This is a genomic window from Mesorhizobium sp. RCAM 05099, assembly GCF_059683685.1.
The window spans coordinates 2,994,036-3,049,457 of the sequence record NZ_CM185035.1; the positions used below are offsets into that span (position 1 = coordinate 2,994,036).

Annotated in this window: 54 protein-coding genes and 1 other RNA gene (2 of these 55 running past the window's edge); 28 read left to right on the forward strand and 27 right to left on the reverse strand. The window is 63.4% G+C overall.

Features of this window, described 5'->3' with window-relative positions; all coding sequences use genetic code 11:
* Window positions 1–595 carry the beginning of a glycosyltransferase family 2 protein gene (locus AC56QQ_RS14720; RefSeq protein ID WP_497128167.1) on the reverse strand. Its footprint begins 677 nt before the window's first position, so 595 of the gene's 1,272 nt are visible here — the first part of the coding sequence; its start codon is at window positions 593–595; its stop codon lies beyond the left edge, outside the window.
* Window positions 592–1,650 (reverse strand): NAD-dependent epimerase/dehydratase family protein, encoded by a 1,059-nt coding sequence (locus tag AC56QQ_RS14725; protein ID WP_497128169.1) that lies wholly within the window; start codon window positions 1,648–1,650, stop codon window positions 592–594. The genes AC56QQ_RS14720 and AC56QQ_RS14725 overlap by 4 nt, the downstream gene beginning before the upstream one ends.
* A 445-nt stretch (window positions 1,651–2,095) precedes the next feature.
* Between AC56QQ_RS14725 and AC56QQ_RS14730 the strand changes: the two genes are divergently transcribed.
* On the forward strand, window positions 2,096–3,445 hold the full coding sequence (locus AC56QQ_RS14730) for a nucleotide sugar dehydrogenase (RefSeq protein ID WP_497128171.1): 1,350 nt from the start codon (window positions 2,096–2,098) through the stop codon (window positions 3,443–3,445).
* Window positions 3,446–3,459: 14 nt separating this feature from the next.
* On the opposite strand, the gene AC56QQ_RS14735 is transcribed toward AC56QQ_RS14730, so the two are convergent.
* The 4 genes from AC56QQ_RS14735 to AC56QQ_RS14750 all read right to left on the reverse strand — a co-directional run bounded on the left by AC56QQ_RS14735 (window position 3,460) and on the right by AC56QQ_RS14750 (window position 10,392).
* Window positions 3,460–4,431: an endo-1,4-beta-xylanase gene (locus tag AC56QQ_RS14735; protein ID WP_497128173.1), complete on the reverse strand. Its 972-nt coding sequence runs from the start codon at window positions 4,429–4,431 to the stop codon at window positions 3,460–3,462.
* 92 nt (window positions 4,432–4,523) lie between these two features.
* Window positions 4,524–7,199 carry an ATP-dependent helicase gene (locus AC56QQ_RS14740; protein ID WP_497128176.1) on the reverse strand — a complete coding sequence of 892 codons (2,676 nt, stop codon included), beginning with the start codon at window positions 7,197–7,199 and terminating at the stop codon, window positions 4,524–4,526.
* A 140-nt stretch (window positions 7,200–7,339) separates the two neighbouring features.
* Entirely contained in the window at window positions 7,340–8,626 is a 1,287-nt protein-coding gene (locus tag AC56QQ_RS14745) for a flavin-containing monooxygenase (protein WP_497128179.1), read from the reverse strand.
* Window positions 8,627–8,751: 125 nt separating this feature from the next.
* Complete coding sequence (locus tag AC56QQ_RS14750) at window positions 8,752–10,392, reverse strand: helix-turn-helix transcriptional regulator (RefSeq protein WP_497129009.1); 1,641 nt, start codon at window positions 10,390–10,392, stop codon at window positions 8,752–8,754.
* Between the two features lie 255 nt (window positions 10,393–10,647).
* On the opposite strand from AC56QQ_RS14750, the gene AC56QQ_RS14755 reads away from it, so the two are divergent.
* A complete protein-coding gene (locus tag AC56QQ_RS14755) occupies window positions 10,648–12,963 on the forward strand; it encodes a glucose/quinate/shikimate family membrane-bound PQQ-dependent dehydrogenase (RefSeq protein ID WP_497128182.1) in 2,316 nt (771 codons plus the stop codon).
* A 306-nt stretch (window positions 12,964–13,269) separates the two neighbouring features.
* On the opposite strand, the gene AC56QQ_RS14760 is transcribed toward AC56QQ_RS14755, so the two are convergent.
* Window positions 13,270–13,704, reverse strand: a complete 435-nt coding sequence (locus tag AC56QQ_RS14760; RefSeq protein ID WP_091580424.1) for a hypothetical protein — start codon at window positions 13,702–13,704, stop codon at window positions 13,270–13,272.
* 443 nt (window positions 13,705–14,147) lie between these two features.
* Here AC56QQ_RS14760 and AC56QQ_RS14765 point away from each other — a divergent pair, with 443 nt between their 5' ends.
* The gene (locus AC56QQ_RS14765) at window positions 14,148–15,047 is read left to right on the forward strand and encodes a dienelactone hydrolase family protein (protein WP_497128185.1); all 900 of its coding nucleotides are present in this window, start codon (window positions 14,148–14,150) and stop codon (window positions 15,045–15,047) included.
* Window positions 15,048–15,056: 9 nt separating this feature from the next.
* Here AC56QQ_RS14765 and AC56QQ_RS14770 read toward each other — a convergent pair whose 3' ends face one another.
* The 3 genes from AC56QQ_RS14770 to AC56QQ_RS14780 all read right to left on the reverse strand — a co-directional run bounded on the left by AC56QQ_RS14770 (window position 15,057) and on the right by AC56QQ_RS14780 (window position 17,697).
* Window positions 15,057–15,503 carry a response regulator gene (locus AC56QQ_RS14770; protein ID WP_497128188.1) on the reverse strand — a complete coding sequence of 149 codons (447 nt, stop codon included), beginning with the start codon at window positions 15,501–15,503 and terminating at the stop codon, window positions 15,057–15,059.
* Entirely contained in the window at window positions 15,500–16,648 is a 1,149-nt protein-coding gene (locus AC56QQ_RS14775) for a histidine kinase dimerization/phosphoacceptor domain -containing protein (protein ID WP_497128191.1), read from the reverse strand. Before AC56QQ_RS14775 ends, AC56QQ_RS14770 begins: the two co-directional genes overlap by 4 nt.
* Window positions 16,649–16,776: 128 nt before the next feature.
* Window positions 16,777–17,697, reverse strand: coding sequence for an EamA family transporter (locus AC56QQ_RS14780; RefSeq protein ID WP_497128194.1), 921 nt, complete (start codon window positions 17,695–17,697; stop codon window positions 16,777–16,779).
* A gap of 89 nt (window positions 17,698–17,786) precedes the next feature.
* Here AC56QQ_RS14780 and AC56QQ_RS14785 point away from each other — a divergent pair, with 89 nt between their 5' ends.
* Complete coding sequence (locus AC56QQ_RS14785; RefSeq protein WP_489863476.1) at window positions 17,787–18,266, forward strand: Lrp/AsnC family transcriptional regulator; 480 nt, start codon at window positions 17,787–17,789, stop codon at window positions 18,264–18,266.
* 84 nt (window positions 18,267–18,350) lie between these two features.
* Here AC56QQ_RS14785 and AC56QQ_RS14790 read toward each other — a convergent pair whose 3' ends face one another.
* Together AC56QQ_RS14790 and AC56QQ_RS14795 are read right to left on the reverse strand one after the other, a co-directional pair.
* A complete protein-coding gene (locus tag AC56QQ_RS14790; protein WP_256751156.1) occupies window positions 18,351–18,548 on the reverse strand; it encodes a hypothetical protein in 198 nt (65 codons plus the stop codon).
* Between the two features lie 146 nt (window positions 18,549–18,694).
* Entirely contained in the window at window positions 18,695–19,180 is a 486-nt protein-coding gene (locus tag AC56QQ_RS14795) for a thioesterase family protein (RefSeq protein ID WP_497128197.1), read from the reverse strand.
* Window positions 19,181–19,282: 102 nt separating this feature from the next.
* On the opposite strand from AC56QQ_RS14795, the gene AC56QQ_RS14800 reads away from it, so the two are divergent.
* On the forward strand, window positions 19,283–20,707 hold the full coding sequence (locus AC56QQ_RS14800; RefSeq protein WP_497128200.1) for an FAD-binding oxidoreductase: 1,425 nt from the start codon (window positions 19,283–19,285) through the stop codon (window positions 20,705–20,707).
* A gap of 106 nt (window positions 20,708–20,813) precedes the next feature.
* A complete protein-coding gene (locus tag AC56QQ_RS14805; RefSeq protein WP_497128202.1) occupies window positions 20,814–21,335 on the forward strand; it encodes a hypothetical protein in 522 nt (173 codons plus the stop codon).
* A 30-nt stretch (window positions 21,336–21,365) separates the two neighbouring features.
* On the opposite strand, the gene AC56QQ_RS14810 is transcribed toward AC56QQ_RS14805, so the two are convergent.
* Complete coding sequence (locus tag AC56QQ_RS14810) at window positions 21,366–22,352, reverse strand: Dyp-type peroxidase (protein ID WP_497128204.1); 987 nt, start codon at window positions 22,350–22,352, stop codon at window positions 21,366–21,368.
* Window positions 22,353–22,485: 133 nt separating this feature from the next.
* Between AC56QQ_RS14810 and AC56QQ_RS14815 the strand changes: the two genes are divergently transcribed.
* A complete protein-coding gene (locus AC56QQ_RS14815; RefSeq protein ID WP_497128206.1) occupies window positions 22,486–26,391 on the forward strand; it encodes an AsmA family protein in 3,906 nt (1,301 codons plus the stop codon).
* Between the two features lie 34 nt (window positions 26,392–26,425).
* Here the strand turns inward: AC56QQ_RS14815 and AC56QQ_RS14820 are convergent, their stop codons facing one another.
* The 3 genes from AC56QQ_RS14820 to AC56QQ_RS14830 all read right to left on the reverse strand — a co-directional run bounded on the left by AC56QQ_RS14820 (window position 26,426) and on the right by AC56QQ_RS14830 (window position 28,202).
* Window positions 26,426–27,307 carry a sigma-70 family RNA polymerase sigma factor gene (locus AC56QQ_RS14820; RefSeq protein ID WP_497128208.1) on the reverse strand — a complete coding sequence of 294 codons (882 nt, stop codon included), beginning with the start codon at window positions 27,305–27,307 and terminating at the stop codon, window positions 26,426–26,428.
* Between the two features lie 35 nt (window positions 27,308–27,342).
* Complete coding sequence (locus tag AC56QQ_RS14825; RefSeq protein ID WP_489862049.1) at window positions 27,343–27,648, reverse strand: hypothetical protein; 306 nt, start codon at window positions 27,646–27,648, stop codon at window positions 27,343–27,345.
* A 122-nt stretch (window positions 27,649–27,770) separates the two neighbouring features.
* Complete coding sequence (locus tag AC56QQ_RS14830) at window positions 27,771–28,202, reverse strand: MarR family winged helix-turn-helix transcriptional regulator (RefSeq protein WP_489862048.1); 432 nt, start codon at window positions 28,200–28,202, stop codon at window positions 27,771–27,773.
* 151 nt (window positions 28,203–28,353) lie between these two features.
* Between AC56QQ_RS14830 and AC56QQ_RS14835 the strand changes: the two genes are divergently transcribed.
* A complete protein-coding gene (locus tag AC56QQ_RS14835) occupies window positions 28,354–30,156 on the forward strand; it encodes a chloride channel protein (RefSeq protein WP_497128210.1) in 1,803 nt (600 codons plus the stop codon).
* On the opposite strand, the gene AC56QQ_RS14840 is transcribed toward AC56QQ_RS14835, so the two are convergent.
* The 4 genes from AC56QQ_RS14840 to AC56QQ_RS14855 all read right to left on the reverse strand — a co-directional run bounded on the left by AC56QQ_RS14840 (window position 30,153) and on the right by AC56QQ_RS14855 (window position 31,939).
* A complete protein-coding gene (locus AC56QQ_RS14840) occupies window positions 30,153–30,383 on the reverse strand; it encodes a ribbon-helix-helix domain-containing protein (RefSeq protein ID WP_091580461.1) in 231 nt (76 codons plus the stop codon). The genes AC56QQ_RS14835 and AC56QQ_RS14840 overlap by 4 nt on opposite strands.
* The gene (locus AC56QQ_RS14845) at window positions 30,380–30,577 is read right to left on the reverse strand and encodes a DUF4169 family protein (RefSeq protein ID WP_091580464.1); all 198 of its coding nucleotides are present in this window, start codon (window positions 30,575–30,577) and stop codon (window positions 30,380–30,382) included. Before AC56QQ_RS14845 ends, AC56QQ_RS14840 begins: the two co-directional genes overlap by 4 nt.
* A gap of 15 nt (window positions 30,578–30,592) precedes the next feature.
* Window positions 30,593–31,132: an SspB family protein gene (locus tag AC56QQ_RS14850; protein WP_489862044.1), complete on the reverse strand. Its 540-nt coding sequence runs from the start codon at window positions 31,130–31,132 to the stop codon at window positions 30,593–30,595.
* Window positions 31,133–31,249: 117 nt separating this feature from the next.
* Entirely contained in the window at window positions 31,250–31,939 is a 690-nt protein-coding gene (locus tag AC56QQ_RS14855; RefSeq protein ID WP_497128212.1) for a TetR/AcrR family transcriptional regulator, read from the reverse strand.
* A gap of 189 nt (window positions 31,940–32,128) precedes the next feature.
* Between AC56QQ_RS14855 and AC56QQ_RS14860 the strand changes: the two genes are divergently transcribed.
* Complete coding sequence (locus AC56QQ_RS14860; protein ID WP_091580472.1) at window positions 32,129–33,334, forward strand: multidrug effflux MFS transporter; 1,206 nt, start codon at window positions 32,129–32,131, stop codon at window positions 33,332–33,334.
* Window positions 33,335–33,560: 226 nt separating this feature from the next.
* Here AC56QQ_RS14860 and ssrA read toward each other — a convergent pair.
* Window positions 33,561–33,920: a transfer-messenger RNA gene (gene ssrA / locus AC56QQ_RS14865) on the reverse strand.
* Window positions 33,921–34,090: 170 nt separating this feature from the next.
* On the opposite strand from ssrA, the gene AC56QQ_RS14870 reads away from it, so the two are divergent.
* Both AC56QQ_RS14870 and AC56QQ_RS14875 read left to right on the forward strand, forming a co-directional pair.
* A complete protein-coding gene (locus AC56QQ_RS14870; RefSeq protein ID WP_256751171.1) occupies window positions 34,091–34,402 on the forward strand; it encodes a DUF2853 family protein in 312 nt (103 codons plus the stop codon).
* Between the two features lie 248 nt (window positions 34,403–34,650).
* Entirely contained in the window at window positions 34,651–35,445 is a 795-nt protein-coding gene (locus AC56QQ_RS14875; protein ID WP_497128214.1) for a thymidylate synthase, read from the forward strand.
* Between the two features lie 39 nt (window positions 35,446–35,484).
* Here the strand turns inward: AC56QQ_RS14875 and AC56QQ_RS14880 are convergent, their stop codons facing one another.
* A complete protein-coding gene (locus tag AC56QQ_RS14880; RefSeq protein ID WP_497128216.1) occupies window positions 35,485–35,691 on the reverse strand; it encodes a TOBE domain-containing protein in 207 nt (68 codons plus the stop codon).
* 169 nt (window positions 35,692–35,860) lie between these two features.
* On the opposite strand from AC56QQ_RS14880, the gene modA reads away from it, so the two are divergent.
* The 4 genes from modA (at window position 35,861) to AC56QQ_RS14900 (ending at window position 38,921) form a co-directional block, all read left to right on the forward strand.
* Window positions 35,861–36,658: a molybdate ABC transporter substrate-binding protein gene (modA, locus tag AC56QQ_RS14885; protein ID WP_497128218.1), complete on the forward strand. Its 798-nt coding sequence runs from the start codon at window positions 35,861–35,863 to the stop codon at window positions 36,656–36,658.
* A gap of 26 nt (window positions 36,659–36,684) precedes the next feature.
* Window positions 36,685–37,389, forward strand: a complete 705-nt coding sequence (gene modB, locus AC56QQ_RS14890; protein ID WP_497128220.1) for a molybdate ABC transporter permease subunit — start codon at window positions 36,685–36,687, stop codon at window positions 37,387–37,389.
* Window positions 37,386–38,498: a molybdenum ABC transporter ATP-binding protein gene (gene modC / locus AC56QQ_RS14895; protein WP_497128222.1), complete on the forward strand. Its 1,113-nt coding sequence runs from the start codon at window positions 37,386–37,388 to the stop codon at window positions 38,496–38,498. Before modB ends, modC begins: the two co-directional genes overlap by 4 nt.
* A gap of 81 nt (window positions 38,499–38,579) precedes the next feature.
* Window positions 38,580–38,921, forward strand: coding sequence for a winged helix-turn-helix domain-containing protein (locus AC56QQ_RS14900; protein WP_256751177.1), 342 nt, complete (start codon window positions 38,580–38,582; stop codon window positions 38,919–38,921).
* Between the two features lie 177 nt (window positions 38,922–39,098).
* Here AC56QQ_RS14900 and cobF read toward each other — a convergent pair whose 3' ends face one another.
* Window positions 39,099–39,875, reverse strand: coding sequence for a precorrin-6A synthase (deacetylating) (cobF, locus tag AC56QQ_RS14905; RefSeq protein WP_497128224.1), 777 nt, complete (start codon window positions 39,873–39,875; stop codon window positions 39,099–39,101).
* A gap of 142 nt (window positions 39,876–40,017) precedes the next feature.
* Here cobF and AC56QQ_RS14910 point away from each other — a divergent pair, with 142 nt between their 5' ends.
* The 6 genes from AC56QQ_RS14910 to AC56QQ_RS14935 all read left to right on the forward strand — a co-directional run bounded on the left by AC56QQ_RS14910 (window position 40,018) and on the right by AC56QQ_RS14935 (window position 45,714).
* Entirely contained in the window at window positions 40,018–41,031 is a 1,014-nt protein-coding gene (locus AC56QQ_RS14910; RefSeq protein ID WP_497128226.1) for a DUF4424 domain-containing protein, read from the forward strand.
* A complete protein-coding gene (locus AC56QQ_RS14915) occupies window positions 41,031–41,549 on the forward strand; it encodes a dihydrofolate reductase (protein ID WP_497128228.1) in 519 nt (172 codons plus the stop codon). The genes AC56QQ_RS14910 and AC56QQ_RS14915 overlap by 1 nt, the downstream gene beginning before the upstream one ends.
* A 151-nt stretch (window positions 41,550–41,700) precedes the next feature.
* Complete coding sequence (hflK, locus tag AC56QQ_RS14920) at window positions 41,701–42,813, forward strand: FtsH protease activity modulator HflK (protein WP_497128230.1); 1,113 nt, start codon at window positions 41,701–41,703, stop codon at window positions 42,811–42,813.
* Window positions 42,813–43,766: a protease modulator HflC gene (gene hflC, locus AC56QQ_RS14925; protein ID WP_489862034.1), complete on the forward strand. Its 954-nt coding sequence runs from the start codon at window positions 42,813–42,815 to the stop codon at window positions 43,764–43,766. The genes hflK and hflC overlap by 1 nt, the downstream gene beginning before the upstream one ends.
* A 6-nt stretch (window positions 43,767–43,772) precedes the next feature.
* On the forward strand, window positions 43,773–43,961 hold the full coding sequence (locus AC56QQ_RS14930; RefSeq protein WP_489862033.1) for a DUF2065 domain-containing protein: 189 nt from the start codon (window positions 43,773–43,775) through the stop codon (window positions 43,959–43,961).
* A 235-nt stretch (window positions 43,962–44,196) separates the two neighbouring features.
* A complete protein-coding gene (locus AC56QQ_RS14935) occupies window positions 44,197–45,714 on the forward strand; it encodes a DegQ family serine endoprotease (RefSeq protein ID WP_497128232.1) in 1,518 nt (505 codons plus the stop codon).
* Between the two features lie 46 nt (window positions 45,715–45,760).
* On the opposite strand, the gene AC56QQ_RS14940 is transcribed toward AC56QQ_RS14935, so the two are convergent.
* Window positions 45,761–46,330 carry a GNAT family N-acetyltransferase gene (locus tag AC56QQ_RS14940; RefSeq protein WP_497128234.1) on the reverse strand — a complete coding sequence of 190 codons (570 nt, stop codon included), beginning with the start codon at window positions 46,328–46,330 and terminating at the stop codon, window positions 45,761–45,763.
* The gene (gene serB, locus AC56QQ_RS14945; protein WP_489862030.1) at window positions 46,327–47,214 is read right to left on the reverse strand and encodes a phosphoserine phosphatase SerB; all 888 of its coding nucleotides are present in this window, start codon (window positions 47,212–47,214) and stop codon (window positions 46,327–46,329) included. The genes AC56QQ_RS14940 and serB overlap by 4 nt, the downstream gene beginning before the upstream one ends.
* Here serB and miaA point away from each other — a divergent pair.
* Both miaA and AC56QQ_RS14955 read left to right on the forward strand, forming a co-directional pair.
* Entirely contained in the window at window positions 47,213–48,196 is a 984-nt protein-coding gene (gene miaA, locus AC56QQ_RS14950) for a tRNA (adenosine(37)-N6)-dimethylallyltransferase MiaA (protein ID WP_497128237.1), read from the forward strand. The two genes, serB and miaA, sit on opposite strands and share 2 nt — an antisense overlap.
* A 105-nt stretch (window positions 48,197–48,301) precedes the next feature.
* The gene (locus AC56QQ_RS14955) at window positions 48,302–49,093 is read left to right on the forward strand and encodes a GGDEF domain-containing protein (RefSeq protein WP_489862028.1); all 792 of its coding nucleotides are present in this window, start codon (window positions 48,302–48,304) and stop codon (window positions 49,091–49,093) included.
* Window positions 49,094–49,335: 242 nt separating this feature from the next.
* On the opposite strand, the gene AC56QQ_RS14960 is transcribed toward AC56QQ_RS14955, so the two are convergent.
* Window positions 49,336–51,168 carry an ATP-binding protein gene (locus AC56QQ_RS14960; RefSeq protein WP_489862027.1) on the reverse strand — a complete coding sequence of 611 codons (1,833 nt, stop codon included), beginning with the start codon at window positions 51,166–51,168 and terminating at the stop codon, window positions 49,336–49,338.
* Window positions 51,169–51,322: 154 nt separating this feature from the next.
* Here AC56QQ_RS14960 and AC56QQ_RS14965 point away from each other — a divergent pair, with 154 nt between their 5' ends.
* The 3 genes from AC56QQ_RS14965 to AC56QQ_RS14975 are packed head-to-tail and all read left to right on the forward strand — an operon-like array spanning window position 51,323 to window position 52,779.
* Entirely contained in the window at window positions 51,323–51,886 is a 564-nt protein-coding gene (locus AC56QQ_RS14965; RefSeq protein WP_497128240.1) for a helix-turn-helix domain-containing protein, read from the forward strand.
* Window positions 51,887–51,890: 4 nt separating this feature from the next.
* Entirely contained in the window at window positions 51,891–52,199 is a 309-nt protein-coding gene (locus tag AC56QQ_RS14970; RefSeq protein WP_497128242.1) for a hypothetical protein, read from the forward strand.
* A gap of 49 nt (window positions 52,200–52,248) precedes the next feature.
* Complete coding sequence (locus AC56QQ_RS14975) at window positions 52,249–52,779, forward strand: GNAT family N-acetyltransferase (protein WP_497128244.1); 531 nt, start codon at window positions 52,249–52,251, stop codon at window positions 52,777–52,779.
* Window positions 52,780–52,795: 16 nt separating this feature from the next.
* On the opposite strand, the gene AC56QQ_RS14980 is transcribed toward AC56QQ_RS14975, so the two are convergent.
* Window positions 52,796–53,683: a LysR family transcriptional regulator gene (locus tag AC56QQ_RS14980; RefSeq protein WP_497128246.1), complete on the reverse strand. Its 888-nt coding sequence runs from the start codon at window positions 53,681–53,683 to the stop codon at window positions 52,796–52,798.
* Between the two features lie 120 nt (window positions 53,684–53,803).
* Between AC56QQ_RS14980 and tmpA the strand changes: the two genes are divergently transcribed.
* Together tmpA and tmpB are read left to right on the forward strand one after the other, a co-directional pair.
* The gene (gene tmpA / locus AC56QQ_RS14985) at window positions 53,804–54,955 is read left to right on the forward strand and encodes a 2-trimethylaminoethylphosphonate dioxygenase (protein ID WP_497128248.1); all 1,152 of its coding nucleotides are present in this window, start codon (window positions 53,804–53,806) and stop codon (window positions 54,953–54,955) included.
* Window positions 54,952–55,422 carry the 5' portion of a (R)-1-hydroxy-2-trimethylaminoethylphosphonate oxygenase gene (gene tmpB, locus AC56QQ_RS14990; RefSeq protein ID WP_489862022.1) on the forward strand. The gene runs 117 nt beyond the window's last position, so the window shows 471 of its 588 coding nt (coding positions 1–471); the start codon lies at window positions 54,952–54,954; its stop codon lies beyond the right edge, outside the window. Before tmpA ends, tmpB begins: the two co-directional genes overlap by 4 nt.

The window sequence follows — 55,422 nt, forward strand, 5'->3', positions numbered from 1 at the left end:
GGAACGCCGTCTGCAGGATCCGGTAGAGGCGTGTCCTGTATGCCGCATAGAGCATATCCATGCTCGGCCAGCGCTGTTCGCGCCAGCGCGACAGCACGTGGCCCGCCACTGCCGCCACGTTCGGATCATCGAACAACGGCAAGGCATGTTCGAAATAGTGCCGGTCGATTTCCGAATCCGCGTCCTGGATCAGCACGGCCTGGTAACGATCGCACAGGCGATAGTGGTTGATCGCCTTGTCGATCGCCTTGGCCTTGCCACCATTCGGCTGGATGTCGAGCGCCCTGCAGCCGGCGGCGCGCGCGATGGCGACGGTGGCGTCACGAGAGCCGTCGCTGGCGACGAAGATCTGTCTTGCGGGAATGATCGCCGTCAGCGCCGCAATGCATTTCGGCAGTGCGATTTCCTCGTTGTGGGCCGGGATGACGACGGCGACATCGGCGATGCCGATGGCGGTCGGATTTTCGAAACGTCTCCCAGAGCCGATCTCGACGACGAACCTGACGAGGCCGACCGTGCACCAGAACGCGATGTTGATGCCGAGCGACGCGCTCAGCACCATCATAAGGACGTTGGCCGCGGCGACGTCGGTCATGGCAAGGTCTGCCACTGCTGATCGGGACCGGAGGAGCGACGTTCGACCAAGGCGGGACGTTTGACCTGGGGGGCGGTTTTCGTGACCCGACGGGCCTCGATGGACGCCAGCAGATCCCGGTGGCTTTGGCGAATGCCGTCCGCGAGTGCCACCTGCTGGCGCCAGCCCAGCGCCTGTATCTTGGTGGTGTCGGGCCAGCGGCCACGATGATCGGCAATGAAGTGTTTTTCGAAGACGGCCTTGCCGAGAAGACCGGTTGCTGTTTTCACCAGCTCGAACAACTCGCGGATGGTGATCTGCGTGGCGCCGCCGATGTTGTAGACCTCGGCGCTCTCGCCCTTCTCCATCACCGTCAGCAGGCCGCGCACGAGATCGTCGACATGCAGGAAGGTGCGGGTCTGGCTGCCATCGCCATAGATCGGCACCGGCCTGCCGGCGATCAGCCGCGATAGCATCTGCGGGACGACACGCTGGTCGTCCGGCGACATCGCGGGACCGTAGGTGTTGAAGATGCGCACGATGCGAACGTCGACATTGTGCTTGCGCCCCCAGAAGCGGGTCAGGGCTTCGCCGAAGCGTTTTCCCTCCTCATAGGGACTGCGCGGGCCGACCGGATCGACCTTTCCGACATAGCTTTCCGGCTGCGGGAAAATCTCGGGGTCGCCATAGGCCTCCGCCGTGCTGGCAAAGAGATATCTGGCCCTCGACCGGCGAGCGACCTTCAGCAGGTTCAGCGCACCGAGGGACGAGGCCATCAGCATTTCTTCGCCGAGCAGCGCAATGTTGGGAACGCCCGTCGGACAGGCCAGGTTGTAGACGTGGCTGTAGCGGCGACGCAGCAGGCGATTGCATGAAGCGGTATCGGCAATGTCGAGCTTCAGGAAACGGAATTTGGGATACCGCGCGAGATCCGCGACATTGGATTTTCGACCAGTCGAAAAGTTGTCGGCACAGTCGACGGAGGCGCCCTGTTCGAGAAGGCGGCGGGCAAGGTTGGTTCCCACAAACCCGGCTCCGCCAGCGATCAGGCACCTGAGCTCTTTGGTTTTATTCATATGAGCAATCCAGCATTGAGTGCGGGGGAAATCGCACCTAGTCGTTGTGCGCTTTTCGCATGGAAAGAACATTTCCACAGGCAATGCAACTAATCGTTAACGATATGGTCAACGGCTTTGGTTAATTACGTCTCTGTAATCATTATGTTTTTTTTAATAGCCGGCATTACATGAGCTATCTTGCAACAAAGGTGTCCGAAAATGGAACACCGATGAAGCTTGACAAGCCGATGCGTCCGTAGCAGCCGAAAAGCTCGTTTTCCCACCTCCTGCGCCGTTCCCAAGGCGGGAATCCGTTCCAGAATTCAAACTGGCACAAAGGTTGCGCTTTGCCCTGTGGGCGCGAACCGCGACGCCAGGCAGCTTGTCCAGCTTCCCCGGCATCGCGGCTCGCAAAATTCAGGATACAGCGTCGAAACACGTCGCTGTGAGCAGGAGGCGTGACATGACCGTACTGGTCGGGCAATCGCGAGGAGCGGTGCTCCTTTCAAAATTGGAAATGCGTACAGCCACGATCGGCGTCGTGGGTCTCGGCTATGTCGGCCTGCCGTTGGCGGCGGCGACGGCGCGCGCCGGCTTCAAGGTGATCGGCTTCGACGTCGACAACAGCAAGGTCGAAAAGCTGAGGACCGGCCGCTCCTATATCGGCGCGGTCACGGACGAGACGCTACAGTCCGTCATGTCGGACGGGTCGTTCAGGCCGACTTCCGACTTTGCGGTTTTCGCTGAATGCGATGTCATATCGATATGCGTGCCGACGCCGCTGACCAAGCAGCGCGAGCCCGACTTGTCCTTTGTCGAGAACACGACGCGCGCCATCGCGGCGCATTTGAGAAAGGACCAGCTGATCGTTCTTGAATCCACCACCTATCCCGGAACCACGGATGAGGTGATGAAGCCGATCCTCGAAGCGGGGGGCTATCGATCGGGGAGGGATTTCTTTCTCGGCTATTCTCCCGAACGCGAAGATCCGGGCAGCGCCGGATTCGAAACCACGACCATTCCCAAGGTTGTCGCCGGCGATGGTCCGGTCGCGGCCGCGCTGGTCGCGCAGTTCTATGGCGCGATCGTCGACAAGGTCGTTCCTGTTTCAAGCATCAAGGTCGCCGAAGTGGTGAAGCTCACCGAGAACATTTTCCGGGCGGTCAATATCGCCCTGGTCAATGAGCTCAAGGTGATCTACGGCGCCATGGGCATCGACATCTGGGAAGTGATCGAGGCGGCAAAGACCAAGCCGTTCGGCTACATGCCTTTCTACCCCGGGCCCGGGCTCGGCGGCCACTGCATACCGATCGACCCGTTCTATTTGACATGGAAGTCGCGTGAATTCGAAGTGTCGACGAAATTCATCGAGCTCGCCGGCGAGATCAACGTCTCCATGCCACACTACGTGATGTCGAAGCTGACGGAAGCACTCGACACGCATCTCGGCCTGCCGCTCAGCCAGGCATCCATCCTCATCGTCGGCGTCGCCTACAAGAAGAACGTCTCCGACGTTCGTGAAAGCCCGGCGCTGAAGCTGATCGAATTGCTGGAAACGCGCGCCGCCGACATCGCCTATCACGACCCTCACGTTGCGCGCATCCCAAAGACCCGCAAGCACCCGACACTTGCCGGCAAGAACTGCATCCGGCTCAGCCGTGATTCCATCGGCGCCTATGACGCCGTGGTCATCGTCACCGATCATGATGGGATCGATTACGGCTTGCTGGCCAACCATTCGCGGCTGATCATCGACACGCGCAACGCCATGCAGCGCAACGGCATTGTCTGCGATCGGGTGGTCAAAGCCTAGTCCGGCGACGGCTCTCAGCGTGGCGGTGCGTTCAGCAATGCGCGCACCACCGCGTCAAAAGCCGGCTTCGGCTGAAGCCGTTCGTCGAACAGCGCTGGTCGCGCCTTGCCGGATCGGCGCCTTTCCCGGGTCTGGCGCCGAACCACCCAATTGTCGAAATCCGAGATACCCCAGAACACCAGGCGCTTGACGGCGGGTCGGCTCAATACCGCTGCCAGGAACTCTTCGTAGTAGGCCGCGACTTCACTGTCGCGGACCGCAATGTCGGCGGGCATGGTGGAGTCGTTGACGTCGAGTTCCGAAATGAAGACGTCGAGACCGAGATCCGCCAACCGGTCGATGAAGCGCACTGTGGATTCAGCCGACGCCTTGTGCATCGACGACAGATGGCCCTGGATGCCGATCGCATGCAGCGGGCTGCCCATGACCTTGATCTGCTCGACCAGCCGCAACATGTTGTCCCGCTTGGCCTGAGACCAGTCGGTGGCGCATTCCAGATTGTAATCGTTGAGGGCAAGGCGCGCGGCAGGGGCACAATCCCCGGCGAGTCGCAGGCAGTGATCGATGAACCTCAGCCCGAAGGTCTGGACGAAAAATTCGTCGCGCAACGGTGCCTGCTCCCCGACGATCTCGTTGAAGACATCCCACGAGACCGCCTGGGGGTAGTGTTGCATGACATCGCCGATGAAGCCGCCATAGCTGCGCTTCACCCGCTCGAAGTTTTCACTTTGCGCCCAGCGGATCGGCTCTTCGTGCCAGAACAGCGTATGGCCGTGGAATGCCATGTCGTTGGAAGCCGCGAAACCAGCGATCGCATCCGCGGGACCGAAATTGTACGGCGCGGCACGGCGTGGGCGCAGAAATCGCGGCTTCAACTGCCATTCGGGCACGATCAGCCGGCAGTGATGCGCAAGCAGCCGGCGATACAGCGGATCGGAATGTCCGGAAAAGGCGCAGCCGATCTCCAGCCCACGGGACTTTCCCAAGTCGCCGAGCGATAGGCCGCGACAATCCAGATCCGTTGCCCGCTGGGTTTCGATATCCGGGGGCGGGGAGGCAACATGGGGCACCGCCCCTTTCACACCGCCGCCACGAACCCGTCCAGCACGCGTTTCTGGCCGGCCTTGTCGAAGTCGATGGTCAGCTTGTTGCCTTCGATGGCGGAAATGTTGCCGTTGCCGAATTTCTGGTGGAAGACGCGGTCGCCGACATTGAAGGGGGACGGCTTGTCGGCGACGGATTTGGCGACCAGTTCGCCGTCGATGGTGCGGCCCTTGACCGAGGTGCGGCCGGCGCCATAGCCGGAATCGGTCTCGCCATAGCCAATGCGCTCGACCTGGTGGCCGGAGCGCGAGCCCCAGTTGCGGTCGGTCGCTTCGGTGCGGTTGGCCTGCGCGCGCTGCCAGCCCGGCGTCGCGTAGGTGTTGGAGAAGGCGCCGGATTTTTCCGCGCCGCCATTGTTGCCGCCGACGCTGTCGAAGCGCGAGGCGCCGTAGGGGTTCTGTCTGCCTGCACCCTGGCCGCCACGGCCCGGGGCGAATGAGCCGCCGCCATAGGAATTGCCGTAGCCGCCATAGGAATTGCCGCTTTCGGCGACCTCGACATGGGCTTCCGGCAGTTCGTCGAGGAAGCGCGACGGTATGGTCGATTGCCAGAGGCCGTGGATACGGCGGTTGGAGACGAACCACAGATGCAGGTTCTTCTTGGCGCGGGTCAGGCCGACATAGGCAAGCCGGCGCTCTTCCTCCAGCCCGGAACGTCCACCTTCATCGAGCGCGCGCTGATGCGGGAACAGGCCTTCCTCCCAGCCGGGCAGGAAGACCGTCTCGAACTCGAGGCCCTTGGCCGAATGCAGCGTCATGATGTTGACGGCATCGAGCTCGGCGTTCTGCTCGGCGTCCATCACCAGCGCGACATGCTCGAGGAAGGAGCGCAGCGATTCGTATTCCTCCATGGAGCGGATGAGCTCCTTGAGGTTCTCCAGCCGGCCGGGGGCTTCGACCGAGCGGTCGTTCTTCCACATGTCGGTGTAGCCGCTCTCTTCGAGGATGGTCTCGGCGAGCTCGGTGTGCGGCGTGGTCTCCAGCGCCTTCTGCCAGCGCTCGAAATTGGCCGATACCTCGCGCAGTGCGGCGCGCGGCTTCGGCTTCAATTCGTCGCTTTCGGCCAGCTTGGCGGCGGCTTCCAGCATCGGCACGCGAAGCGCGCGGGCCGTGTCGTGGATCTGGCGGATGGTGGCCTCGCCCAGCCCGCGCTTGGGCACATTGACGATACGCTCGAAGGCAAGGTCGTCGGCGCCTTGCGCGACGACGCGGAAGAAGGCCAGCGCGTCGCGGATTTCGAGGCGCTCATAAAAGCGCGGACCGCCAATGACGCGGTAGTTGAGGCCGAGCGTGACGAAGCGGTCCTCGAACTCGCGCATCTGGAAGGACGCGCGCACCAGGATGGCCATGTCGTTGAGATTGTGCTTCTGCCGCTGGTAGGCCTCGATGGTCTCGCCGACGGCGCGGGCTTCCTCCTCGGAATCCCAGGCGGCGTGGACATGCACCTTGCCATCCTCCGGCTCGTCGCGGTCGGTGAACAGTGTCTTGCCGAAGCGGCCCTCATTGTGGGCGATGAGATGGGAGGCGGCGCCCAGTATGTGCGCGGTCGAGCGGTAATTGCGCTCCAGGCGGATGATGGTGGCGCCTGGAAAATCCTTGTCGAAGCGCAGGATGTTGTCGATCTCCGCGCCGCGCCAGCCATAGATCGATTGATCGTCGTCGCCGACGCAGCAGATATTGACCTTGTTGTCGCTCACGGCCGCACGCGAGCTTCGCTCGCTGGCCTCCGCGGGGGCGGCCTGGCCGGCCGACGCCCGGTCGGGCTTGCGGCCTTCGGCCGATCGCAGATCCGTCGATGTTGTGGGGCGTCCGGCATCGGGCCGCTGGGCCAGCAGGCGCAGCCACATGTACTGGGCGGTGTTGGTGTCCTGATACTCGTCGACGAGGATGTATTTGAAGCGCTTGTGGTACTCTTTCAGCACGTCGGGATTGGCGCGGAAAATGCGGATCGGGTGGCAGAGCAGATCGCCGAAGTCGCAGGCATTCAGCGTCTGAAGCCGGGCCTGATAGGCCTTGTAGAGTTCGCGGCCCTTGCCGTTGGCGAAGGCGCGTGCGTCGCCCTCGGCGATATCGGCCGGCCCTTGCCCCTTGTTCTTCCAGCCGTCGATCATCTGGGCGAACTGCTTGGCCGGCCAGCGCTTGTCGTCGAGCCCCTCGGCCTGGATCAACTGCTTGATCAGCCGCACGACGTCGTCGGTGTCGAGGATGGTGAAGTCGGATCTCAGGCCCGCCAGTTCGGCGTGGCGGCGCAGCAGCTTGACGCCGATCGAGTGGAAGGTGCCGAGCCATGGCATGCCCTCGACCGCTTCGCCGACCAGATGACCGATGCGGGTCTTCATTTCGCGCGCGGCCTTGTTGGTGAAGGTCACCGCGAGGATCTGCGACGGGAAGGCCTTGCCGGTGGCGAGGATGTGGGCGATGCGGGTGGTCAAGACACGGGTCTTGCCGGTGCCGGCGCCGGCCAGCACAAGAACCGGACCTTCGGTGGTTTCCACCGCCAGCCGCTGCTCGGGGTTCAGCCCCTTCAGATAGTCCGGCGCGTTGTTGTGACCGCTGCGGGCAGCCATGGCGCGCGCGGCAATGCCCGATGGGGCCGAGGGCCGCGCATTGGGTTCATCGAAAAAAGGTATGTCTTCGGAAAAGCCGGACATTGCCCCGAATGTAGTGATTCGGTGGCGAAAGACCAGAAGTGTCTACGTTTTGTTCCGGTATAGAAGCCAGATTGCCGATCGCCGTGCGAACATTTTCGCCCCGGCGCTCGACAATCCGCTCAAATGCGCTCTGCCGGGCCTTACCGGGCTGCTGTCCGCATCCGTTCGCCGATCTTGTCGGCCACATAGCCGGCATCGCGTGCCGCACCATGGATCATCGTCGAGGACGTCGAGTGCTGGAAATGCAGGCCGCAGACATAGAGGCCGGGTTCGCCTTCCACAGCGCCGCGATACTGTTTCACCCGGCCGGTTTCGTCGAATATCGGCAGCTTGATCCAATCCAGCCCCGCCCGGAAACCCGTGCACCAGATGATGTTGGCGACATCGAGAACCTGGCCGTCGTCGAGCATCGGTTTGCCGTCCTGGACGCCGGCGACGCGGGACACCCGGCGGACGCCGGCAGCGTCCAGGTCCTGCGGCTTGACCCGGATCAGCGGCAGGCCATGGGAGAGTTGCTCAGGCTTGGCCTTTCGGCCCATTGGCGTATCGACGGTGAGCAGCCGGTGGAAAACAATACGGAAGACGACCGGGAGGACCAGACGCATGGCGAAATAGCCATTGTAGGCGACGGGGATGTTGCCCGGATGCCGGCCAGCCAGCCAGACCTGGTGCGTAGGCGCGAGATCCATGGCGATTTCCGCACCGGAATTGCCGGCTCCGACCAGCAGCACACCGCCCGGGTTAAGCTGAGAAGGATTCTTGTAGGCGCTCGAAGGCAATTGCCGGATCGACGGATCGAGCAGCGCGGCAAAATCTGGGATCTTCGGTTTCTGGTAGCTCGAGGCCGCGGCCACGACATGGCTCGCGACGTAGCGGGTCCGGCCGGACGTGACGATGTAGCGGTCGCCGGAACGGGTCACCTCGTCGACCTTGACGCCGGTGCGCACCGGCAGGGCGAATTTTTTCGCATAGGCCTCAAGATAATCGGCCATGTCGTCCTTGCTCGGGAACGAATAGCGGTCACCGGGAAAGGGCATGCCGATCAGCCCGTCAAAGCGCGCGGGCGTGAACAGGCGCAGCGAATCCCAGCGTGAACGCCAGATGTCGCCGACGCGTTCGCGTGCCTCCAGGATGACGAACTTCAGGCCCTTGCGGGCGAGATGATAGCCGACGGACAGGCCATTCTGGCCGGCGCCGATGACGACGACATCGACATGTTCTTCCCGGAGCGCTGACCGCGTTTCGTCACCTGATGGCGCCTGGCTGCCCGCTGCCTGCAGCGCGCCAGCCTCAAGTTGCGTGAACGCCGCCCCTTGCTCCAGCAGTGAGCCGGCACGTGCCTTGGTCTCGGCGATGCCGATATCGCGGCTGCCACGTGGCTTCATTGCGTGCATTGAAGTCGGGCCAAGTGTCGAAGTCGGATTCATGATCGTCTCCATGGTTTTCGTCAACCGGGGAGCAAAATAGCGAATCGGCGCACCGACGCTTCGGGGAGACACCCCATCAGACAAAGAAATGGCATGGGGATTTTTACCCATGCCGCAGCGTCGCCTTAGAGCAGGCCGTTCTGGAAAGCGTAGGCTGTCGCCGCAGCGCGCGAGTTGACCGCCAGCTTGTCGAATATGTTGCTGACATGCCGGTCCACGGTCTTTTCGCTGAGACCCAACTCAGTCGCTATCAGCCTGTTGGTCTTGCCGGTGGCGACAAGGCCTAGGACTTCGATCTCGCGCCGGGTCAGGCCGTGCGGACGTGAATTTGTCGGCGCGATCAGCGCGGTGACACGGTCGCGGTCGGGCGCTGCGCCAAGTTCCGTGAAAATCGCCCGGGCGGCATCGAATTCAAGCTCGGCGCTGTCCTCGTCGCCAAGCTTTCGGCAGGCCTGCCCGGCCAGCACGCGCAACCGCGCCTCCAGATAGGGAGCGCCGGCGTGCTGCCAGATCGTCAGCGCGGCACGGAAGTGGCCGAGCGCTGCCGCCGGATTGTCTTCACTCAGCTCGATTTCACCTCTCGCCCGGGATGCCATTGCAGCAAGAATGTCGGTCGCGAAACGATCGGCGATCGCCTGCAATTCCTCGCAGGCGTCGCGCGCCTCCTCGACTGCACCCACAGCGATCATGATCTCGATCAGCGCCGGTAGCAGGCGGGCGCGGCTCAGCGGAGTGTTGGTCGTGCCAAGCACGCGGCGAATGGTTGCCGCCGCCTGTTCGGCCCGGCCTTGCATGAGACGCAGCAAGGCCATGCCGGGCTGGGGTTCGAGCCCGAGCCGGCTGGCGGCACGGTAAAGCTCCTCGGCGGCGGCGAATTCACCGCGCAGCCGATGGATTTCGGCCTCCTGATAGGCCGCGCCGGCCGTCGTCTCGTTGCCGATCACGTGGGCCAGTGACTGGGTCGCGCGTCGAGCCTCGGCAATTGATTCCTGCCAAGCGCCGTTCAATTCCATGATTTCAGCGCGGTGCAGCAGACAAATGCCGTTGAACTGGACCAGCTGTGGCTGCGACCCGCACCAGTTCGACAGCGCCTCGGTCCACTCGCGCGAGCGGTCGAGCGCATAGACTTGCCGGCACGCGGCGATGAGGTTGCAATAGATCAAGCCGGTGATGATCGGCGAAAGCTTGCCATCGGCGGCTGGCAGCATGGCCTCGTCGAGTAGGGCGATGCCTTCCTCGATCCTGCCTTGCCGTACCAATGCGCGGCCGAGATAGCATCTGGCGAAGGCGATCAGGTCGATATCGCAACAGCGTTCGCCGATCGCCAGCGCCTGCCTTGCCAGCGCCTCCGATTCCGGATCGTTACCGGTCAAGAGTTCCTTCTGCGCCGCCAACAACACCAGATAGCCTTGTGCGGCGCATTCGCGGCCAAAGCCGTCCGCCAGGCGCTGCGCCCGCTGTAACCAGACTGTTGCCCGCCCTTCCTCGCGCAGTGCCAGAAGCCGGAAGCCACCGAAGAATGCCCAATACGCTGCCTGGTCGTCACGGCCAGCGTCGAGATGGATGTTGAAGAGACGCTCGCCGGTGGCGAAGATTTCTTGATCGCGGTCCAGCATACCGGCCGACCAGAGCAGCCGTTCCAGGTCTTCCGGACCGAGCGACGTGATTTCGTCCGTTGCCCGCAGCAGCTCGAATGCATCTGCCCACGCCCGCCGGTCGTAGGCGTGACGAGCCTGTTCGAGCAACGAGGCGGCATCGGCTTTCATGGGCAAAGCATAGCATTTCCTGATGGCCGGCAGAAGAATGGCGAATGCCAGCGCCCCTTCAGTTCGGAATGAGCGGTACCAGGACCAGAGCACGGAATGACGCGCATTTTATCCAAGCGCCCCCTGATTTGACACCGCACACGGGCGGGCGGAAAACTGCCGCAACGATATGGAACAGAATCGAAAGCAGGCTAGTTTCCATTTCGTGACGGCGGTATTCGGCCGCCCGCCCGCTGGGCTTGAAGGAGTGTCGTTGTGGCAACCGTCCTTACCGCCGTGATCCTATTCCTCATCGGTCTGGTGCTTGGCGGCGGCGGTATCCGCCTGGCGATGCTGGGCGGCAGTTGGTACTACATCATCGTCGGTCTCGCCTTCCTGGTCACCGCCTGGCTGCTCTACCGGCGCCGGTCGACAGCACTGTGGCTTTACGCGGCGATCGTGCTCGGCACGCTGGCCTGGGCGGTCTGGGAAACCGGCTTCGACTGGTGGGAACTGGGCCCGCGTGGCGGCATCATCGTGCTGGTGGCGTTGTGGCTGTTGACGCCATGGGCGAGGCGGGGCCTTGCCGGGCCCGACGGCCGGGCGCCGCTCATCCTTGCCGTGCTGGCGTCACTGGCGGTGGCCGGCTATTCGATGACGACGGACCCAAAGGACATTGCCGGCGAACTCGACACCGACAAGGTGATCCCCAACGCCAATCTCGGCGGCGATGTGCCGGCAGGCGAGTGGCACTTCTATGGCCGCACGCCGTTCGGGCAGCGCTATTCGCCGCTCGACCAGATCACGCCGGACAATGTCGCCAGCCTGCAGCCGGCCTGGACCTACCGCACCGGCGATGTGAAGGGACCCGACGACATTGGCGAGACCACCTATCAGGTGACGCCGCTCAAGATCGGCGACACGCTCTATATCTGCACGCCGCATAATTTCGCCATCGCCATCGACGCCGCGACGGGCAAGGAGAAATGGCGCTACGATCCCAAGATCAAGCTCGACAAGGACCGCCAGCACCAGACCTGCCGCGGCGTTTCCTACTATGCCGATGCCGCCATCGCCGCCGGCCAGCCTTGCGGAAACCGTGTCTACCTGCCGACGTCGGACGCGCGGCTGCTCGCGCTCGACGCCGCCAGCGGGCAAGTCTGTCCTGCCTTTGCCGAGGGCGGCACGCTGAACCTCTTGACCAACATGCCCTATCCGAAGTCGGGCTATTATTATTCGACCTCGGCGCCGCTGATCGTAGGTGGCAAGATCATCGTCGGCGGCGCGGTCAACGACAATTATTCGACGCAGGAGCCGTCCGGCGTCATCCGCGCCTATGACGCCGCCACCGGCAAGCTGCTGTGGAACTGGGATTCCGGCAATCCGGACCAGACGACGCCGCTGCCGGCTGGGCAGACCTACACCGCCAACTCGCCCAACATGTGGTCGACGCCGAGCGCCGACGAGAAACTTGGGCTGCTCTACGTGCCGCTCGGCAACCAGACGCCGGACCAGCTCGGCGCCGGACGCAGCGCCAATGTCGAGAAGTTCTCGTCCTCGATCACCGCGCTCGACCTCAACACCGGGCAGTTGAAATGGGTGCGGCAGACCGTGCACCACGACCTCTGGGACATGGACGTGCCGGCGCAGCCGAGCCTGATCGACATCACCGGGGCCGACGGCACCGTCGTGCCGGCGCTGGCCGGGCCGACCAAGCAGGGCGATCTCTATGTGCTCGACCGGCGCACCGGCGAGCCGATGATTGCGGTCAAGGAAGTGCCGGCGCCCGGCGGCGCCATTGAAGGCGACCACACGTCGCCGACCCAGCCGGAGTCGGACCTCTCCTTCGTTCCGAAGCCACTGACAGGTGCCGACATGTGGGGCATCACCATGTTCGACCAGCTGGCGTGCCGGATCGAATTCCAGGGCCTGCGCTATGAAGGCCGCTATACGCCGCCATCCGTACAGGGCTCGCTGATCTATCCCGGCAATTTCGGCACGTTCAACTGGGGTGGCGTGGCGATCGATCCGGTCCGGCAGGTGATGTTCGGCATGCCGACCTATCTGGCGTTCAAGTCGCAGCTCATTCCGCGCGATCAGGTGCCGCCGCCGGACGAAGGGCGCGGCAGCGAGCAGGGGCTCAACCGCAATGAGGGCGCTCCCTATGCGGTGGTGATGGGCCCGTTCCTCTCGCCGCTCGGCGTTCCCTGCCGGGCGCCGCCCTGGGGCTATGTCGCCGGCGTGGATCTGAGGACCGGCTCAATCGCCTACAAGCATCGCAACGGCACCGTCTACGACATGACGCCTCTGCCGCTGCCGCTGAAAGTCGGCGTGCCGGGCATTGGCGGGCCGATGATCACCGCCGGTGGTGTCGCTTTCCTGGGCGCCGCGGTCGACGACTATCTGCGCGCCTATGACCTGACATCGGGCAAGCAGCTGTGGCAGGCACGGCTGCCGGCCGGCGGGCAATCGACGCCGATGACCTACACGGTGGCCGACGGACGTCAGTTCGTGGTCATCGTCGCCGGTGGCCACGGCTCGGTCGGCACCAAGCCGGGAGATTATGTGATGGCTTACGCGCTGCCGAAATAGGGGTAAGATTCTGACTGGATGAGTGATCCGCTAGGTTTTGCAATTCTGACAACGTTGGCGCCGCCCCTCATCGCCCTACCGGGCACTTCTCCCCGTATTAGGACGGGGAGAAGGACACCGTCATCGATGGTTTCGCCAATCGCCGGCGTTGCAGGAATAGCGCAACGCTGAAGTTGCCTCTTCTCCCTGTCCTTTACGGGGAGAAGGTGGCGGCAGCCGGATGAGGGGCGGCGCTAACCATGGTCAGTAAAAGCGTCGCAATGCGGCACGCCCTCGTGCCAGCGACTGCCAGTTGGCTGTGCCCTTCTAGCCAAGCCCGAGATGGCTCTTCAGGCTGGGCACCGAGCCGAGCACCTGGTTGGTCAGGTCGGGGCCGGCGGCCGCTTCGGCCTGCTGGACCAGCGTCTCGCCAGCCTTCTGGATCTGTGCAAAATCGAGCCCGGATGCCTTGAGCGCGGCGAGGCCGTTGACCAGCGCGCCGGCCTTCTCGCCGAGAACGCCGCCAAGCGCGCCCTGCAGCGATGAGAGGAAGCCACCACCACTGGCTGGGGCGGCAGCCATGACGTCATACTGGTGGGCAAGGTCGTCCGCGCCGGGGATCTTGGCGAAGAACGACGAGGCGCTGGTGCCTTCCGCCTCGTGTTCGAGCACCGAGAAAATGGTGCCGACGACCTTCTCGGTCGTCGCCTGGTCGAGACCCGCTTTTTGCGAGACGGTGTTGACGATATCCTGGACGTTCATGGTCTCACCTCAACCTTGGGTTTTCGTGTCGATACGCCGGTTCCGGTCACTCTGGACCCTGACCAACGATCGCCTGCCTGCATTCACAACCATCGAGCGCAGTGCCAGGGCGGAAGCCACGGCAAGGACGAACGCGCTGGCGAGCATCCGGGAAGGCAAGGTCATCGGTGTCGCTCCTTCTGGGCGGGACGTGAAGGCACACGGCAAGGTGCCATCGATAGCAGGCAGTTTCTCTTACTATTGTGGCAGGGCCTGAAGGATTTGTCGCCGATGACCAAAAAGTGATGACCGGGGCGCCCGTGGCGCCGGCCTTGCTGGCCGCGCGGCATGGCTGCCGGTCGACGCCTGGAGGCGATCGATGGCCGGGTGAATGCACGACTGGACCGTGCCGGCTCGATCCCTATGTAGCCTGGGTATCGAAACTCGACGCCGAGGAGTGCGCCATGACGAAATCAGCCGCCACCAGACAAGCAAAGCCCGCCATCACCCAGGCGATGATCGATGCCTATGACGAATACACGCATCTGACGCTCGATCGCCGCCGCTTCATGGAGCAGCTGACCCGGCTTGCCGGATCGGGCGCGGCGGCGGCCGCGATCGCGCCGCTTCTGGCGGCGAACTCCGCCCAGGCGGCTATCGTCGCCGAAAACGATACCCGCGTGAAAGGCGAGGACATCACCTATCCCGGCGGCTCCGGCGAGATGAAGGGCTATCTGGTCAAGCCGGCCGGCCAGTCGGGAAAGCTCGGCACCGTCATCGTCATCCATGAGAACAGAGGGCTCAACCCGCATATTCGCGACGTGGCGCGGCGCGTGGCGCTGGAGGGGGTCGTGGCGCTCGCCCCCGATTTCCTGTCACCGCTCGGTGGCACGCCGAGCGATGAAGACAAGGCGCGCGACATGTTCGCCAAACTGGACTCCACGCAGACGGTCGCCAACGGCGTGGCGACCGTCGCCTTCCTGAAAGCCGACAAGGATGGCAACGGCAAGGTCGGCGCTGTCGGCTTCTGCTGGGGTGGCGGCACGGCAAACATGCTGGCCGTCAACGCGCCCGATCTCAGCGCCTCCGTTGCCTATTACGGCATGCAGCCGAAGGCCGCCGACGTGCCGAAGATCAAGGCGGCATTGCTGCTGCACTATGCCGGGCTCGACGAGCGCACCAATGCCGGCATCGACGCATTCAAGAAAGAACTCGACGCGGCACATGTCGAATACGCGGTCTATGTCTATGAAGGCGCAAACCACGCCTTCAACAACGACACTTCGGCAGCGCGCTACGACAAGAAGGCGGCCGACCTTGCCTGGGGGCGGACCATCGCTTTCCTCAAGCAGAAGCTGGCGTAGCGATCGGCATCAGGCCGCCGGCGCCCAGACCGTCTTGAAGGCTGGCGACAGGGTGAAGCCGGCCGGCAGCACGGATCTCGGGGGCGGCCGGTGCACGCCTTCCTGCAGATAGCGCAACGCGGACATCAGCCCGTTCATCGTATAGGGCTTGGCGATGACGCCGATCGCGCCGGCGAAATGATCGGGGATCCGCTTCGGGTTCGCGGTCATGAAGACGACCATCGAGTTCTTCTTCTCGCCAATATATTCGGCGACCTCGACGCCGGTCGGACCATCGGTCAAGTGGATGTCGACAAAGGCGATGTCGGCTTCCGTCGAGTCCACCATGGCCTTGGCTTCGGTCGAGGAGGTTGCCCAACCCACGACGCTGTGGCCGGCTTCCTCGACAAGGCTTTCCAGTTCCATCGCCAGCAGCGCTTCGTCCTCGACAATCAGGACCTTGAGCGGTTCAATCATGACACATTCCCTTTTTGCTGCGGTTCGTTCGGCATCGAGATAACGACCTTCGTGCCGGGGCCGGCGTCGCGCCACTCGATATCGGCATGCAACTGACGGGCAAGCGACTTGATCAGCCGCATGCCGAACGAGGCATCGCCACTGGCATCGGCCATGCCGACACCGTCATCGGACACCTCGATTTTGAAGTGGCCATCGGGTTGGCTCATCTTGATGCCGATGCGGCCCGCCGTGGTGCCGTCGGGCTTTTCCTTGAAGGCATGCTTCAAGGCGTTGGTGACAAGCTCGTTGACCATCAGGGCAACAGGGGTCGCCTTCTCCGCCGAAATGACGATCGGTTCGAGATCAAGCGTCGACTTGATTTCGGCGCGCCCAGAAGCCGTCAACAAGTCGGTTACAAGATCCCTGGCGAAATCGGCGACATCGAACCTGCTGACATCCTTCGACTGGTAGAGCCGGCGATGCACGGTGCTCAACGCCTCGATGCGCTCCAGCATGGTGGTCAGCGATTTCTTCGTCGCTGCATCCTTGATGGTGCGGCTCTGCATGACGATGAGCGAGGAGATCATCTGCAGGTTGTTCTTCACCCGATGATCGACTTCGTGGAGCAGCGTTGTCTGCGCCTCGAGCGCGGCTTCGAGTTCCCTGGTGCGCTCCTTCACCGCCTTTTCGAAGCGCTCCTTGTCGGCTGTCATGCGATGCTCGGACCGCTTGCGATCCGAGACGTCGAGCTGCGAGGCAAAGAAGAACAGGAGTTCACCGCGATCATTCGAGACGGGGCTGATAAACAGCGCGTTCCAGAAGGTCGAACCGTCCTTGCGATAGTTCAGGATGTCGACGCTGACATCGACCTTCTCCGCAATCGCCTCGCGCAGCTGGTCGACCGTTGCCTGGTCGGTTTTCGGACCCTGCAGGAAGCGACAGTTCTTGCCCAGCACCTCGTGCCGCTCATAGCCGGACAGACGCAGGAAGGCGTCGTTGACGAAGACGATCGGGTTATCGGCCTGCCGCGGATCGGTGATGATCATCGACATGCGTGTGGCACGGATAGCTGCCGCGAAAGGGTCGCCCTTGCCGTGCTCGACATGAAGGTCGTCCGTCATGTGCCAGGCGTCGGCAGGTTCCCTGGTCCGTTTCCAGTCCATCTTGTCACTCCAAGCCGGTTCGTGGGGACAACGGCCCAGATGCGGAATTGGTTCAATCTTGAGCTTGTTGTCGCAGTCTGTCGTAACCGGGAACCCGGGCGTGACTTCTGTAAGTGATTGAAGTTATGTTATTTCTGGCGCTCAGTTGGCGGAGCCGGCTTGTGGAACGCGACGCCGGCGACCACGAGCGCAATGCCGAGGCAATCGGTCAGGCTTGGAATCTGGTGGAGCACGATGACGCCGATCAGTGTCGCTGTGACCGGCAGCAGCGACAGCATCAGCGCAAAGCTCGAGCGCGGCAGCCGCGACATGGCGAACTGGTCGCAAATGTAGGGAATGACCGACGAGCAGATGCCGACGCCGATGGCCGCGAGCAACAGCATCGGTGAGAAAAAGGCGGGCAGCGCGTCAGTGAAGCCGATCGGCAGCACGACAAGGAAGGCGACCGCCATCGCCGCGCCAAGGCCGGTGATGCCGTCGCCCGCGCCCGAGCGGGCGACGCGGTGGCCGAGCACGATGTAGCAGACGAACAGCGCGCCATTGAGGAAGGCCCAGAACAGCCCTACGGGATCATCGGACCATTTGACGTCGATGAGCAGCAAGGTTCCGATGACGGCAACGGCAAGGGCGGCGAGATTGCGGAGGCTCCTGAGCCCGATCACCGCGACGCCAATGGTGCCGACGAACTCGATTGCCGCCACCAGCGAGATCGGCAAGCGGTCAAGCGCCAGGTAGAACGAACAGTTCATCACCGCCAGGCAGGCGCCAAAGGCCAGCAACAGCAGCCGCGTCGGGCGATCGGCGCGGGCGAAGGTTCGCCACGGGCGAGTCAATGGCGCGAAGATCAGGGCGGCGGTGGCGATGCGCAGCCACGCCATTCCAAGCACGCCGACATGCGGGAAGAGCAGCACGGCGAATGCCGGGCCGAGGTAGTGGAAGACGGCGCTGACACCGAACCAGACATGCGGCGGCATTTTTTTCGCCAGCCCGACGAAGGTAGCGCCGGCAAGGGCAGGGCTGGTAGCGGGGGCTTGTGTCTGAGTGACCATCGGATCAGTATCGCAGGCGATTTTTCCGATTTATATGGGAGATGACTGGGTTGGCTGATCATCTTTCTCCTGAAAGAAAGGAGTTTTCCTTGAAACGCCTTCGGAACGAAAAAGTGGATCTCGACGCGGCGGATATGAAGATCCTGCGCCTGCTGGAGAAGGATGCGCGCACGAGCACGGCGGAACTGGCGCGCTCGGTCGGCCTGTCGGCGCCGAGCGTGGCCGAACGCATCAAGCGGCTGCAGGAAAGCGGCGTCATCGAAGCCTATTCGGTCCGGATCAACCCCGCGGCACTTGGGCTGCCGCTGTCGGCATGGCTGCGCATTCGGCCGGTGCCGGGGCAACTGGCTGTCGTAGCCGAAATCATCCGCGAACTGCCGGAAATTGCCCAATGCGATCGGGTGACCGGCGAGGACTGTTTCATCGCGCTGGCGCATGTCGGCTCGGTTGCCGAGCTTGAACGGGTGATCGACCGGATCATACCCTATGCGATGACCAACACGGCCATCATCCAGTCGTCGCCGGTGACGGCGCGCTCGCCGTTGGCGGCGATCAAACGCCGGCCGTGAAGCGCAACCCGATACACTTGCCCGATTTTTCGTGCCGCCCCTCAGGAAAGAGGGCGGCATCGGCCACAGGCCGACTCGCCGGCGCTACGCGTGGCCACGTTTCAGGCGGGCTCGCTTCAGGATGGCGCGCCAGCGGATCATGTCGAACGGGATCGGCTCGTTGTTGTTGGCGATGTGGAATATCTCGTTGTTGACGTTCTTGAGCGAACGCCAGAAATCATAGTCGGTGATGCGCGGATCGGCGGCCAGCCTGTCCACCTCGACCTTGATGTCGGTTTTCATGCACGTCCCTCGAACCGGCTTCGCCCCGCCGCCCGTAGCAAAACCCCGTGCGGATCGTTTTCAACCGCTCCGCTGAGTCGTTCAACGGCTCAATTGGCTTGTTCCCGTTAAAAACTCGGTAAGGTTAACGCGGGCGCCGGGCCGCTTCAAGCGGTCTTGCGACGAATGCCGATCGAACGGCCGGCGCGTTCCGGCATCGGCAGTGCCGAATGGGCGGCGCGCATGGCTTCGACCTTGGCCAGCACATCGGCAGGGAAGGGCGCCACTTTCGGCCCGGACATGTCGACATGCAGGGACAGGGTTTCGGAGGTGGCGGCGAGCCAGCCGTCGACATGGCGGATTTCCTGATAGGCCCGCAGCCGCTTGTCGTCGTGGTCGATGAGCTGGAAGGAGACCGTGACCTTGTGGTCGAGATGCAGTTCCTGCACGTAACAGACATGAACTTCGGCCGTGTAGATGGTCAGCCGCCGCTGCTTCACGTAGTCCAGCCCCATGCCCATCGCCTCGAAGGCCTCGTCCGAGCAGCGGTCGAAGAGCACGTTGTAATAGGCCATGTTGAGATGGCCGTTGTAATCGATCCAGTCCTTCTCGATGTCCATGGGCTTGGAGACGAAGGGGGCGGGGATGGACATTGAAACTTCCTTGTTCTGGCGCTGGACAGAGCGTGGTGGGTAAGACTACGCATCCATAACCCCATAACAAGCGTGGGCGCTGGTCCATTCGCGGAGGAATTCATGGCTCTGAGCGACCTCAATCCGGTCGAGCGCAACGAGGAGGGCATCGCTGCGGTGCTCGGCATCCTCAAGCAACAGCTCGGCGAGCGCTTCCAGACCGGCGCGGCCATCCGCTCCCAGCACGCGCACACCACCACCTATATCCCGACACAGGCGCCGGACGGCGTCGCCTTTCCGGAGACGACGGCCGAAGTGCAGGAGATCGTGCGCACCTGTGCGGCGCACCGCGTGCCGGTGATCGCCTTCGGCGTCGGCTCTTCGCTCGAAGGCCACACCAACGCACCCGGCGGCGGCATTTCGGTCGACACCTCGCGCATGAACCGTATCCTCGCGGTCAATCCGCAGGATCTCGACTGCACGGTCGAACCCGGCGTCACCCGCGAGGACCTTAACCGGCATCTGCGCGACACCGGCCTGTTCTTTCCGATCGACCCCGGCGCCAATGCCTCGCTCGGCGGCATGGCGGCGACGCGGGCATCCGGCACCAATGCGGTGCGCTATGGCACGATGCGCGAGAACGTGCTGTCGCTGACGGCCGTCATGGCCGATGGCGAGACGGTCACAACCGGCAAGCGCGCGAAAAAGAGCTCAGCCGGCTATGATTTGACGCGGCTGCTGATCGGCTCGGAAGGTACGCTCGGCATCATCACGTCGCTGACACTGAAGCTGCAAGGCATCCCGCAGGCGATCTCCGGCGGCGTTTGTCCATTCCCGAGCGTCGAGGCGGCCTGCAACGCCGTCATCGCGACCATCCAGATGGGTATCCCGGTGGCTCGCATCGAGTTGGTCAACGCGCTGCAGATGCGGGCGATGAAGAACTATTCGAAGCTCGACTATCCGGAGAGCCCGTGCCTGTTCGTCGAATTCCACGGCAGCGATGCCGGTGTTGCCGAGCAGGCCGAGACCTTCGGCATGGTCGCCGAAGAGAATGGCGGCGGGCCATTCCTGTGGACCAGCGTTGCCGAGGAACGGACAAAGCTGTGGAAGGCCAGGCACGACGCCTACTGGTCCTCGCTGACGCTGCGGCCGGGCGCCAAGGGCTTGTCGACCGATGTCTGCGTGCCGATCTCCCGCTTTGCCGAATGCGTCACCGAAACCGAAGCCGACATCGCCGAGATGGGCTTGATCGCGCCGATCGTCGGTCATGCCGGCGACGGCAATTTTCATGTGCTGGTGCTGATGGATGTGAACGATCCAGAGGAGATCGCGCTGTCGGAGAAATTCGTCTCGCGGCTGAACATGCGGGCGATCGCCATGGATGGCACTTGCACCGGCGAGCACGGCATCGGTCAGGGCAAGATCGGCTTCATGCGCCATGAACTCGGCCACGGCGTCGACATCATGCGCACGATCAAGCAGGCGCTCGATCCGCAAAACATCATGAACCCTGGCAAGATACTGCCTAGAAACCAGGCCAGTCTGTGACGTTAGGTTCGCAGACGGCTCGTCTTGACCGTGCCGCCATTCGAGCCGAGACTCGGTCCGCAACGAGGCCTGAAACAGACAGGCGCGCCAGCGGAGGAGGAATGTCATGGCGATTTCACGCAAGGGAGAAGCGCGCGCGCTGAGCGCCGACGAGCAGGAATTGGTGGAGAAATCGCACCATCCTGCGGTGCAGGACCTTTCCGATGCCGACCTTGCCGGTCTGGTCAAGCTGTTGCGCGAGCGGCGCGACAAGGCTCAGACCGAAGCGCATCGCCGTCGCCGAGAAATACGCGGCAAGGGCGCGCCGAAAGGGACTGTTGCTTCAAAGGCCGATGGCGGTTCGCAACTGAAGCTTGCTGTGCTGGCCATGGCCATGCGGCGGCTGAATGGCGAGACCGAACGGCGCCGGCAACTGGCGGCCAGCGTTTCGCTGATCGAGAACGCGCGCAAGGCATTTGCCATGAGGCAAGGGGCGGCGGCGGATGGTCCTTCCTTCAATTCGCGCACGGCGCGCAAGGGCATGCGGTCGGTGGCAAACCAGAGGGCGCCGGCTCTGGTCCGGCCGATGGAACTTGGCCGGCAACGCAAGGCGGCAAAGGTGGCGCAAGCGAAGCGCGACGCAAAATGACGGAGATCGCTCGTTGAGGGGCGCGCCGCTCTACCGAGCGGCGGCAGGCTCTTCCTGCACCCTCTCAGCAAGTGTCTGCAACATTGGGCGGGTCGGAGCGAAGAACGTCGTGCCGGTCTGCGGCGTCGAGACATCGAGCAGCCGGTCGTAGGCGCCCGGAGGGTCGCCGGCATACATGCGCTGCAGCATTTTCTCGATCACCCAAAGATACCTGCTATAGCCGATGAAGTAGGTGCCGAATTCGCGTTGCCCCGGCCGCCCGAACGGCATGTTGTCTCGCAAAATGTCGTATTCATTGCCGTCGGCATCCTCGATGGTGGCCAGCGACTTGTGTGATTTGCGCGGGGCGTCGTCATCGTCGATCTCGATGTTGTCGATCTTCGTGCGGCCGATGATCGCCTCCTGCAGCGGCGTTGGGATGCGCGCCCAGGCCTGCAGATCGTGAAGATATTTCTGGACGACGACATAGCTGCCACCGGCGAAGTCGGCATCTTCATCGCCGACGAGCGCCGAGGCGGGCAGATCGAGGCCGGTCGGGTTGGCCGTGCCGTCGACAAAGCCGAGCAGGTCGCGGGCATCGAAATAGCGAAAGCCCGAGACTTCGTCGACGACCGCCACGGCGTCCCCGAGGTTGTCGAGCAGAATGCGCTCGAACTCGAAGCACATGTCGGGACGTTCGGAGCGGATGTGGAAGAGAAGGTCGCCCGCTGTCGACGGGGCCGAATGAACCGCTCCCTTGATCGGCGCGAATGGCTTCAGCTCCAAGGGCCGCCGGCCGGAAGAGAGACGATCCCAGAAGTCGCGGCCGATGCCTGCAATGCATGACAGCCGGCCGGAAAGATCGCGGAACCCGACAGTCTTGACGAGATCGTCAAGCCCGCCGAGCACCGAGGCGACCTTGGCGAGAGCATTCTGTTCGCTGGCGACGGTGATAACCAGAAAGACCGCCGATAGCGACAGCGGGGCATCGACGCTCTGCGCATCGATCGGCACCCGGTCCCAGTTCTTGCCCGACATCCAAAATTCTCCGCATTTTCCAGGATTTGTTTCAGATCATCGGGGATGACGCAACACCGGATGAATTGCCTCTTTATCGACACGCGGATGCGGGTAGAGTGCGGCTGAATTTCAATCAACCCGTTCGGAGCTGATGCTCGCTCGCCTGTTCGTGATCTTTGGTGGCCTGTTCGTGCTGGTGCTGTGTGTGGCGCTGGTGGGGCCGTATTTTGTCAACTGGACCGGCTACCGCGCCGAGTTCGAGCGCGAGGCGAGCGCCATTCTTGGCCGCAAAGTGACCGTGCAAGGGGATGCCACGGCGCGGCTGTTGCCGTTCCCCTCGGTGACCTTCTCCAACGTAGCCGTTGCCGGCGGCCCCGGCGGCCAGCCTGCGATGACCGTCGAGACGTTTTCGATGGATGCCGAGCTGGCCCCCTTCCTGCGCGGCGAGGTGCTGATCTTCGACATGCGGCTGGTGCGGCCGAAGGCGACCATCGACATCGCCGATGACGGCACCGTCGACTGGGCGATACGGCCGTCCTCGCCCTTCGACCTCAACCAGATCTCGATCGAGAAGCTGACGGTGACGGAAGGGCAGATCGAACTGCGCCATGCCGCCGGCGGGCGCAGCCATCTCATGTCAGAGATCAATTCGACCATCTCGGCCAAGTCGTTGGCTGGGCCATGGCGCATGGACGGCACATTACGGCTGGACGGGTTGCGCACCGCCATTGCCGCTTCCACCGGCAAGGCCGAAGGCAGCGGCCAGATGCGTCTTCGGGTGAAGGCCGATCCAGACGCCTATCCGCTGGTCATCGAGACCGACGGCAATGCCGGCATCGTCAACGGCGCTGCCGTCTATTCCGGCCAGTTCAAAATCTCCGGCGCCGACAAGAACAGCGCCGGCAGGAACAGCGCGGAGCTGCGCGGCACCGATGGCGAGACGGTGAAGGTCAGCGCCGGCAAGCCCGATCCGGGCTTTAGGCTGAACGGCAAGTTTTCGCTCGACCACCAGAAGCTCGGTGTCGATGAATTCCGTTTCGAGACGGGACCGCTGGACAATCCCTACACCGCCGATGGCAAGGCTTCGGTCGATCTCGGGCTGAAGCCGAGCTTCGCCATCGAGGCCAGTGGCGCACAGGTGCAGTTCGACGAGGCGGTGGGGGCTGAGGCCGGCGCCGGGCTGACACTGGATCAGCGTATTGCCGGGCTGGAGCAAGCGTTGCTCGACCTGCCGAAGCCGACCATACCCGGCACTGTCGAGGTCAAGCTGCCGGCAGTGGTGGCCGGCGACACCACGGTGCGCGACGTGCATCTTTCCGCCGAGCCGACCGATGGCGGCTGGGCGGTGAAATCGCTCGCCGCGACCTTGCCCGGCCGAACCACGCTGGAAGCCAACGGCATGCTCAGCGTCGAGGATCATTTCGGGTTCACTGGCTCGCTGCTGCTGGCGGTGGCGCAACCTTCCGGCTTTGCCGCCTGGCTGTCGAAGGATGTCGACGAGGCGATCCGCCGTTTGCCCGCCGCCGGCTTCAAGGCCAAGGTCGACCTTTCGGAAAAGCGTCAGGCCTTCAGCGATCTCGAGCTGATCCTGGGCAAGGCGAAGTTCTCCGGCCGCATTGATTCCAGTCAGCCTGACGACGCCAAGCCGTCCGTGCTGATGCGGCTCGAAGGCGGCGAACTCGATGTCGACGGGCTGGCGGCCTTCGCCTCGATCTTCGTCAGCGACAAGGGGGCCAACCGCTTTTCCGACCGCGACCTCGACTTCCAGATCAAGGCCGGGCCGGTCAGCGCCGGTGGCCTGACCGCCGACACGGTCGACACGGCGCTCAGGCTGCGCGACGGGCTGCTCGAAATCGACAGGCTTTCGGTGGGCGGGCTGGCCGGTGCCTCGATCAGCGCCACGGGCAGGGTCAAGGATTTTCCGGCGAGCCCGACCGGCAAGCTCGATGCATCGGTGGTTGCCGTCGATCTGAAGCCGCTGATCGACGTTGCCGCCCAGCATTATCCCGACAATGCCGTGCTGAAGGGGCTGGCGAGCCGGGCTTCAGCCTATCCAGAGCTGTTCCAGGACTCGCGGATCGATCTCGTGGCGAGTGCCGCCGACAATGGCGACGGCACCACGGGCCTGGCGGTGAGTGGCCAGGGCAAGGCCGGCGGCTCGGCATTTTCGGCGTCGCTGTCGGGAAAGGGGGCGCTGGACGGGCTTCTCGAAGCGCCAATGACGCTGACCTTCAATGCCAAGAATCCTGACGCAACCGCGCTGCTGGCGCTCTACGGCCTGCCGGCGCTGCCGCTCGGCATGCTGGGTGAGGCAAGCACGGATATTTCGGCCAAAGGTACGCTTGGCGGCGGCCTTGCGACGAGTTTCAGCCTCTCCGGTAACGACTTCAAGGCAGGTTTCGAGGGGACGTTCGCCGATACGCCGCAAGGCCCGGTCGCCAAGGGCAAGCTCAGCCTCGATGCCGCCGACATCGAGCCGTGGCTGATGACGACCGGCATCGGGCTTCCCGGCATGGGGGCGGGCATGTCCACATCGCTGGCGGCGCAGGGTGACTACGGCAACGGCCTGCTGGTGCTGGACGGGCTCAGTGGTGCCATCAATGAGGCGGCGGTGTCCGGCGACGTCAATGTCGATGTCAAGGATGGCGTGCCGCATCTGGCCGGTGCGCTGGCGCTCGACGAACTCGACTTCGATCCGATGGCGGTGGCGCTGTTCGGCGATTCGGCTTTCCTCGTCGACAAGGGTGCCAGTGACAAGGGTGGCGCGTGGCCGGCCGCCCCCTTCAGCCAGAAATCCAGCCTGCCGTTCACCGCCGAACTCGATCTGACGGCGGCGGCGCTTGCCGCCGGGCCGTTCGCTGCTGCCTACGATGCCGCGTTTTCGCTCAAGCTCGACCAGGAAGGCATCCGCGTTTCGGATCTGAAGGCGAAATTCCTTGGCGGTGCGCTGACCGGCCTGTTCGAACTGAAGAACACCGACGGCACCGGACTTTTCACCGGCCAGATGAAACTGGCGGGCGCCGATCTCGCGAACGTGCTGCCGGATGCCGGCATCAGCGGCAGCAGTGATTTCTCGACGGCGCTGTCGACCAGCGGCAAGTCGGTCGATGCGATGGTGGCAGCCCTGTCCGGTTCCGGCACGGCGACGCTGAAGAGCTTGCGGGTCGCCGGCGTCAATCCCGATGCGTTCAGCGCGTTCCTTGCCAAGGCGGATGCGATCGGGCGCGACATCGACGCGGCCAAGACCGCCGGTTTCGCGCCGCAGATCGCCGCCGATGGCAGCTTCGCCGCGAAGGATATCGACGTCGCCTTCACGGTGGCCGGCGGCACGCTGAGGGTGCCGCCGATCAGCCTCGAGAATCCGGCGGCGACCTTGTCCGCCGACATCACGGCGGATCTCAACACCAGCACGGTTTCGGCCAAGGGAGCAGTCACCTATCGGCCCGGCGACGAGGCGCTGGTCGGCTCCGAGCCGATCGTGAATTTCACCGCCGAGGGGCCGATCGGCGCCGTGAAACGGCAGTTCGACAGCGAGCCGCTGGCGCAGTTCCTGACCCAGCGCGCGCTGGAAAAGGAGCAACAACGCGTCGAAGCGATGCAGGCAGCATTGCTTGAGAAGCAGCGGCTGCGGCGCGAAGTGCGCTACTACGCCGCGCTGCAGGACGCGCGCGACAGGGCGGCCGAGGAACTGCGCAAGCAGGAGGAAGCAGCGCGCCTGAAGGTCGAGGCCGACGCCAAGGCGAAGGCCGAAGCGGAGGCAAAGGCCCAGGCGGACGCGGATGCCAAAGCAAAGGCGGATGCCGACGCGAAGGCCGCGGCCGAGCAACAGGCCGCCGACGAAGCGGCCAAGGCGCAGGCCGAGCAGGATCGCCAGAAGGCGGAAGAGGCGATACGCACTGCGCAAGAAAAGGCAAGGCTCGAGGCCGAGCGCAAGGCCGCGGAACAGGCACCGAAGGTCGAGCGAGCGCCGCTGCCGGAGGCCAACGACAATCCGCCGCCGGCCAAGCCGAAGCCCAATCCGTTCACGATCGACAATCTGTTGAAGTCGTTGCAGTAGCGCGGACTGCTGCCATCGGGGCAGGACAATCGCTTCAGAGGATGGACATTTCGGCGCCGTCCGCGACGTAGCGGGCGTGTCGAAAATCGCGGATGGTCAAGAGCTTGCCGGCCTGCCATCCCAGCAGCACGAAATAGGATGGCCGCGCCGCCGGATCGTCGCGATCGCGGACAAGGACTGCCGGCCTGTCCTCGACAAACCCCGGCACGAAACGCCAATCCTGGACCCTGGAATAATTGTGGAAGTAGGTGCCGACCTCCTTGCGCCCGGCGAGCCGCGTCCTGGCCACCAGTTCCAGTCGCACTTCGTCCGCCAGCATGTCGCGCACCGCGTCGAAGTCGCGGGCATTGAAGCGATCGACATAGGCGTCGAGCAGCAGACGTTCAGCGGCGCTGAGCCTGGGAGGAGGGCGGTCGTCGGGCTCATCGGCGAGCTGGCGCAGCCGGCCGCGGCCTCGGTGCAGCGCCGCCTTGATGGCCGGAATGCTGGTGTCGAGGACAGTGCCGATCTCCTGCAGCGAATAGCCCAGAACGTCCATCATGATGACGCTGCTTCGCTGCGCGACGGGAAGGCGCATGAAGGTATGCAGGCCGGCGGCCGCGGCCTGACGGTCGACGGTGGGGTTCGCCGGGTCGACGATCATGTCCGGATCCTCATCGGAAATGGCCTTTTCACGGGCGCGGCGGCGCAGGAAATCAAGCGCCGCATTGTGCGCGATGCGGAACAGCCAGCCTTCCGGATTGGCGATCGGGCCGGCGTAGGGCAAAGCCTCGACCGCCTTGGCCAGCGCCTCCTGCAACACGTCCTCACCATCGACGACCGAGCCTGTCATGCGGGCGCAGTAGCGGTGCAATTTGGGGCGCATTTCGCCGAACAGGCGATCAAAAGGCTCGCGGATTTCGCCAGGGATGCTCATGCGCCTGCCGTTTCGTGACGTCGTTCCACCCGCGACTACTCATCCAGCATCCGATAGCGGCCCACCACGGTCATCTCCTCGCGATGCGGACGTTCGCTGCAGCGATCCCTGATACCGTTCTGAAAGGCCTCGAATGCCGCCAGCCCGGTGATGATATCGGCATGAGCCTCGGTTTCCGTCTCGACCAGATGCACAAAAGTGCCGTCGGCGGATCGCCAAGTCATGTAGCGAACGCCGTCCGGCGATTTGTCCCGCAGTTCCTGGAAGACGGCCTTGACCAACCGCTCGTTCTCGTCGGCCCGCTCCGGCTTCGTCTTGTAGCGTATCAGGTGGTGCTTCATCTCGGTTGCTCCTTTTGGGGCCCTGCGCCTTGGAGGCTGCCCACCTTCGAGACGTTATCGTGAGGCCAAAGGATTCGGGCACCGGAAAATAATTCGTGTCACACCGCAAAGACGCCGGAGCGTCACTCGCGGACGAGCAGGCGCTTCAACATCGGTTCGATGCGTGAAAGCTCGTCCAGATGCGCGGCCGACAGCTCGGCCAGGCAATCGTCGGCGCGCTCGGTCAGCCGCAGCAGCACGCGGCGATGGTCGTCCTTGTCCTGATCCCGCGCGACCAGTCCTGCCTCGCTGAGACGGTTGACCAACTCGACGGCGCTGTGATGGCGGATGCGCAGGCGCTCCGCCAGATCGCCAATCGCCACCGGTCCGCCGCCCGGGAAACCCTTGATCGCCAGCAGCGCCTGGTGCTGGCGCGGCGTCAGGCCGGCGTCTTCCGCCTGCAACTGGCTGAATTCGAGGAAACGGCGGATCAGGTAGCGAAACTCGGACAGCCGCTGGTAATCGGACTGCTTGATGGCGGGGCGTTGTTTCTGTGGCTGCGTCATACCCGACATTTGTTCGTTTTCCGCGAAAGCTCAAACGGATTTCGTGCAAAACCGGCTTGAATATTTATATCGTGTTACGATATATAGCCAGCCGACAACCCGGCTGGCCGCTTCGGCCGTGCCGCAGATCCGAGATCCGGCCGCCGCCAGAAAGCCCCCCATGAAGACCCATCATTCCAATCCCGGCCATCTCAGGGATTTCACGACCGACGCCAGGGTGCTGTTCATCGCGGCAATAGCCGTCGTGGTCGCCACGGCGGGTCTGTTTGCCGGCATCGGGCTTTTGAAGCTGATCCGTCTGGCCACCAACATTGCCTATTTCGATCAGTTTTCGCTCGCCGATCTCAAGCTGCGGGACACACCGCTCGGGCTTGCCGCCGTCATCGTCCCGGTGATTGGGGCGCTGATCATCGGCCTGATGGCACGCTTCGGCAGCGAGAAGATACGCGGCCACGGCATTCCCGGGGCCATCGAGGCAATCCTGCTCGGACGTTCCAAGCTCGACGCCAAGGTTGCGATCCTGAAGCCGCTGTCGTCGGCGATCTCGATCGGTTCCGGCGGCCCGTTCGGCGCCGAGGGCCCGATCATCATGACCGGCGGCGCGATCGGCTCGCTGATCGCGCAGATGCTGCCGGTCAGCGACAATGAACGCAAGACGCTGCTGGTGGCGGGTGCGGCGGCGGGCATGACCACCGTGTTCGGGACACCGATCGCCGCCATCATGCTGGCGGTCGAACTGCTGCTTTTCGAATGGACGCCGCGCAGCTTCATTCCCGTGGCGGTGGCGGCGATCATTGCCGAGGTCGAGCGCACCATGCTGCATCTGCCCGGCCCCATCTTTCCATTTCAGGGCGGCATGGAGGTCTCCTTTGTCGGCCTTGCCGGCTGGGTCGCGATCGGTGTCGCGGCCGGCCTGTTGTCGGGGCTGCTGACGCAGATGGTCTATGCCTGCGAGGACGGCTTCCAGAAGCTGCCCATCCACTGGATGTGGTGGCCAATGCTGGGCGGCCTGGTGGTCGGCATAGGCGGGCTGATCGAACCGCAGGCGCTCGGCGTCGGTTATGACAACATCGCCGACATGCTGGATGGCCGCACTGTCGCCACCGCGGCGCTCATCCTGCTGGTGGTTAAAGCCATCATCTGGTCGGTTGCGCTCGGTTCGGGAACATCCGGAGGCGTGCTGGCGCCACTGCTGATCATGGGCGGTGCGATGGGGGCGGTGCTGGCTGGCGTTCTGCCTGCGGCGGATCCGGGCTTCTGGGCGCTGCTGGCGATGGCCGCCACGATGGGCGGCACGATGCGGGCGCCGTTGACCGCAACCTTCTTTGCCGTAGAACTGACCGGCAATACGCATATGCTGGTGCCGCTGATCGCGGCCTGTGCCGCGGCGCACGCGGTCACCGTGCTCTTGATGAAGCGTTCGATCCTGACCGAGAAGATCGCCAGAAGGGGACACCATCTGGTTCGCGAGTATCGCGTCGATCCCTTCGCCCTGACCAGGGTGCGCGAGGTGATGACCTCCGAGGTGGAAAGTGTGCCGGCGACGATGACGCTGCATGGCGCTGCGGCATTCCTGACCGCGCCGGAAACGCGGCATCCGAGCTTTCCGGTGGTCGACGAGAACGGCCATGTGCTCGGCCTCATCGACCCGCCGGCGATCCTGCGCTGGCGACGCGCCGGCACGCATCGCACCACGACACTTGGCGAGTTGCTGGCCGGCAGCAAGGTCACGCTGGCCTATCCGGATGAGTACCTGGAAGGTCTCTCCGACAAATTGCTGATGGCCAATGTGTCCCATCTGCCGGTCGTCACCCGTGAAGGCTTGCAGCTGGTCGGCTATGTCGGCTGGAAGGATCTGATGCGCGTGCGGTCCAGGAAACAGGCCGAGGAGCGCGACCGCTCGGCCTTGCTTGGCTTCGGCACCAGACGCAGGAAAAAGGAAGAGGCGGCCGAGAGCCTCTAGCTCAAGGAGCTGGTTCCGCGCTTCGCCCACTCCAGGACATGGAGCCGGAGAGCCGAGGACAGGTTGGTGTCGCGGGGCCGCGTTTCGTCCACTTCGGCGACAAGGGCGGCGAGCGTCAGCTTTCTGGTCGCCGCGATCGCCACGAGATCGTCATAGAAGGGTTTTTCGAGCGAATAGCTGGTGCGGTGGCCGCGAATAGTCACCGACCGCTTTTCGACCGCGCTCACCGTTCGCTCGGTTCGCCGGGCTTTTCACGGCGGTGGCCGGCAACGAATTTGTCGCTCTTGTCGGCGATCAGGCGGTCGCGCTGCTTCTCTGCCTTGGAACGGCCATGCAATGCGCGGTTCTGTTCGGCGACGCGCACCTTCTCGTCCCGCGCCTTCTGCTTGCGGGCCTGGCGAAGATTGACGATGTCGGCCACAGCGAACCCGCGGGCCTATTTCTTGCGGAAGGCGTCGAGCGAGACCACATCGGCGCCCTTGGTGGCGGCGTCGGCGGCGGCCGGCTTCTTCTCCGACTCGGCGGCGGCCTTCTTCTCGGCTTTCGGCTTTTTCTCGGAAACGATGGTCAACGGCTCGGGCGAGGCTTGAGCGGCTGGCTCGTCGGCCGCCACGACGTCGGTCTTGACGTCGAACTCGAGCTCGAAATTGACCGACGGATCGTAGAAACCGCGCACGGCCGAGAACGGGATTTCGAGTTTCTCAGGCACGTCGGAGAAGGACAGGCCGACTTCGAAGCCGGTGTCGGTCACCTTGAGGTCCCAATACTGAAACTGGATGACGATGGTCATCTGCTCCGGATAGCGCTCGCGCAGCCGCGAAGACACGCGCACGCCCGGCGCACCGGTCAGAAAGGTGATGAAGAAGTGATGGTTGCCGGGGAGGCCGGTGCGCGCGACCTCGGCCAGGACCTTGCGCATGACGCCGCGCAACGCCTCCTGGGCCAGAATGTCGTAGCGGATGTGGTCGTCGGCCATGTGGCGGTCGGGTTCCGTTGAATCGTCCGCATAGCTGTAATCAAGCTTGAGGGCGGCGTAAACCTGATATAGATCACCGTTGCGCCGAAGCGAGGACTATTGCCGAGATTTGATCGCTCAGGCGCCGGCAAGAGCGCTTTGCTTTTCCATCGAGACTACGGACCGGCGCTTGCCAAAGGCGCGCAGGAAGGTGCGCACGCCATTTGTGGCGGATTGCAGCACTTCGTCCTCGCGCGGCGTGCCGCCGAGCATGAAGGTGGTCTGCAACTCGGCATTGACGAGGCCGAGGAACTGGCGCGCCGCCACGTCCGGATCCTCGATCGCGAGGTGACCACCATAGGCGAGGCGGGCGAAGCGGGCGGCGAGTGCCGGCCATGTTCGCCCTGGCCCCTGCTCACGCCACTCGGCAAACAGTTCGGGATAGCGTTCGCCTTCCGTCTGGATCAGCTTGCGCAGGAATTTTCCATCGCGGTTGCAGATGCAGTTCTGGTTCAGACGCACGGCAAAGCCGATCAGATCAGCCTCGAGATCCTTCGGCTGGTCGGGGAAGGTGGCGATGGTGGCGAAGATGCCGGTATTGCAGCGCTCGGTGAGGTCGCGCACCACGGCAACGAACAGTTTTTCCTTGTCGCCATGATGATTGTAGATGGTCTGGCGCGAGACCCCGGCTTCGGCGGCGATCAGATCGATGTTGGCGCCGGCGAAGCCTTCGCGGCAGAATACCCCAGCGGCGGCGTCGACGATCGACAGGCGCTTGGCCTCGTGGCCGCGTGGCGGGAAAGTGTCAGGAGAAACGCTCAGTCTCATGAAAAACTATATAGAGGTGATTGACGATTTAGACAAGAGTGTCTAAATTTGTGGACACGATACAAAGAGATTTCGGCCCGGAGAGACGAATAGAATTCGCTCCTGGAGAGTCGGAATCTCACGGGATGGAACGTCCTAGGGTTAGACGTCGCCTGGCGGCGGCAACCAGATTCGAAAGAAGCCTTTATCATGAGTCCCAAATTCCTCCGCATTGCGGTCGTGCTCGGCCTGTTGTCCGCCATCGGCCCATTCGCAATCGACATGTATCTTCCAGCATTGCCGTCGATCGGCGCGGATCTGCATGCCGGCACCGCTGCCGTGCAGATGAGCCTGTTGATCTTCTTCCTGTCGATGGGCTTCGGCCAGATCGTCGTCGGGCCGATCTCCGACATGGTCGGCCGCAAGCTGCCGCTCTATGGCGGTCTTGCGCTGTTCATGGCTGGCGGCATCGGTTCGGCAATGGCGCCGACCATCGAATGGCTGATCGCTTTCCGCTTCCTGCAAGGCCTGGGCGCCAGCGCCGGCATGGCCGTTCCGCGCGCCATCGTGCGTGACCTGCACACCGGCACCGAGGCCGCCAAGCTGATGTCGCTCTTGATGCTGGTGTTTTCGGTGTCGCCGATCCTGGCGCCGCTGACCGGCAGCCAGATCATCGAGAATTTCGGCTGGCGCGCCGTGTTCTGGACGGTGACGGGTGCGGCGGCGCTGGCCACCATCCTTCTGGCGACCTCGCTCAAGGAAACGCGGCCGGTCGAGGACCGTGTCGGTTCCTCCTTCGGCACCGCGCTGTCCGGCTACCGCTTGCTGATGGGCGACCGCAACTTCCTCGGACTGGTGGCGATCGCCGGTTTCGGCATTGCCAGCTTCTTCGTCTACCTGTCGAGCTCGTCCTTCATCCTGATCGACCATTACGGGCTGTCGCCTTCGGTCTACAGCGTGTTCTTCTCGATCAACGCGGTGGCCTTCATCGGCATGTCGCAGCTGACGGGACTGCTGGCCGAGCGGTTCGGGCTGCGGCGCGTGGTGCGCGTCGCGGTGACCGGCTACGCGACGACGATGGTGGTGCTGTTCGCGGTGATGGCGACCGGCGTCGACCGGCTCGATGTGATGGCGGCCCTGCTGTTCATCGGCTACGGCTTCCTCGGTCTGGTCATTCCCACCACCTCGGTGCTGGCGATGGAAGAGCATGGCGAGATCGCCGGTACGGCTTCGGCGCTGATGGGCACGCTGCACTTTGCCATCGGCGCGGTCGCCATGGGCGTCGCTGGCCTGTTCTTCGACGGCACGCCGCTGCCGATGGTGGCGGGCATCACGCTCTGCGCGGTGATCTCGTTCACGCTGGCCAAGGTCACGCTCGGCCGTTCGCGCGAAGCCGTCGAGGCGCCGGCGGAGTAGGCAGTCGCCCCTTGGATACCAAAAAGGCCGGGCATGCCCGGCCTTTTTCATGCCTGGGCCAGTCCTGCCGGGGCCACCGGTCAGTATTAAGAATCGGTCGGAATCATTTTTCATCTTTGTCCATGGAGAAGGGCGCGCGCAGCGCGGCGCCTTCGCGGCCACAGGCCGAACGAAGGTCTGGCCAGCGGGAGCTGCCATTGCATGACGCATATTGGAGAGGGGGAGAAGTGGAGGTTTCTGTTGCCAGGTACCTCCGAACCCCGCCTAGAAGTGCGAACCCCTAGGGCTTGAATTGAAGCTATCGCACCGCTTACGCGGCGAGACGTGCTTCCGCATAGTTGTCATTTGCAACTACAGGTTTAGTCCGATGACGGTGGTACCATGCCGGGCAAAAGTACGATCTTTACACCTTCGTCGATCCTATTTCGCCCCCAGCAAAAACCGCTCTGTCGCGAACAGCGGCTTTTGGTGGAGGCGCCGGGTACCGCCCCCGGGTCCGAACGGCTTATTTCATCGCCCATTTATCGCCATAGTCGGTCAAGCCGACAAGCTGAATATAGGGGGGCATCGCAAGAAATGAAAGGCCACAATGGCACTTTGTCCCCGTGTCGAAACCGCTGCTCCAAAGGGTTGACTCGGGCGCGCTCTCAACCGAAGCTTTGTGGGCGGTGAGGAGTCATGATCTAGCGCAAAAGTTGCAGCAGCGCGCCACAGCCCTCATCGATCGGAATCGTGGCGCCGACGAGGGGAATTTTGATGGCCGACTATCTTGCAGACGTGAAGAAATACGACGCCGCGGCAAGCGCCGACGTGGTCGACAAGATCGTGAAGCATCTGGGCATTGCGCTCAGGAACCGCGATTCCTCGCTGGTGTCCTGCACGGACCCGAAGGAACTTGAGCGCGTCAAGGCAGGCTGGGTATCGAAGAAGCTCGGCATATCAGACGACAAGAAGGCGGATGCGGCGATCGAGAAGGTCTGCAAGGCGATGGCCGCCGACAACACCAAGAACCGGGTGACTTTCTACTATCTGGTTGCAAAGGATCTGGGCAAGCTCGGCTCCCTCTGAGACCTCTGATAATTCTACCCTGGCGGCCGAGTGGCGCGGTTTTCCGCGCTTCCGGTGCTCACGTACTTTGAGTACGCTCCGCTCCGGTCCTCGAAATCACACCATTTTTTCGAAATCACACCATTCGACTCGCCAGAGTAGATTCTGAATGTCTCCACTCCCCGCCATGGTGGGGATGATTTCAGACAAGCGTGGCGTCGGCGCGCACATGCGCTATGATTGGTAAATCCCGAATCGAGCCCGAACCGATGCGCCAATATCTCGACCTCTTACAGCATGTGCTGGAAAACGGCGCCGATCGCGGCGACCGCACCGGCACCGGCACGCGCTCGGTGTTCGGTTACCAGATGCGTTTCGACCTTGGGCGCGGCTTTCCGGTCACCACCACCAAGAAGCTGCATCTCAAGTCGATCATTCATGAACTTCTGTGGTTCCTGGCCGGCGACACCAACATCAAATATCTCACCGACCATGGCGTTTCGATCTGGGACGAATGGGCGGACGAGAATGGCAATCTTGGCCCGGTCTATGGCAAGCAGTGGCGCTCCTGGCCCGATGGCCATGGCGGCTCGATCGATCAGATCGCGAATCTTCTCAAGGAGATACGCCGGAATCCTCTATCGCGGCGGCTTATCGTTTCGGCATGGAACCCGGCCGAGGTGGAAGCGATGGCGCTGCCACCGTGCCACTGCCTGTTCCAGTTCTACGTCTCCGAGGGCCGGCTTTCGTGCCAGCTCTACCAGCGTTCGGCCGATATCTTCCTCGGCGTGCCATTCAACATTGCCTCCTACGCCTTGCTGACACTGATGGTGGCGCAAGTGACTGGACTGAAGCCCGGCGATTTTGTCCATACGCTTGGCGACGCGCATCTCTACTCGAACCATTTCGAACAGGCGCGCGAACAGCTGCAACGCACGCCGAGAGCGCTGCCGACGATGTGGATCAACCCGGAGGTGAAGGATTTGTTCGCCTTCCGCTTCGAGGACTTCCGGCTGGAAAACTACGTCGCCGACGCATCGATCAAGGCGCCGATCGCCGTCTGAGCCCGCGGGGCTGGCTCACTCCTCGAAATCGGGCACCGATCAGTCGATGCCGACCATCACGTCCGAGGCCTTGACCACGGCATAGGCCAGCTTGCCCTTTTCGAGCTTGAGGTCGGCGACGGCCTCGTTGGTGATCGAGGCGGTGACGACGGCGCCACCGATGTCGATCCTGACATGCGAGGTGGTGGCTCCCTTGACGATGTCGACGATTGTGCCTTTCAGGATGTTGCGGGCGCTGATCTTCATTGGACGTCTCCTTTGCATTTCGCTGTATCCAGCCCGGTCCATCGTAGGCCGTGACGGCATCCCGATACAATGCAGGTGTCGGGCAAAAAGCCTTCCCTTGTTATGTTCATGCGGATATATCGGTTGACAGGCTTCGAGCCGATCGGATTTCAAACCCAGGGAGAATTTCATGCTGATGCGCAGAGGTTTCGGATTGAGGGCGATTGCGATCGGTGGTCTTGCGGCGACGCTGATGGCCGCGGTGCCGGTGGCGCATGCGCAAGGCAAGGTCGTCGTGTTCGCCGCGGCCAGCCTCAAGGATGCGCTCGATGCGGTGAACAAGGCATGCGAAGCCGATGTCGGCGAGGCCGCAACCGTTTCCTATGCCGCGAGTTCGGCGCTGGCCAAGCAGATCGAGGGCGGGGCACCGGCCGACGTCTTCATCTCGGCCGACCTCGACTGGATGAAATATCTCTCCGACAAGAAGCTGACCAAGCCGGACACAGAGGTGAAGCTGCTCGGCAATGAGATCGTGCTGGTGGCGCCGAAGGACTCGACAGTTGAAACCAAGATCGAGAACGGCTTCGATCTGGCCAAGCTGATCGGCGACGGCAAGCTCGCCATGGGCGACTTCAAGGCGGTGCCGGCCGGCAAATACGGCAAGGCCGCGCTGGAATCGCTCGGCGTCTGGTCCTCGGTCGAGGGCAAGGTGGCGCAGGCCGAGAATGTGCGTGCGGCGCTGAAGCTGGTTTCGACGGGCGAAGCGGCCCTCGGCATCGTCTACGCCACCGACGCGCATGCCGAAAAAGGCGTCAAGGTGGTCGGTACTTTTCCGGAGGATTCGCATCCGCCGATCATCTATCCGGTTGCCCAGACCGCCGATTCGAAGGACAAGGATACGCCGGCCTTCCTGAAATGCCTGCAGTCGGCCAAGGCCGGTGCGCTGTTCAAGGATCAGGGTTTCACCGTGCTCACGCCAAGCAACTGAGTTCGAAAAGGGCCTGATTTCGCAATATGAACTGGCTGCTGGACCTCACTCCCGAGGAATGGAATGCGGTCCGGCTATCGATAAAGGTGGCGACGGTGGCAATGCTTTTCAGCCTGCCGCCGGGCATACTGATCGCGCTGCTGCTTGCCCGGGGAAAATTCTGGGGCAAGACGCTGCTCAATGGGCTGGTGCATCTGCCACTGATCCTTCCGCCGGTGGTCACCGGCTATCTCTTGCTGCTCACCTTCGGCAAACGTGGCCTGGCCGGCGCCTTCCTGGCCGAGCATTTCGGCATCGTCTTCTCGTTTCGCTGGACAGGTGCTGCTCTCGCCTGCGGCGTCATGGGTTTTCCCCTGATGGTGCGGGCAATCCGGCTGTCGATCGAGGCGGTGGATCGCAAGATGGAGGCGGCGGCCGGAACGCTCGGCGCCAACCCGCTGTGGGTGTTCGCCACCATCACGCTGCCGCTGATCCTGCCCGGCCTGATCGCCGGCGCCATCCTGTCCTTCGCCAAGGCGATGGGCGAGTTCGGCGCGACGATCACTTTCGTTTCCAACATCCCCAACGAGACACAAACTTTGCCGTCGGCGATCTATACCTTCACGCAGGTGCCGGGCGGCGATGAAGGCGCGCTGCGGCTGACGCTGATCTCGATTGTCATCTCGATGGCCGCGCTGGTCGCCTCGGAAGTGCTGGCGCGGCGTGTCGGCCGGCGAATGGACATAGAATGACGGTCCTCGTCGACATCAGCCATCGCCTCGGCGACTTCAGTCTCGATGTTCGCTTCGAGAGCGCAGGGCGGCTGACGGCGCTGTTCGGACCCTCGGGATCGGGCAAGACGACGCTGATCAACATGATCGCCGGGCTGATCCGGCCCGGCAAGGGTCGCATCGAGGCCGATGGCCGCGTGCTGGTCGACACCGGCGCGGGCATTTTCGTGCCGAAGCACAAGCGCCGCATCGGCATGGTGTTCCAGGATGCGCGCCTGTTTCCGCATATGAGCGTGGCCGGCAATCTGCGTTACGGTCGCTGGTTCACGCCGGCGGCGGAGCGCTACGCGGACATGGACGCCGTGGTCGAATTGCTCGGCATCGGCCCACTCATGGACAGGCGACCGGCAAAGCTCTCGGGCGGCGAGAGACAACGCGTGGCCATCGGCCGGGCGCTGCTTGCCAGTCCTCGGCTGCTGCTGATGGATGAGCCGCTGGTCTCGCTTGACGAGGCGCGCAAGGCCGAGATCCTGCCCTATATCGAGCGGCTGCGCGACGAGACGAAGATCCCGATCGTTTATGTCAGCCATTCGGTCGCCGAGGTGGCGCGGCTGGCCAGCGACGTGGTGATGCTGGCGCAAGGCAATGTCATCGCCAGCGGACCGACCGAGGCCGTGATGCAAAGGCTCGACCTGTTGCCGGCGGAGGAGCGCGGCGAGGGCGGCGCCGTGCTGGACACACGGGTGCTGCGTCACGACGAGACTTTCGGCATGACCGTGCTCGGCTCGGCCGCCGGTGAGATCCGGGTGCCGCGGCTGGCGGCTGCGGCGGGAGCGCCGGTCCGCATTCGCATCCGCGCCCGCGACGTGATGATCGCCACCGAACAGCCGGCGGGCCTCAGCGCGCTCAACATCCTGCCCGGCACCATTGTTGCGATCAGCCAAGGCGAGGGGCCGACGGTCGAGGTCGGCATCGACTGCAATGGCGCGACCGTGCTGGCCCGCATCACCGAACAATCGCGGCATGCGCTGAAGCTGCGGCTCGGGGGACATGTCTTTGCCGTGATCAAGACGGTGAGCTTCGATCGTGCCAATACCGGCGCCGGCCTGCCCGCCGAGGCGGATGGATGATCATCGCTATGTTTTTTTGGAATAGCGGTATTGCAGAGGAGCTTCTAGTATGGGGTCGCGCGTGACCGCGGAGGAGCAAAAATGCCATCGCTGAGCTTGCGGATAAATCTCGATCCCGACGGGCGCATCGGACCGGGCAAGATCGAGCTTCTTGAGCAGATCGCCGCCTTTGGCTCGATCTCGGCCGCAGCGCGCGGCATGGAGATGTCCTACAAGCACGCCTGGGACCTGGTCGAGGACATGAACCGGGTGTTCGGCAAGCCGCTGGTCGCGGCGCAGACCGGCGGCCGCAAAGGCGGCGGCGCGCAACTGACGGCGGTCGGCCTGGCGGTGGTCAGCCGTTTCAGGGCCATAGAACGGGCAGCTGCATCGGCGGCTGCAACGCATATGGAGGCATTGCAGGCCGAAATCGACGCTGGGTAAAAGGCCTGTGCAAACTCCACTGCGCCGGATGCATGACGCGATTTTTAGCGTTTCCGGTGCCCGCGGGCCTGAAAGTCCGCTCCGTTCGTCGCCTCGGGCGAACCCGAAATCCACGCCATTCACCGCGTCAGGGCGAGTTCGAGCCGATCCCTGCGATCGGCAAACAGAGGGACTAGACTAATTGTCTTCCGGCTCGCCTGGTTTGCGCAGCAGATAGGTGTCCATGATCCAGCCCTTTTGCCGGCGGGCTTCCTCGCGGGTTTGTTCGATCCTCGCGCCGACATCGCCCACGCGGCCGGAGATGATGATCTCGTCAGGCGTGCCGAGATAGGCGCCCCAATGGATGACGACATCCTTGTCATCCAGCGTGTTGAAGGCGCATTTGCCATCCAGCATGACGACTGTACTGCCGGCATTTCCAGCCAAACCCTCCTCGGTAAGCCTGCGGCCGGTGGTGATCAGGATGGAATCGCCGATGCGGTTCAGCGCCATTTTGTGGCTGGCGGCAAGCGCCTGGACAGCGGTGATGCCGGGTATCACTTCAAGCTCGAAGACGACATTGCCTCGCAGGCGTACGCGCTCGAGGATACGCAGCGCGCTGTCGTACAGCGAAGGATCACCCCAGATCAGGAAGGCACCGCAGCCGTCCTCCGCAATCTCGTCGCGGATCAGGCTCTCATAGATGGCGGCGATCGCTTCGTGCCAGTCGTCGACCGTCGAACGGTAGGAGGGCGCCGGCTCGGCGCGCACCGGCACGTCGAATTCGACGCGGCGTATTTTCGGGTTGGTGACGAAGCGGTCGCAGATCTGGCGTCGCAATTTGGCAAGATCGTTCTTCTTCTCGCCCTTGTCGGGGATGAACAGCACGTCGGCACGGTTCAGGCCTGATATGGCCTGCACGGTCATGTGGTCGGGATTGCCGGCGCCGATGCCGATGACGAGAAGCTTGCGCATGCGCGGACTCCTGCCCGATCGGAACGTCGGTGTCCAGACAAGCGCGGCATGTGGGCAAGCGTTGAGGTGCGTGTTGAAGGGCTTTGAAACGTCACATTGAAACCGCTAGGGTCGTGCCGATATTGTCGCCGAGGGGGCTTCCATGTTCCGACACGTCCTGATTGCCGCGCTGACGCTGTGCGCCGCACCCGCGCTTGCCAATGATTCGATCGCGGAGCTCGGCACTGGCGGCCTGATCCTGTCGCGCAGCGATGCCGTGGCGATGCAAAGCGAGAACCTCTACATCTCGCCGGAAAAGGTGACGGTCGACTACGTCTTCCACAACAACACCGACAAGGATGTCGACGCGATCGTCGCCTTCCCGATGCCCGACATCTCGGGCGATCCCGAGGAGATTCCGGCGATCCCTGAAAACCAGAGCGACAACTTCCTCGGCTTCGAGGTGACGATCGACGGTGTCGCGGCAAAGCCGCAGCTCGAGCAGAAGGTTTTCGCGCTCGGCATCGACATCGGCGCCGACCTGAAGGCGCAGAATGTGCCCTTCAACCCGTTCGGCGACGCGGCCAAGGCGGCACTGGCGAAGCTGCCGCAGGCGGTGGCCGACGATTGGGTCAACCGGGGCATCATCATCGAGGACACCGCCGACGACGGCAGCGGCATGAAATCCACCTATGTGCCGTTCTGGCAATTGCGCTCGACCTATTGGTGGCGCTCGACCTTTCCGGCCAACAAGGACGTTCACGTCTCCCATCGCTACAAGCCGAGCGTCGGTGGCACTTCATCGGTCAGCTTCTTCTATGACGGCCAGTTCCAGGGGCAGTATGCCGCCTACAAGTCCCGCTACTGCATGGACGGCACGTTCGAGAATGCGGTGCGCAAGGCTGCCAAGGACAATCCCGACGGCTATCCGAAATATTATGAAAGCCGGATCGCCTACATCCTGACCACTGGCGGCAACTGGGCGGCGGGCAGCATCGGCAAGTTCAAGCTGACCGTCGACAAGGGCAATCCGAAGGCCCTGGTTTCGTTCTGCGGCGACAATGTCAAGAAGGTCGGGCCGACGACTTTCGAGATGACCGCGGACGATTTCTATCCCGAGCACGACGTCGACATCCTGATCCTCGATCCGTCGGACAATGGCGGGGGCGCGAACTGATGCATGTCACGATCTATGTCGCCATCGCCGAGAACGGCGTCATCGGACGGGACGGCGGGCTGCCCTGGCGCTTGTCCACCGATCTCAAGCGGTTCAAGGCCGACACCATGGGCAAGCCCATCATCATGGGCCGCAAGACCTATGAAGGGATTGGCCGGCCGCTGCCGGGCAGGCTGAACATCGTCGTCACCCGAGACAAGACCTGGCGTGCCGACGGTATCGAGGTCGCCCATACGCTCGAAGCCGCGATCCAGCTGGCGACGGTGCGCGGACGCTGCATGGCTGGAGTGGACGAGGTCTGTGTCGTCGGCGGCGGCGAGATTTACGCCCAGGCGCTGCCGCTGGCCGACCGGCTGCATGTCACCCATGTGCTGGCCACGGTCGACGGCGATGCGCATTTCCCGCCGATCGATCCGAATTCCTGGCGCGTCATCAGTTCACAGGAGGTTCCGGCCGGGGAGAAGGACAGCCACGCCACGCGCTATTCGGTTTACGAGCGACGCCGCGACGTGCATTGAAGGAAGACAAAGGGTCGCGACCGGACCAAATCGGACGAAGTCGGCAACGCATCGCGTTGAAAGCGCCTCGTGGCGTCCCTATAGAAGAACAACACTGGATTTTTGCGCCGCAATACCGGCGCTTGAGGGAATTCCAAGCGAAAGGACATTCATGCCCTGGAACGACAAAAGCGGCGGCGGCGGCCCATGGGGCGGCGGCGGCAACAATCAGGGACCCTGGGGGCAGGGACCAAAAGGACCGAGCGGTCCGCAGGGCTCGCCTCCCGATCTCGAAGATATCATCCGTCGCGGCCAGGATCGGCTGCGGCGCGCTCTGCCGGGCGGTGGCGGCGCCAGCCCGGCCGTGTTCGGGTTGATCGCGGCAGCCCTTGTCGTGCTGTGGGCGTTCCAGGCGGTTTATACCGTGCAACCAGACGAAGTCGCGGTTGAACTGCGCTTCGGCAAGCCGAAGCCGGAGCTGTCGCAGCCCGGCCTGCATTTCCATTGGTGGCCGCTTGAAACCGTTGAGACGGCCAAGATTTCCGAGCAGCTCGTCGACATTGGCGGTGGCAACACCAGCGGCAACGGCCTGATGCTTTCGGGCGACCAGAACATCGTCAACGTCCAGTTCTCGGTGGCCTATCAGGTCTCCGACCCCAGGGCCTATCTGTTCGACGTGTCCGATCCAGACGGTATGCTGCGGCAGGTTGCCGAAAGCGCCATGCGCGAAGCCGTCGGCCGCCGGCCGGCGCAGGACATCTTCCGCGATGACCGCCAGGGCATCGCGGCTTCGGTTCGCGAAATCATCCAGACGACGCTGGATGGCTACAAGGCCGGCCTCAACGTCAACGCCGTCTCGATCGAGGACGCGGCACCGCCACGCGAAGTGGCCGACGCGTTCGACGAGGTGCAGCGTGCCGAGCAGGACGAGGACAAGTTCGTCGAGCAGGCCAACCAGTATTCCAACCAGAAGCTCGGCCAGGCACGCGGCGAGGCCGCACAGGTCCGCGAGGACGCGGCCGCCTACAAGAACCGGGTTGTGCAGGAAGCCGAAGGTGAGGCGCAGCGCTTCATCTCCGTCTATGACGAATATGCCAAGGCGCCTGATGTGACCCGCAAGCGCCTCTATCTTGAAACCATGGAGAAGGTTCTGAAGGACTCGAGCAAGGTGATCGTCGAACAGGGCAACGGACAAGGTGTCGTTCCCTACCTGCCGCTGCCGGCATTGCAGGCGAAACCGCCGGCACCGGCCGCGCCTTCCGCGAACACGGGAGGTACCCAGTGATGGCCAACCGTCTTCCCATCTTCGTCGTCATCGCGGCGGTCATCCTGTTCCTGATCTATTCCTCGGTGTTTGTGGTCAATGCACGCCAGCAGGCGCTGGTGCTGAGGTTCGGCGAGATCGTCGACGTCAAGAGCGAGCCCGGCATCTACTTCAAGGCCCCGTTCTCCTTCTTCGACGCCGATACGGTGCAGCTGATCGAGAACAGGGTGCTGCGGTTCGACCTAGACAACATCCGCGTTCAGGTGTCGGGCGGCAAGTTCTATGAGGTCGATGCCTTCATCGCCTATCGCATCTCGGATCCGCGTGTCTTCCGCGCCGCCGTGTCCGGCCAGATTGAACTGGCCGAAGCGCGGCTGAGGACACGTCTCGACGCTGCCTTGCGCCGCGTCTACGGTCTGCGCGACTTCGAGGCCGCGCTCTCCGAACAACGTGCCGTCATGATGCGCGAAGTCCGCGATCAGCTCAGGCCAGACGCCACGTCGCTCGGCCTGCAGATCGAGGATGTCCGTATCCGTCGCACGGATCTTACGGCCGAGGTCTCGCAGCAGACCTACGACCGCATGAAGGCGGAACGCCTGGCCGAAGCCGCTCGGCTACGGGCTCGCGGCAACGAAGCGGCACAGCGCATCACGGCCCGTGCCGATCGTGAAGTGGTCGAGATCGTTGCCGAAGCGCAGAAGGAATCCGAAATCCTGCGCGGCGAGGGCGAAGCCCAGCGCAGCGCCACCTTCGCCGATGCTTACAAACGCGACCCGGCCTTCTTCGACTTCTACCGGTCGATGAATGCCTATGGCACGGCGCTGGACAACACCGGGACGACAATGGTGCTGTCGCCGAATTCGGAGTTCTTCCGCTTCTTCCGCGATCCCGACGGCAAGGAGGGGCCGGCGACGCCGGCTTCGCCACCGACGGCACCTGCCGCGCCGGCGGCACAGCCCAGCACCGGCCAGTAACGGCCGGTGCAGGATTTTTTCGCCGCCATGGGCCTCGTCCTCGTGATAGAAGGTCTGGTCTATGGCGGCTTTCCCGGCCTCGCCAGGAAGTTGGCCACCGAAGTGCTATCGATGCCCGAGAACGCGTTGCGGATCGCGGGGCTTGCAGCGGTCGCCATTGGGGTCGGCATCGTCTGGCTGGTGCGAGGCGGATGAAGGCGGCCGGCTTCGGTTTTCGGGATACGAGCTTCGATCCCTGGGATACGAGCCTCGATCCTTGGGATACGAGCCTCGATCCCTGGGATACGAGCCTCGATCCCTGGGACAACGGATGATTTATCCTCTGCCGGTGGTCATAGCCGCAAACGTGCCGTATTTTTTGCCAACATGGCGCGACGCGACGTTTTCGTCGAAGCGCGTTTCTCTTTCAGAAATACCTGGAGGCTTCTCGATGACATCCAATACCCTTTTGCGCGTGGCTCGGCGGACGTTCATCGCCGGCGCCACGGCGCTTCTCGTCGGCGCCGTCGCTGTCCCGTCCTTCGTGACGCCGACAATTGCTGCTGACGGGCCTGCTTCGGTCGCCGATCTGGCACAGGGCCTGCTCGGCGCGGTGGTCAACATCTCGACCTCGCAGACGGTCAAGGGCACGGAAGGTCCGGGCGCGGTGCCGATGCCGCAGTTGCCAGAGGGCTCGCCCTTCCAGGATTTCTTCGACGATTTCTTCAAGAACCGTGGCGGCGACAAGGACAATGGCGCGCAGAAGGTGCAGTCGCTGGGATCCGGCTTCGTCATCGACGCCGAGCAAGGCATCGTCGTCACCAACAACCACGTCATCGCCGACGCCGATGACATCGAAGTCAATTTCTCCGATGGCATCACCTTGAAGGCGACGCTGGTCGGCACCGACACCAAGACCGATGTCGCGGTGCTGAAGGTCGACCCGAAGGGCCACAAGCTGACCGCGGTGAAGTTCGGCGATTCCACCAAGATGCGTGTTGGCGACTGGGTGATGGCGATCGGCAACCCGTTCGGCCTTGGCGGCACGGTGACGGTCGGCATCGTCTCGGCCCGCAACCGTGACATTAATTCCGGCCCCTATGACGACTTCATCCAGACCGATGCCGCGATCAACCGCGGCAATTCCGGTGGTCCGCTGTTCAACAGCGCGGGTGAGGTCATCGGCATCAACACCGCGATCATTTCACCGTCCGGAGGCTCGATCGGCATCGGTTTCTCCATTCCCTCGCAACTCGCCTCGGGCGTCGTCGATCAGTTGCGCCAGTTCGGCGAGACGCGGCGCGGCTGGCTCGGCGTGCGCATCCAGCCAGTGACGGACGACATCGCCGAGAGCCTCGGCATGGCGACCGCCAAGGGCGCGCTGGTCGCAGGCGTCATCAAGGGCGGTCCCGTCGACAATGGCACCATCCAGGCGGGCGACGTCATCCTCAAATTCGACGGCAAGGACATCCATGAAATGCGCGACCTGCCGCGTGTCGTCGCCGAAAGCCCGGTCGGCAAGGCGGTCGATGTGCTGATCGTGCGCAAGGGCGTCGAGCAGACGGTGAAGGTGACGCTCGGCCGGCTCGAGGATGGCGAGAAGCTCACCAGCGGCGAAGAGGGTGGCAACACCGACCAGGACAAGGGTGACAAGGCTCCGGCCGTTTCGACCGCTTCGGTGCTCGGCATGACGGTCGGCGAACTCAACGACGAGACACGCAAGAAGTTCAGCATCGCCGCCGATGTTTCCGGCGTCGTCATCACCGACGTCACCAAGGACTCGGCCGCTGCCGAACGGGGCATTCAGCCCGGCGAGGTGATCACCGAGATCGCGCAGGAATCGGTCGCCACGCCCAAGGACGTCATGGACCGGATCGGCGCACTGAAGGAACAGGGGCGCAAGAACGCACTTTTGATGCTGGCGTCCAAGACCGGCGAGTTGAGGTTCGTGACGATCCGGATGGATTGACGTCCGGAAAATCCGGCAACACTCTGATCTGAAAGAAAAAGGGCGGCTAGCGAGCCGCCTTTTTTTGTTCCCAGTCGGCGCGCCGGAGCCTGTAGAAGACGTGCCGCTTGAGCGCGGCGTGGCTGTCGGGAATGCCGGGGTGATCGAAGTCGGCCGATGGGTCGGCGGTCATGCCGAGGCGTTCCATGACGGCAGTGGAGCGCCGGTTGTTCTCGACGGCAAAGGAGACGATCTCGTCAAGGCCGAGTGTTTCAAAGCCGAAGGCCAGCCAGGCTTCCGAGGCTTCGGTGACATAGCCCTTGCCCCAGAATTCGGGCGCCAGCCGCCAGCCAATCTCGACGGTGCCGGCCGGCAGGAACGGCAGATGGTCGGTTCGCGTGAGGCCGACAAAGCCGATGCATTGGCCGGTGGCTGCGATCTCGGCCGCCGCAAAACCGAAGCCGTCGCGGTCGATCACGCCTCGCAACTCGTCCATCTTGGCATCCGCCTGGACGCGGTCGCGTCGGAACGGGAAGAACTCCATCACCCGTTCGTCGGAATTGATCCGGTGGAACAGCTCGCGGTCGCGATCCTCCCAGTTGCGCAGGATCAGGCGCTCGGTACGCATTGTTTTCATTGCGCAAACTCTTCCTGCCTGTAGCCCTGCAAATAGAGCAACGCGGTCAGGTCGCCATGGTCGATGCGAACCTTTGCCTGCGCCGCCACGGTCGGCTTGGCATGAAGCGCGACACCCGTCCCGGCCAGGCGGATCATGTCGAGATCATTGGCGCCGTCGCCAACCGCGATGGCGTCAGCGGGCGTCAGGCCGAGGCGCGCTGAAATTTCGATCAGCGCGTCGGCCTTGGCGGCGCGGCCGAGGATTGGTTCGCCGACCAGCCCGGTGAAGCGGCCGTCCTGCTCGAGCAGGCGGTTGGCGCGGTTCTCCTGGAAGCCAAGCATGGCCGCGATGCGTGTGGTGAAGACCTCGAATCCGCCCGATACGAGCGCCGTGCAGGCGCCGTTGGCCCGCATGGTCTGAACCAAGGCGCGGCCGCCGGAGGCCAAAGTCAGGCGATTGGCGACGATGCGGTCGACCACGGCGGCGTCGAGACCTTTCAGCAGCGCCACCCGCTCGCGCAGGGCCGGCTCGAAAGCGATCTCGCCGTTCATCGAACGCGCGGTAATAGTGGCAACGCGATCCTTGACGCCGATCTCGTCGGCCAATTCGTCGATGCATTCCTGGTCGATCATGGTTGAATCCATGTCGGCGATGAGGATCTTCTTGCGGCGCGTTTCAGCCTGCTGGACGATCACGTCGACCGGTTCGCCAGCAAGTGCGGCGCGCAAGGCGGCTGTCGCATCGGCGGCGTCGGCTTGGCTCGGCAGGACAAGATCGCAGGCAATCGCTTCGGCCAGCCAGACAACAGCGCTTGCGCCGACCGACCGTGACGCCATATTCGCAAGCGACAGCGACAGAGCGCGGTCGGCGGGACGGGAAACAAGCGTGGCGACGAGCGGCATGGAACATTCCGACGGACAGGCGGGCGAGGGCCGCGTGAAGAACGCGATCCTGATAGCCGGGCCGACCGCGAGCGGCAAGTCGGCCTTCGCGCTCGATCTGGCCGAGCGCAAGGGGGGCGTCATCGTCAACACCGATTCCATGCAGGGCTATTCAGTACTCGACGTGCTGACGGCCCGGCCAGGGGCAGCCGACCTGGCCCGCGCCCCGCATTTCCTCTACGGGCACGTCCACCCGGCCACCGCCTATTCCACCGGCGCCTGGCTGCGCGACGTGATGAAGCTGATCGACGACGGCACGCTCTCTGCGCGGCCGGACGGCACGCTCTCGGCGCGGCCAGTGATTTTCGTCGGTGGCACCGGGCTCTACTTTCGCGCGCTCGCCGAGGGCATTTCGGAAATACCCGACATTCCGCAGCGGATCCGTGACCGCTGGCGCTACGAACTTAAGGAGCAGGGCGCCGTCAAGCTGCACAGCCTGCTGCTGCGCGAGGATTCGGCGGCGGCCATGACGCTCAAGCCGACCGACAGCCAACGCATCGTGCGGGCGCTGGAGGTGCTCGACGCGTCGGGCCGCTCGATCCTGGAATGGCAAGCGCAACGCGGCTGGCCGCTCATCGACAGGGAGAGCGCGCGTTTCTTCGTGATCGAGCCGGACCGGGCAGCTTTGGTCCGCCGTATCGAAGCGCGCTTCGACAAGATGCTGGACATGGGCGCGCTGGATGAGGTCAAGGAACTTGTGGCGCTCAAACTCAATCCAGACTTGCCGGCGATGAAGGCGATAGGCGTCCGCGAACTACAAGCGGCGATGGCGGGAGAGGTCGGGTTTTCCGAGGCGATCGAACTCGCCAAGATCGCGACCCGGCAATATGCCAAGCGGCAAGCGACCTGGTTCAGGAACCAACTGGGGCCGGAATGGCAAAGATTGCGTCCCGGTGATGATCTGGAAACCACGATCCGACAGCTTGTCTCCGCTACAACCTGAAAAGTTGACCTGCAACGAAAGATTCCCGTTGCGGTTGTCCAAATTAACCCTCCGTAAGGCCCGCCATGCCATAAGGTCAGTGGGCATTTTTCCAACGGGGAGCAGATGCGTTTCCACAAGGCGGAATCAGCATTTTTCGTCTTTATTTTCGTGATCCTGGCCGCCGGTCTGGTGACGCTGCATGCCTATGGGCTTTTGCAAGCCTTCGCCACCGAGCTGCATACGGCTTCCGGCCAGGAGAAGATTATCTACCTCAACAAGCTCTTGTTCGCGACGGGCGTGCTCCTGGCCACGGCGTTGTTTTTCGGCATCTTCTTCATCTATCCGCTGATCCGAAAACAGGCGACGGAAGAAGGCAAGCTGCGCGCCATGACGGTTTCGCTCAGCGCCCGTTCGGAAACGCTCGAGCACGCCGCCCTGACCGATGGTCTGACCGGCATGCAGAACCGGCGCTATTTCGACGATGCGCTGAAGGAATATCTCGAGGAGTTCAGGCGCATCGAAAAGCCCGTCGGGCTGATGATCCTCGACCTCGACCATTTCAAGCAGGTCAACGACACCCATGGCCATGATGTCGGCGACGAGGTGCTCAGGGCCGTCGCCAATTGCCTCAAGGACATGACGCGCTATCACGATGTGGTGGCGCGGTTGGGCGGCGAGGAGTTCGCCGTGGTCACACCCAATATGGACGCCGCACTTCTGGGTAAGTTTGCCGAGCGTATCCGCAAGGCGATCGCCAACATGTCGGTGCTCTCCGGCAATGTCCGCCTCAAGATCACCACCAGCGTTGGGCTTGCCGTCTGGGACCGCAAGGAAACAGCGGAGGAGTTTTACCGCCGCGCCGACCGCCAGCTCTATGAGGCGAAGAGGCAAGGCCGCAACCGCGTCTGCGCCTAAAATCCCGAAGAAGAATTCATGAGGCCGGATTGAATGACGCGGCTTTCTCGACTTCCGGTGCTCACGGACTAGGTGTCCGCTCCGCTCCGGACTTCTCGAAAGCCACGTCATTCAATCCGGCCTGATGAATTCCCTTTCGGGATTTATCCAAGCGGGCCAACGAAGCAGACCTTGGATGCTTGACGCGGCTTCTCAACCGGTCAGCAGAACGCCAAAAAAGGCTTCAGGATCGGCCTGCCGGCTCAATCGTTCTGCGGGCGCAGGCCGAAGGTTGCTGGCTTGAGGCCATAGCGCATGTCGAAATCGTCGTCCGATGGTACGCGCGTCGCCGGCGGCTTGCGGTAGTCCGGGTCGCCGGCCTGGCGGCCCGAGTCGACGACTTCGGCGAAGGCCATCGCCTGCTGCTGCGGTTTCGGCACGTTGCGCAGCCGCTCGACGATCGTCACCAGATCGACATCATCGCCGGTTCTCGACGACGTGGCGTCTTCGCGCTTGGTCGTGCCCGGGATCAATTCCGCGGGCAGTTTTTCGAACTTCAGCCGCATGGTCGTCGCCACGCCTTCGCCAAAGGCAATGGCTTCGCGCTGGCCCATGGACGACAGGAAGGCAAGAGTCGATGCCGAGGAGTCGGCAATTGCCGAGCGGATGATCGCCTGGTCCTGCTCGTTGGCAAGCCGCATGGCAAAGAAGGTCGAGCATTGCGACAGAATGGTCGGATCGAGCTCGCCCGGGCGCTGGGTGACGACGCCGAGATAGCAGCCATACTTGCGGCCTTCCTTGGCGATGCGCGACAGCGCGTGCCTGGTGGGCGCGAAGCCGAGGCGGGCGTCGGCCGGCATATAGCGATGCGCTTCTTCGCACAGCAACAGAAGTTGCAGCTTGCCCTCGCTCCACAATGCGAGGTCGAAGGCCAGGCGCGCCAGCACCGAACAGACAGAATTGACCACTTCGGACGGCATGCCGGCCATCTCGAAGCAGGTCACCGGGCGGCCGTGATGCGGCACGCGGAAGATGTTGCCGATCGTCTCGTGGATGGTGTCCTCGATCAGGCGCGAGTTGAACATGAAACGGTAACGCGGATCGGCGGCCGCCGATTCGATGCGCGTCTTCAGCGATTTGAGTGTCGGGCGATCGTTCTTGCTTTCGAGCATGCCCATACGCTCATCGATCTGCTTGATGAGGTCGGCGATGCGGTAAGGCACCGGCGTATCGGCGGTCAGCGCATCGCTGCCGCGCCGCAGATAGGTGCCCGAATTCGGGTTGCGGTACAGATTCTTGGCGGCCGGAATGAGGTCGCGCAAGGCGTCGATTTCTTCCGGCACGGTCTCGCGCCCGCGGAACAGCACCTCGGCGAATTCCTCCAGCCGGAACATCCAGAACGGAAGATCGAGCGTCTTGGAATCGACCCTGACGCAATATTCGGGCAGCGACGCCGCGAACTCGTTGTGCGGATCGAGGATCAGGATGCGCAGGTCGGGCCGCGCCGCGATCGACTTGCGCAGCAGCAGCGAGACGGCGGTGGATTTGCCGACGCCGGTGGTGCCGACAATGGCGAAGTGGCGCGCCAGCGTATCGTCGATGGCGATGTTGGCGGCGATCGACTCGTCCTGCGAGAGCGTGCCGATGGTGATGGAGTGACGCCCGGCGAGATCATAGACCGCCTGCAGGTCACGGGTGCGGATGCGGTGGGCGATGGCACCGATATGCGGATAGGTGGTGATGCCGCGATCGAAGATCGGCTTGGCGTTCGGGTCAGCTCCGTCACGCACTTCGCCGATCAGCTCGATGCTGACCTCGATCGGATTCTGGCCCTCGTTGCTCCAGGCGCGATCCGACTTGCCGATCCCGTAGACCAGGCCGACGGTTCGCGTGGATCCGAGATTGATGGAAATCATCTTGCCGACCGTCCACAGGCCAGTCACCGCGCCGTCGATATCGTCCGCATAGGCGCTGATGGTGGCGCGCGCGCCGTCGCATTGCACGACATTGCCCAGAACGCGCCTGTCGTTCTGCTCTGCGTTGCGGCGCTCCTGCGATGTCGGTTCTCCGCCGGAAGCTTCGCGTTCGACAAACATGGACAGGCCAATCCCATTTCCCTGAAGCATCGACCCTACAGGACTGGGGTTAAGGCGGGATGAGGTCGGATGGTGTAGAGAGGATTAAGCGGTCCGTGCAAATTGTCGCGAGGCGGCTCTTCTCCAGTCTCGATATTTTCGCTATAATGGACGTATGGATGATATAGCGAACGATATTTCCTCGACCATCGGCAGAAGGATTCACGCCGAGAGGGTCATTCGGGACTGGTCGCTGGCCGAGCTTGCGGAGCGGTCTGGTGTATCGAAAGCGATGCTGAGCACGATCGAGCGCGGCAAGACCAGCCCGACGGCGACCCTTCTGGTACGGATCGCGTCGGCGTTTGGCATGACGCTGTCGACCCTCATCGCGCGGGCCGAATTGCAAGGCGGCGGGTTGCTGCGCGAGAGCGATCAACCGGTGTGGCGCGATCCCGATACCGGCTATGTCAGGCGGCATCTCTCGCCATCTTGCGACATGCCGCTCGAACTGATCAGGGTGCAACTGCCGGCGGGCGCCAAGGTCAGTTTCCCCGCCGCTTCCTATGCCTTCATCAAGCAACAGATATGGCTGATCTCAGGGCGGCTCGAATTCGTCGAAGGCGATGTGGTGCACAGGCTTGAGCCTGGCGACTGCTTGGCGCTTGGTGCGCCGGCGGACTGCACCTTCCATGCCTTGGGGCCGGGCGCCGACTATCTCGTCGCGCTGGTCAGGGGCTGACATCATGGCGAGACGACCAAAACGCTCCCACAATGGGGGGCCGCCTCTCGACGGGTACAAGGGGCCGCCATGGGGCAAGGGTGATCCCTACATCTTCCTTGCCTGGCAGGCCGCCCACGCCAAGGCGTGGAAGGCGCCGAGCCGCGAGGTCATGCTGCTGCGGATGGACAAGGCCGAACGGCTGGGCCTGACCTATGAGGAGTACACGCTCGAGATTCTGGAGCGGGGGCGGCACCTTCGGGAAGAAGACACCGAACGCATTGCCGCGATCAAGGCGGCACGCAAGCGCCGCCGCGCCCGCCATCTCGATTGACGGCGGTCAGTCCGCATCGACCATTTCACTGCAATTACAGGACGCCCGGATGAGTTTCCTCGAAATCAAAGCCCTTACCGCGACGATGGAAACGCGGGATACGCTGGCCGGTCTGCTGATCGAAACGGTTGCTGCCGGCGGTTCGGTGAGTTTCATGCATCCGCTGGCGCCGGAAGCGGCAAGCGCATTCTGGGAGAAGTCGCTGGCTGCGGCGGCAAGAGGGGAAAGAGCCGTGCTTGGCGCCTGGGACGGCGAGGTTCTGGTCGGCACCGTGACCCTGCTGCTCGACTGCCCGCCCAACCAGCCGCATCGGGCCGAGATCGCCAAGCTGATGACACGCGTCGACTATCGGGGCAGGGGCGTGGGAGCGCGCCTGATGCGCGCCGCCGAAAGCCTTGCCGTTGAGAAGGGGCGCACGCTGCTGGTTCTGGATACGGCGACGGAGGAGGGCGCTTCAGGCCTCTACGAAAAACTTGGTTTCACGCTGGCCGGCGAAATACCGGACTATGCCTTCAAGCCGCATGGCGGGCTGACCGGTACGCTGATCTACTGGAAGCGTATCGGCACGCCATCCCCGTAACTCATGCCGGTCCCAGTCACGTCGGCGCCGCACCGGAGAGGCGCGACAGCAGCCAGTCGCGGAAATCCTGCTCGGCGCTGGTCAGGCGCGCGGTCGTCGCCCTGGTCAGAAAATGCCCCGAGGTGCTGGAAAGTTCGAAATCGGAAAGCCTGACCAGCGCCTTGCTGTCGAGCGCCGCATCAATGAGCGGTCGCGAGCCCAGCAGCACGCCGGCGCCGGCTCTCGCCGCTTCCATGGCGGCGACGAAACTGTCGAAGCGGTGCGATCGCCCGGGATGGCCGGCCAAGCCCGCGGCCGCGAACCATTCCGCCCACATCTCGCGCGCGCCGGCGACCAGAAGCAACGGCAGGGATGTCCAGTCGGCACCGCCGGCCAGGGCCGGAGCCACCACCGGCACCAGCCGCTCGGCGGTCAGCCTGTCGGCTTCGCGGGCCGGAAAGGATCCATTGCCGAAACGGATATCGAGTACCGAGCCCGGCAAGTCGTAGTCCATAGGGCGATGGATCGTCACCAGGTCGAGCTGGACGCGCGGCAGCGCCTTCGCAAGATCGGGCAGCGCCGGAACCAGCATCAGCAAGGCAAAGGAGATCGGCACCCGGACAGAGACCGTCTGGACGGCGCGCGGCTCGAACAATTCCGCGGTGCTGTTGCCGATGGTGGCGAAGGCCGACTGGATGTGCGGCAGGTAGGCCGCGCCCTCCGGCGACAGCGCGACGCCGCGCGCCAGCCGCAAGAACAGACGTGCCTTCAGCCGTTCCTCGAGATGCCGGATATGCTGGCTGACGGCTGCCTGGGTCAGGCCAAGCTCGGCTGCCGCAGCGGTGAAATTCGACAGCCGCGCCGCGGCCTCGAAACTGCGGAGCCAGTCGAGGGGAGGCAAGGCCGGGATGGTTCTTCGAACCATTAGTTGAGTGTGGTCATTGGCCAAAAAATGATAATTTGAGTTATGCCTTTCGCGCCGTCAACATGCAATCGAAACCTGCGGATCGGGCCGCGGAGGCGTAGAGGACAGGAACGGATTTCGATGCTTACCCACGCGCTGATCGGCGACGAAGGCAGAACAATCGAACTTGGCTGGAAGGACGGGACGCGCACCCGCTTTCATGCGATGTGGCTGCGCGACAACGCGCTGGACGACAAGACGCGCAGCGCCGGCAACGGTCAGCGGCTCATCACCATCCTAGACATTCCGGCCGCGACGCGGATCAGTGCCGCACTGATCAAGGGAAGCGCTCTCGAGATCAGCTTCGTGCCCGAGCAGAAGACCGTCAGCTTTCCGGCGGCATGGCTGAACGCCAACGCCTATGATCGTGGCGAGGCGCGCCAACTCGGCTGGACGGATGTCGGGATCAAGCGTTGGACCGGGGCGGCGATGCAGGGTTCCGTGCCGCGCGCCGACTATGCAACCGCCAGCCGCGACCGCGACGTCCTGCGGCAGTGGCTGTCGGCGGTGCGAGCCTATGGCTTTGCCGTGATGGATGGCTTGCCGGCCGAATCCGGTGCCCTGTGCAAAGTGTCGGACCTGTTCGGCTATATCAGGGAAACCAATTACGGCCGCTGGTTCGAAGTGCGCGCCGAGGTCAATCCGAGCAATCTCGCCTACACCAATCTCGGGCTCCAGGCGCACACCGACAATCCCTATCGCGATCCGGTGCCGACGCTGCAGATCCTGTCCTGCATCGAGAATACGGTGGAGGGTGGCGAGTCGAGCGTCGTCGACGGTTTTGCCGTCGCGGCCGCGCTGCAGGCCGAAAACCCCGAAGGCTTCCGGCTCCTGAGTTCATGGCCGGCACGCTTCGAATATGCCGGCTCGTCGGGCGTGCGACTTCAGGCGAAGCGGCCGATGATCGAACTCGGGCCCGATGGCGAGCTGATCTGCATCCGCTTCAACAACCGTTCGCTGGCGCCAACGGTCGACGTGCCGTTCGCCGACATGGACGCCTACTACGCCGCCTATCGCCGGTTAGCCGAACTGATCGAGGATCCCTCCTTCGAAGTCACGTTCAAGCTCGAAGCTGGCCAGGCCTTCATTGTCGACAACACGCGCGTCATGCATGCGCGCAAGGCGTTTTCCGGCACCGGCAAGCGCTGGCTCCAGGGTTGCTATGCCGACAAGGACGGCCTGCTGTCGACGCTGGCGGCGATCGAACACGGGTTCAAGGAGGCGGCGGAATGAGCGGCCAGGACTTGAACGCGGACAACATCGTCGAATTCATCGCTGACATCTTTGAACGCCGGGGCGCGGAATCCTATCTCGGGGAACCCGTCACCATGTCCGAGCACATGCTGCAGGGCGCGTGGTTCGCCGAGCAGGACGGTGCGCCGGACGAGCTGGTGGCGGCGGCCCTGCTGCACGACATCGGCCACTATACCAGCGAGTTCGGCACCTATTCGCCCGACGATGTCGAGGACAAGCACCATGACGAGGCCGGCGGCGAGGTGCTGGCGCCGTTCTTTCCGCCCGTCATCGTCGAATGCGTCAGGCTGCATGTCGCGGCCAAGCGCTATCTCTGCGCCACCGACCCGACCTATTTCGGCAAGCTTTCGCCGGCCTCGGTCCACACGCTGTCGCTTCAGGGTGGACCGATGAGCGCCGAGGAGGTTGCGGAGTTCCGCAAGAATCCCTTCCACGAGGAAGCGGTC

Coding starts and splice junctions, on each gene's coding strand:
- AC56QQ_RS14725 (WP_497128169.1), bottom strand. CDS start 1,650: ATGAATAAAACCAAAGAGCTCAGGTGCCTGATCGCTGGCGGAGCCGGG.
- AC56QQ_RS14730 (WP_497128171.1), top strand. CDS start 2,096: ATGACCGTACTGGTCGGGCAATCGCGAGGAGCGGTGCTCCTTTCAAAA.
- AC56QQ_RS14740 (WP_497128176.1), bottom strand. CDS start 7,199: ATGTCCGGCTTTTCCGAAGACATACCTTTTTTCGATGAACCCAATGCG.
- AC56QQ_RS14745 (WP_497128179.1), bottom strand. CDS start 8,626: ATGAATCCGACTTCGACACTTGGCCCGACTTCAATGCACGCAATGAAG.
- AC56QQ_RS14750 (WP_497129009.1), bottom strand. CDS start 10,392: ATGAAAGCCGATGCCGCCTCGTTGCTCGAACAGGCTCGTCACGCCTAC.
- AC56QQ_RS14760 (WP_091580424.1), bottom strand. CDS start 13,704: ATGAACGTCCAGGATATCGTCAACACCGTCTCGCAAAAAGCGGGTCTC.
- AC56QQ_RS14765 (WP_497128185.1), top strand. CDS start 14,148: ATGACGAAATCAGCCGCCACCAGACAAGCAAAGCCCGCCATCACCCAG.
- AC56QQ_RS14770 (WP_497128188.1), bottom strand. CDS start 15,503: ATGATTGAACCGCTCAAGGTCCTGATTGTCGAGGACGAAGCGCTGCTG.
- AC56QQ_RS14775 (WP_497128191.1), bottom strand. CDS start 16,648: ATGGACTGGAAACGGACCAGGGAACCTGCCGACGCCTGGCACATGACG.
- AC56QQ_RS14780 (WP_497128194.1), bottom strand. CDS start 17,697: ATGGTCACTCAGACACAAGCCCCCGCTACCAGCCCTGCCCTTGCCGGC.
- AC56QQ_RS14790 (WP_256751156.1), bottom strand. CDS start 18,548: ATGAAAACCGACATCAAGGTCGAGGTGGACAGGCTGGCCGCCGATCCG.
- AC56QQ_RS14795 (WP_497128197.1), bottom strand. CDS start 19,180: ATGTCCATCCCCGCCCCCTTCGTCTCCAAGCCCATGGACATCGAGAAG.
- AC56QQ_RS14800 (WP_497128200.1), top strand. CDS start 19,283: ATGGCTCTGAGCGACCTCAATCCGGTCGAGCGCAACGAGGAGGGCATC.
- AC56QQ_RS14805 (WP_497128202.1), top strand. CDS start 20,814: ATGGCGATTTCACGCAAGGGAGAAGCGCGCGCGCTGAGCGCCGACGAG.
- AC56QQ_RS14810 (WP_497128204.1), bottom strand. CDS start 22,352: ATGTCGGGCAAGAACTGGGACCGGGTGCCGATCGATGCGCAGAGCGTC.
- AC56QQ_RS14815 (WP_497128206.1), top strand. CDS start 22,486: ATGCTCGCTCGCCTGTTCGTGATCTTTGGTGGCCTGTTCGTGCTGGTG.
- AC56QQ_RS14820 (WP_497128208.1), bottom strand. CDS start 27,307: ATGAGCATCCCTGGCGAAATCCGCGAGCCTTTTGATCGCCTGTTCGGC.
- AC56QQ_RS14825 (WP_489862049.1), bottom strand. CDS start 27,648: ATGAAGCACCACCTGATACGCTACAAGACGAAGCCGGAGCGGGCCGAC.
- AC56QQ_RS14830 (WP_489862048.1), bottom strand. CDS start 28,202: ATGTCGGGTATGACGCAGCCACAGAAACAACGCCCCGCCATCAAGCAG.
- AC56QQ_RS14835 (WP_497128210.1), top strand. CDS start 28,354: ATGAAGACCCATCATTCCAATCCCGGCCATCTCAGGGATTTCACGACC.
- AC56QQ_RS14850 (WP_489862044.1), bottom strand. CDS start 31,132: ATGGCCGACGACCACATCCGCTACGACATTCTGGCCCAGGAGGCGTTG.
- AC56QQ_RS14855 (WP_497128212.1), bottom strand. CDS start 31,939: ATGAGACTGAGCGTTTCTCCTGACACTTTCCCGCCACGCGGCCACGAG.
- AC56QQ_RS14860 (WP_091580472.1), top strand. CDS start 32,129: ATGAGTCCCAAATTCCTCCGCATTGCGGTCGTGCTCGGCCTGTTGTCC.
- AC56QQ_RS14870 (WP_256751171.1), top strand. CDS start 34,091: ATGGCCGACTATCTTGCAGACGTGAAGAAATACGACGCCGCGGCAAGC.
- AC56QQ_RS14875 (WP_497128214.1), top strand. CDS start 34,651: ATGCGCCAATATCTCGACCTCTTACAGCATGTGCTGGAAAACGGCGCC.
- AC56QQ_RS14880 (WP_497128216.1), bottom strand. CDS start 35,691: ATGAAGATCAGCGCCCGCAACATCCTGAAAGGCACAATCGTCGACATC.
- modA (WP_497128218.1), top strand. CDS start 35,861: ATGCTGATGCGCAGAGGTTTCGGATTGAGGGCGATTGCGATCGGTGGT.
- modB (WP_497128220.1), top strand. CDS start 36,685: ATGAACTGGCTGCTGGACCTCACTCCCGAGGAATGGAATGCGGTCCGG.
- modC (WP_497128222.1), top strand. CDS start 37,386: ATGACGGTCCTCGTCGACATCAGCCATCGCCTCGGCGACTTCAGTCTC.
- AC56QQ_RS14900 (WP_256751177.1), top strand. CDS start 38,580: ATGCCATCGCTGAGCTTGCGGATAAATCTCGATCCCGACGGGCGCATC.
- cobF (WP_497128224.1), bottom strand. CDS start 39,875: ATGCGCAAGCTTCTCGTCATCGGCATCGGCGCCGGCAATCCCGACCAC.
- AC56QQ_RS14910 (WP_497128226.1), top strand. CDS start 40,018: ATGTTCCGACACGTCCTGATTGCCGCGCTGACGCTGTGCGCCGCACCC.
- AC56QQ_RS14915 (WP_497128228.1), top strand. CDS start 41,031: ATGCATGTCACGATCTATGTCGCCATCGCCGAGAACGGCGTCATCGGA.
- hflK (WP_497128230.1), top strand. CDS start 41,701: ATGCCCTGGAACGACAAAAGCGGCGGCGGCGGCCCATGGGGCGGCGGC.
- hflC (WP_489862034.1), top strand. CDS start 42,813: ATGGCCAACCGTCTTCCCATCTTCGTCGTCATCGCGGCGGTCATCCTG.
- AC56QQ_RS14935 (WP_497128232.1), top strand. CDS start 44,197: ATGACATCCAATACCCTTTTGCGCGTGGCTCGGCGGACGTTCATCGCC.
- AC56QQ_RS14940 (WP_497128234.1), bottom strand. CDS start 46,330: ATGAAAACAATGCGTACCGAGCGCCTGATCCTGCGCAACTGGGAGGAT.
- miaA (WP_497128237.1), top strand. CDS start 47,213: ATGGAACATTCCGACGGACAGGCGGGCGAGGGCCGCGTGAAGAACGCG.
- serB (WP_489862030.1), bottom strand. CDS start 47,214: ATGCCGCTCGTCGCCACGCTTGTTTCCCGTCCCGCCGACCGCGCTCTG.
- AC56QQ_RS14955 (WP_489862028.1), top strand. CDS start 48,302: ATGCGTTTCCACAAGGCGGAATCAGCATTTTTCGTCTTTATTTTCGTG.
- AC56QQ_RS14960 (WP_489862027.1), bottom strand. CDS start 51,168: ATGTTTGTCGAACGCGAAGCTTCCGGCGGAGAACCGACATCGCAGGAG.
- AC56QQ_RS14965 (WP_497128240.1), top strand. CDS start 51,323: ATGGATGATATAGCGAACGATATTTCCTCGACCATCGGCAGAAGGATT.
- AC56QQ_RS14970 (WP_497128242.1), top strand. CDS start 51,891: ATGGCGAGACGACCAAAACGCTCCCACAATGGGGGGCCGCCTCTCGAC.
- AC56QQ_RS14975 (WP_497128244.1), top strand. CDS start 52,249: ATGAGTTTCCTCGAAATCAAAGCCCTTACCGCGACGATGGAAACGCGG.
- AC56QQ_RS14980 (WP_497128246.1), bottom strand. CDS start 53,683: ATGGTTCGAAGAACCATCCCGGCCTTGCCTCCCCTCGACTGGCTCCGC.
- tmpA (WP_497128248.1), top strand. CDS start 53,804: ATGCTTACCCACGCGCTGATCGGCGACGAAGGCAGAACAATCGAACTT.